The 56,805-nt window shown below is 54.7% G+C and carries 57 protein-coding genes and 1 pseudogene (1 of these 58 cut by a window edge); 38 read left to right on the top strand and 20 right to left on the bottom strand.

The window, feature by feature from the left end:
• Positions 1–22 precede the first annotated feature (22 nt).
• The 3 genes from KTH07_RS07775 to pntA all read right to left on the bottom strand — a co-directional run bounded on the left by KTH07_RS07775 (position 23) and on the right by pntA (position 4,168).
• Positions 23–1,132, bottom strand: a complete 1,110-nt coding sequence (locus tag KTH07_RS07775) for a mechanosensitive ion channel family protein (RefSeq protein ID WP_032619779.1) — start codon at positions 1,130–1,132, stop codon at positions 23–25.
• A gap of 107 nt (positions 1,133–1,239) precedes the next feature.
• Positions 1,240–2,628, bottom strand: a complete 1,389-nt coding sequence (gene pntB, locus KTH07_RS07770) for a Re/Si-specific NAD(P)(+) transhydrogenase subunit beta (RefSeq protein WP_017384574.1) — start codon at positions 2,626–2,628, stop codon at positions 1,240–1,242.
• A 10-nt stretch (positions 2,629–2,638) separates the two neighbouring features.
• Positions 2,639–4,168, bottom strand: a complete 1,530-nt coding sequence (pntA, locus tag KTH07_RS07765) for a Re/Si-specific NAD(P)(+) transhydrogenase subunit alpha (RefSeq protein WP_017384575.1) — start codon at positions 4,166–4,168, stop codon at positions 2,639–2,641.
• Between the two features lie 535 nt (positions 4,169–4,703).
• On the opposite strand from pntA, the gene ydgH reads away from it, so the two are divergent.
• The 3 genes from ydgH (at position 4,704) to folM (ending at position 7,978) form a co-directional block, all read left to right on the top strand.
• Entirely contained in the window at positions 4,704–5,648 is a 945-nt protein-coding gene (ydgH, locus tag KTH07_RS07760; protein ID WP_000769339.1) for a DUF1471 family protein YdgH, read from the top strand.
• Positions 5,649–5,833: 185 nt separating this feature from the next.
• Positions 5,834–7,216, top strand: coding sequence for an amino acid permease (locus KTH07_RS07755; RefSeq protein WP_003857548.1), 1,383 nt, complete (start codon positions 5,834–5,836; stop codon positions 7,214–7,216).
• A 39-nt stretch (positions 7,217–7,255) separates the two neighbouring features.
• Positions 7,256–7,978, top strand: coding sequence for a dihydromonapterin reductase (folM, locus tag KTH07_RS07750; RefSeq protein ID WP_003857550.1), 723 nt, complete (start codon positions 7,256–7,258; stop codon positions 7,976–7,978).
• Here folM and KTH07_RS07745 read toward each other — a convergent pair.
• Complete coding sequence (locus KTH07_RS07745) at positions 7,975–8,310, bottom strand: GlpM family protein (RefSeq protein WP_063161997.1); 336 nt, start codon at positions 8,308–8,310, stop codon at positions 7,975–7,977. The genes folM and KTH07_RS07745 overlap by 4 nt on opposite strands.
• 127 nt (positions 8,311–8,437) lie before the next feature.
• Between KTH07_RS07745 and rstA the strand changes: the two genes are divergently transcribed.
• The 3 genes from rstA (at position 8,438) to KTH07_RS07730 (ending at position 10,570) form a co-directional block, all read left to right on the top strand.
• Positions 8,438–9,154, top strand: a complete 717-nt coding sequence (gene rstA / locus KTH07_RS07740; protein WP_015570649.1) for a two-component system response regulator RstA — start codon at positions 8,438–8,440, stop codon at positions 9,152–9,154.
• Positions 9,155–9,544: 390 nt separating this feature from the next.
• A complete protein-coding gene (iraM, locus tag KTH07_RS07735) occupies positions 9,545–9,964 on the top strand; it encodes an anti-adapter protein IraM (protein WP_015570651.1) in 420 nt (139 codons plus the stop codon).
• A 387-nt stretch (positions 9,965–10,351) separates the two neighbouring features.
• On the top strand, positions 10,352–10,570 hold the full coding sequence (locus KTH07_RS07730) for a cold shock domain-containing protein (RefSeq protein ID WP_017384577.1): 219 nt from the start codon (positions 10,352–10,354) through the stop codon (positions 10,568–10,570).
• Positions 10,571–10,731: 161 nt separating this feature from the next.
• Here the strand turns inward: KTH07_RS07730 and KTH07_RS07725 are convergent, their stop codons facing one another.
• Positions 10,732–10,896, bottom strand: coding sequence for a YnfU family zinc-binding protein (locus tag KTH07_RS07725; protein ID WP_213083756.1), 165 nt, complete (start codon positions 10,894–10,896; stop codon positions 10,732–10,734).
• A 151-nt stretch (positions 10,897–11,047) separates the two neighbouring features.
• Here KTH07_RS07725 and KTH07_RS07720 point away from each other — a divergent pair.
• The 3 genes and pseudogenes from KTH07_RS07720 (at position 11,048) to tus (ending at position 13,858) form a co-directional block, all read left to right on the top strand.
• Positions 11,048–11,274 (top strand): annotated as a pseudogene (locus tag KTH07_RS07720) (hypothetical protein).
• 281 nt (positions 11,275–11,555) lie between these two features.
• Entirely contained in the window at positions 11,556–12,854 is a 1,299-nt protein-coding gene (rstB, locus tag KTH07_RS07715) for a two-component system sensor histidine kinase RstB (RefSeq protein WP_023303638.1), read from the top strand.
• A 74-nt stretch (positions 12,855–12,928) separates the two neighbouring features.
• The gene (gene tus / locus KTH07_RS07710; RefSeq protein ID WP_217310906.1) at positions 12,929–13,858 is read left to right on the top strand and encodes a DNA replication terminus site-binding protein; all 930 of its coding nucleotides are present in this window, start codon (positions 12,929–12,931) and stop codon (positions 13,856–13,858) included.
• On the opposite strand, the gene fumC is transcribed toward tus, so the two are convergent.
• Complete coding sequence (gene fumC / locus KTH07_RS07705; RefSeq protein ID WP_017693543.1) at positions 13,859–15,253, bottom strand: class II fumarate hydratase; 1,395 nt, start codon at positions 15,251–15,253, stop codon at positions 13,859–13,861.
• Between the two features lie 182 nt (positions 15,254–15,435).
• Positions 15,436–17,082, bottom strand: a complete 1,647-nt coding sequence (gene fumA, locus KTH07_RS07700; RefSeq protein ID WP_015570656.1) for a class I fumarate hydratase FumA — start codon at positions 17,080–17,082, stop codon at positions 15,436–15,438.
• A 199-nt stretch (positions 17,083–17,281) separates the two neighbouring features.
• On the opposite strand from fumA, the gene manA reads away from it, so the two are divergent.
• Both manA and KTH07_RS07690 read left to right on the top strand, forming a co-directional pair.
• Positions 17,282–18,457 carry a mannose-6-phosphate isomerase gene (gene manA, locus KTH07_RS07695; RefSeq protein WP_032619780.1) on the top strand — a complete coding sequence of 392 codons (1,176 nt, stop codon included), beginning with the start codon at positions 17,282–17,284 and terminating at the stop codon, positions 18,455–18,457.
• Between the two features lie 99 nt (positions 18,458–18,556).
• Entirely contained in the window at positions 18,557–20,083 is a 1,527-nt protein-coding gene (locus tag KTH07_RS07690; RefSeq protein ID WP_023303635.1) for a YdgA family protein, read from the top strand.
• 101 nt (positions 20,084–20,184) lie between these two features.
• On the opposite strand, the gene KTH07_RS07685 is transcribed toward KTH07_RS07690, so the two are convergent.
• A complete protein-coding gene (locus tag KTH07_RS07685) occupies positions 20,185–21,213 on the bottom strand; it encodes a Mal regulon transcriptional regulator MalI (protein WP_217310905.1) in 1,029 nt (342 codons plus the stop codon).
• Between the two features lie 179 nt (positions 21,214–21,392).
• Here KTH07_RS07685 and malX point away from each other — a divergent pair, with 179 nt between their 5' ends.
• From malX to add, 3 genes are all read left to right on the top strand, one after another.
• On the top strand, positions 21,393–22,985 hold the full coding sequence (gene malX, locus KTH07_RS07680; RefSeq protein WP_032619781.1) for a maltose/glucose-specific PTS transporter subunit IIBC: 1,593 nt from the start codon (positions 21,393–21,395) through the stop codon (positions 22,983–22,985).
• Positions 22,986–23,034: 49 nt separating this feature from the next.
• A complete protein-coding gene (locus KTH07_RS07675) occupies positions 23,035–24,207 on the top strand; it encodes a MalY/PatB family protein (protein ID WP_032619782.1) in 1,173 nt (390 codons plus the stop codon).
• Positions 24,208–24,303: 96 nt separating this feature from the next.
• Complete coding sequence (add, locus tag KTH07_RS07670) at positions 24,304–25,302, top strand: adenosine deaminase (RefSeq protein WP_015570661.1); 999 nt, start codon at positions 24,304–24,306, stop codon at positions 25,300–25,302.
• 56 nt (positions 25,303–25,358) lie between these two features.
• Here the strand turns inward: add and KTH07_RS07665 are convergent, their stop codons facing one another.
• Complete coding sequence (locus KTH07_RS07665) at positions 25,359–26,399, bottom strand: oxidoreductase (RefSeq protein ID WP_017693546.1); 1,041 nt, start codon at positions 26,397–26,399, stop codon at positions 25,359–25,361.
• Between the two features lie 239 nt (positions 26,400–26,638).
• Between KTH07_RS07665 and blr the strand changes: the two genes are divergently transcribed.
• The 12 genes from blr to gstA all read left to right on the top strand — a co-directional run bounded on the left by blr (position 26,639) and on the right by gstA (position 36,823).
• Positions 26,639–26,764 carry a division septum protein Blr gene (gene blr / locus KTH07_RS07660; protein ID WP_151884424.1) on the top strand — a complete coding sequence of 42 codons (126 nt, stop codon included), beginning with the start codon at positions 26,639–26,641 and terminating at the stop codon, positions 26,762–26,764.
• A gap of 229 nt (positions 26,765–26,993) precedes the next feature.
• On the top strand, positions 26,994–27,209 hold the full coding sequence (gene ydgT / locus KTH07_RS07655; protein ID WP_000217941.1) for a transcription modulator YdgT: 216 nt from the start codon (positions 26,994–26,996) through the stop codon (positions 27,207–27,209).
• An 85-nt stretch (positions 27,210–27,294) separates the two neighbouring features.
• Entirely contained in the window at positions 27,295–27,735 is a 441-nt protein-coding gene (locus KTH07_RS07650) for a DUF2569 domain-containing protein (protein WP_017693547.1), read from the top strand.
• Positions 27,736–27,811: 76 nt separating this feature from the next.
• On the top strand, positions 27,812–28,393 hold the full coding sequence (rsxA, locus tag KTH07_RS07645; RefSeq protein WP_000133206.1) for an electron transport complex subunit RsxA: 582 nt from the start codon (positions 27,812–27,814) through the stop codon (positions 28,391–28,393).
• Entirely contained in the window at positions 28,393–28,971 is a 579-nt protein-coding gene (gene rsxB / locus KTH07_RS07640) for an electron transport complex subunit RsxB (RefSeq protein WP_015570664.1), read from the top strand. Before rsxA ends, rsxB begins: the two co-directional genes overlap by 1 nt.
• Entirely contained in the window at positions 28,964–30,985 is a 2,022-nt protein-coding gene (gene rsxC / locus KTH07_RS07635) for an electron transport complex subunit RsxC (protein WP_023303569.1), read from the top strand. The genes rsxB and rsxC overlap by 8 nt, the downstream gene beginning before the upstream one ends.
• Positions 30,986–32,038 (top strand): electron transport complex subunit RsxD, encoded by a 1,053-nt coding sequence (gene rsxD / locus KTH07_RS07630; RefSeq protein WP_015570666.1) that lies wholly within the window; start codon positions 30,986–30,988, stop codon positions 32,036–32,038.
• 10 nt (positions 32,039–32,048) lie between these two features.
• On the top strand, positions 32,049–32,669 hold the full coding sequence (gene rsxG, locus KTH07_RS07625) for an electron transport complex subunit RsxG (protein ID WP_023296391.1): 621 nt from the start codon (positions 32,049–32,051) through the stop codon (positions 32,667–32,669).
• A 2-nt stretch (positions 32,670–32,671) separates the two neighbouring features.
• Positions 32,672–33,358, top strand: coding sequence for an electron transport complex subunit E (locus KTH07_RS07620; protein ID WP_003857592.1), 687 nt, complete (start codon positions 32,672–32,674; stop codon positions 33,356–33,358).
• Positions 33,355–33,990 (top strand): endonuclease III, encoded by a 636-nt coding sequence (gene nth / locus KTH07_RS07615; protein ID WP_015570668.1) that lies wholly within the window; start codon positions 33,355–33,357, stop codon positions 33,988–33,990. Before KTH07_RS07620 ends, nth begins: the two co-directional genes overlap by 4 nt.
• Positions 33,991–34,603: 613 nt before the next feature.
• Complete coding sequence (gene dtpA / locus KTH07_RS07610; protein ID WP_017693548.1) at positions 34,604–36,112, top strand: dipeptide/tripeptide permease DtpA; 1,509 nt, start codon at positions 34,604–34,606, stop codon at positions 36,110–36,112.
• 105 nt (positions 36,113–36,217) lie between these two features.
• Entirely contained in the window at positions 36,218–36,823 is a 606-nt protein-coding gene (gene gstA / locus KTH07_RS07605) for a glutathione transferase GstA (protein WP_003857598.1), read from the top strand.
• A gap of 90 nt (positions 36,824–36,913) precedes the next feature.
• Here gstA and pdxY read toward each other — a convergent pair whose 3' ends face one another.
• The 5 genes from pdxY to anmK form a co-directional block, all read right to left on the bottom strand.
• Positions 36,914–37,774, bottom strand: a complete 861-nt coding sequence (pdxY, locus tag KTH07_RS07600; RefSeq protein ID WP_015570669.1) for a pyridoxal kinase PdxY — start codon at positions 37,772–37,774, stop codon at positions 36,914–36,916.
• A 66-nt stretch (positions 37,775–37,840) separates the two neighbouring features.
• A complete protein-coding gene (gene tyrS / locus KTH07_RS07595; RefSeq protein WP_017384594.1) occupies positions 37,841–39,115 on the bottom strand; it encodes a tyrosine--tRNA ligase in 1,275 nt (424 codons plus the stop codon).
• Between the two features lie 125 nt (positions 39,116–39,240).
• Positions 39,241–39,897, bottom strand: a complete 657-nt coding sequence (gene pdxH, locus KTH07_RS07590; RefSeq protein WP_003857601.1) for a pyridoxamine 5'-phosphate oxidase — start codon at positions 39,895–39,897, stop codon at positions 39,241–39,243.
• A 57-nt stretch (positions 39,898–39,954) separates the two neighbouring features.
• Entirely contained in the window at positions 39,955–40,278 is a 324-nt protein-coding gene (gene mliC / locus KTH07_RS07585; RefSeq protein WP_015570672.1) for a C-type lysozyme inhibitor, read from the bottom strand.
• Between the two features lie 93 nt (positions 40,279–40,371).
• Positions 40,372–41,496, bottom strand: a complete 1,125-nt coding sequence (anmK, locus tag KTH07_RS07580) for an anhydro-N-acetylmuramic acid kinase (RefSeq protein WP_015570673.1) — start codon at positions 41,494–41,496, stop codon at positions 40,372–40,374.
• Positions 41,497–41,751: 255 nt separating this feature from the next.
• Between anmK and slyB the strand changes: the two genes are divergently transcribed.
• Positions 41,752–42,219: an outer membrane lipoprotein SlyB gene (slyB, locus tag KTH07_RS07575; RefSeq protein WP_003857604.1), complete on the top strand. Its 468-nt coding sequence runs from the start codon at positions 41,752–41,754 to the stop codon at positions 42,217–42,219.
• A 192-nt stretch (positions 42,220–42,411) separates the two neighbouring features.
• Positions 42,412–43,776, top strand: a complete 1,365-nt coding sequence (locus tag KTH07_RS07570) for a GGDEF domain-containing protein (protein WP_063161996.1) — start codon at positions 42,412–42,414, stop codon at positions 43,774–43,776.
• Between the two features lie 35 nt (positions 43,777–43,811).
• On the opposite strand, the gene slyA is transcribed toward KTH07_RS07570, so the two are convergent.
• On the bottom strand, positions 43,812–44,252 hold the full coding sequence (slyA, locus tag KTH07_RS07565; RefSeq protein ID WP_006808997.1) for a transcriptional regulator SlyA: 441 nt from the start codon (positions 44,250–44,252) through the stop codon (positions 43,812–43,814).
• A gap of 187 nt (positions 44,253–44,439) precedes the next feature.
• On the opposite strand from slyA, the gene KTH07_RS07560 reads away from it, so the two are divergent.
• Genes KTH07_RS07560 through KTH07_RS07550 form a run of 3 tightly spaced genes read left to right on the top strand, consistent with a single transcriptional unit; the run spans position 44,440 to position 47,572 of the window.
• Positions 44,440–44,676 (top strand): DUF1656 domain-containing protein, encoded by a 237-nt coding sequence (locus KTH07_RS07560; protein ID WP_003857607.1) that lies wholly within the window; start codon positions 44,440–44,442, stop codon positions 44,674–44,676.
• Between the two features lie 2 nt (positions 44,677–44,678).
• Positions 44,679–45,539 carry an HlyD family secretion protein gene (locus KTH07_RS07555; RefSeq protein ID WP_026094311.1) on the top strand — a complete coding sequence of 287 codons (861 nt, stop codon included), beginning with the start codon at positions 44,679–44,681 and terminating at the stop codon, positions 45,537–45,539.
• Complete coding sequence (locus KTH07_RS07550; protein ID WP_026080711.1) at positions 45,539–47,572, top strand: FUSC family protein; 2,034 nt, start codon at positions 45,539–45,541, stop codon at positions 47,570–47,572. The genes KTH07_RS07555 and KTH07_RS07550 overlap by 1 nt, the downstream gene beginning before the upstream one ends.
• Here KTH07_RS07550 and sodC read toward each other — a convergent pair.
• From sodC to KTH07_RS07535, 3 genes are all read right to left on the bottom strand, one after another.
• Positions 47,551–48,069, bottom strand: coding sequence for a superoxide dismutase [Cu-Zn] SodC (gene sodC, locus KTH07_RS07545; RefSeq protein WP_023303563.1), 519 nt, complete (start codon positions 48,067–48,069; stop codon positions 47,551–47,553). The genes KTH07_RS07550 and sodC overlap by 22 nt on opposite strands.
• 81 nt (positions 48,070–48,150) lie before the next feature.
• Entirely contained in the window at positions 48,151–49,047 is an 897-nt protein-coding gene (locus KTH07_RS07540) for an aldo/keto reductase family oxidoreductase (protein WP_032619784.1), read from the bottom strand.
• A 48-nt stretch (positions 49,048–49,095) separates the two neighbouring features.
• Entirely contained in the window at positions 49,096–49,335 is a 240-nt protein-coding gene (locus KTH07_RS07535; RefSeq protein ID WP_032619785.1) for a DUF1289 domain-containing protein, read from the bottom strand.
• A 147-nt stretch (positions 49,336–49,482) separates the two neighbouring features.
• Between KTH07_RS07535 and eptA the strand changes: the two genes are divergently transcribed.
• The 5 genes from eptA (at position 49,483) to rnt (ending at position 54,163) form a co-directional block, all read left to right on the top strand.
• Positions 49,483–51,108, top strand: a complete 1,626-nt coding sequence (gene eptA / locus KTH07_RS07530; RefSeq protein WP_032619787.1) for a phosphoethanolamine transferase EptA — start codon at positions 49,483–49,485, stop codon at positions 51,106–51,108.
• Between the two features lie 41 nt (positions 51,109–51,149).
• Positions 51,150–51,749 carry a TetR/AcrR family transcriptional regulator gene (locus tag KTH07_RS07525; RefSeq protein ID WP_023303561.1) on the top strand — a complete coding sequence of 200 codons (600 nt, stop codon included), beginning with the start codon at positions 51,150–51,152 and terminating at the stop codon, positions 51,747–51,749.
• A gap of 53 nt (positions 51,750–51,802) precedes the next feature.
• Positions 51,803–52,900: an alkene reductase gene (locus KTH07_RS07520; protein ID WP_023299948.1), complete on the top strand. Its 1,098-nt coding sequence runs from the start codon at positions 51,803–51,805 to the stop codon at positions 52,898–52,900.
• 99 nt (positions 52,901–52,999) lie between these two features.
• A complete protein-coding gene (gene gloA / locus KTH07_RS07515) occupies positions 53,000–53,407 on the top strand; it encodes a lactoylglutathione lyase (protein WP_003857623.1) in 408 nt (135 codons plus the stop codon).
• 96 nt (positions 53,408–53,503) lie between these two features.
• Entirely contained in the window at positions 53,504–54,163 is a 660-nt protein-coding gene (gene rnt / locus KTH07_RS07510) for a ribonuclease T (protein WP_003857625.1), read from the top strand.
• 77 nt (positions 54,164–54,240) lie between these two features.
• Here the strand turns inward: rnt and grxD are convergent, their stop codons facing one another.
• Complete coding sequence (gene grxD, locus KTH07_RS07505; protein ID WP_003832760.1) at positions 54,241–54,588, bottom strand: monothiol glutaredoxin 4; 348 nt, start codon at positions 54,586–54,588, stop codon at positions 54,241–54,243.
• Between the two features lie 338 nt (positions 54,589–54,926).
• Between grxD and KTH07_RS07500 the strand changes: the two genes are divergently transcribed.
• Together KTH07_RS07500 and sodB are read left to right on the top strand one after the other, a co-directional pair.
• Complete coding sequence (locus KTH07_RS07500; protein ID WP_017384605.1) at positions 54,927–55,685, top strand: C40 family peptidase; 759 nt, start codon at positions 54,927–54,929, stop codon at positions 55,683–55,685.
• A gap of 122 nt (positions 55,686–55,807) precedes the next feature.
• On the top strand, positions 55,808–56,389 hold the full coding sequence (sodB, locus tag KTH07_RS07495; RefSeq protein WP_063161995.1) for a superoxide dismutase [Fe]: 582 nt from the start codon (positions 55,808–55,810) through the stop codon (positions 56,387–56,389).
• A 37-nt stretch (positions 56,390–56,426) separates the two neighbouring features.
• Here the strand turns inward: sodB and KTH07_RS07490 are convergent, their stop codons facing one another.
• Positions 56,427–56,805, bottom strand: partial view of an MFS transporter gene (locus KTH07_RS07490; RefSeq protein ID WP_023303560.1) — the 3' end only. The gene runs 788 nt beyond the window's last position; only the last 379 of its 1,167 coding nucleotides appear in the window; the start codon falls outside the window, past its right edge; its stop codon occupies positions 56,427–56,429.

Below are 56,805 nucleotides of genomic sequence, written 5' to 3'. Positions count from 1 at the left end.
CCGGTAACGGCGGGCTTTTTTATTACGCTTCGCTCAACCGCTGCGTCGGTGCCTCGTCGCCGGCATTCATCCAGGGCGCGTGCAGAACCATGCTCGGCAGCGCCAGCTTGATCTCCTGCTGGTTCAGCCCCTCCAGAATACGGATATTGATCTCCTGCTGAATATCCATGTACTTGTTGTAGTCCGCCGTATTAACGATATGGACCACCTCGAAGGTCAGGCGATCGCGATCGAAGCCCAGGAAATGGGCGCGGTCAAACTTCGTTTCCCCGACGTCGGTAATGATCTGTTTGACCATATCACCCACTGAACGCAGTTTGTCCGGCGCCGTGTCGCTGGCAACCCCGAAGGTAAAGACGATCCGGCGCGTTTGCATCCGTTTGTAGTTATGCAGCGTCTGTTGCAGCAGAATGGCGTTCCCGCAGACAATCTGCTCCCCGCTCAGGCTGCGGATACGGGTGGTTTTCAGGCCAATGTGCTCTACCGTCCCGGCGACATCGTTAAACACCACAAAATCGCCAATTTCGAACGGCTTATCAAAACCGATGGAAAGCGATGCAAACACGTCGCTCAGGATCGTTTGCACCGCGAGGGCGATTGCAATACCCCCTACCCCAAGGCTGGCAACCAGAGCAGTGATGTTGACGCCCGCGTTAGCAAGAATAGACAGCAGCATCACTGACCAGACTATGGCACGGAGGATAAGCCCCGTGATCACCAGCGTCACCGGGTTTTTATGGCTTCCCGGCGCCAGCATGACGTGACGAAGCCACGACACCACCCCCTGATCCATCCACAGCGCGACCTGGATAGCGAAGACCAGGAACCAGGCGTGGCTCACGGTACCAAAGAGATGATCCGGTAAGTCGACGAAACGCAGGCTGAATAACAGCGCCACGACAAAAAGCAGGACGCGGCTGGTGCGGTTAAGCATATCCGTCAGGATAAAACGCATCCGGTTGGTGGTGGGGTGCTTGTCGCCCCAGGTAGTGATCCCTTTCTTAACGAAGGCGATCAGACGCGTCAGCAGCCAGTACACCAGCAGAGTCACAAAAACCACCGTGGCGACGCCGATCCAGAAAGATGGCGTCATCATCAGCTCGATGATGTCGAAGCGGGACAAAAATCGCATTACACCTCCTCGTATTACACAAAGGGTAAAGTATAGACAGAGGAGAAAAGCTGGCCGCAGAAATAAGAAAACCGCCCCAGGGGGCGGTTTGTCAGGATGAAGCGCAATTACAGCGCTTTCAGGATCGCATCCACGCTGGCCTTGGCGTCGCCAAACAGCATGTGGGTGTTATCTTTAAAGAACAGCGGGTTCTGCACGCCAGCATAGCCGGTGTTCATAGAGCGTTTGAAGACAATGACGTTCAGCGCCTTCCACACTTCGAGAACAGGCATACCCGCAATCGGACTACGCGGGTCGTCCTGTGCCGCCGGGTTAACGGTGTCGTTGGCGCCAATCACCAGCACGGTGTCGGTGTCGGCGAAATCATCGTTGATCTCGTCCATTTCCAGCACGATGTCGTAAGGCACCTTCGCTTCCGCCAGCAGCACGTTCATGTGGCCTGGCAGACGCCCCGCCACCGGGTGAATACCAAAGCGAACCTTGATGCCGCGCGCGCGGAGTTTCTCGGTGATTTCCGCCACCGGATACTGCGCCTGCGCCACCGCCATGCCATAGCCTGGGGTGATGATGACGGAATGCGAGTTTTTCAGCATCTCTGCGGTCTCTTCCGCGCTGATTTCACGGTGTTCACCCACTTCCTCATCAGAACCGGTTGATGAGCCGTCAGAACCGAAGCCACCCGCAATGACGCTGATAAACGAACGGTTCATCGCCTTACACATGATGTAAGACAGGATCGCACCGGAAGAACCGACCAGCGCACCGGTGACAATCAGCAGGTCGTTGCTCAGCATAAAGCCTGCCGCCGCCGCCGCCCAACCGGAGTAGGAGTTCAGCATGGAAACCACCACCGGCATATCTGCTCCGCCGATAGACGCCACCAGATGCCAGCCGAAGGCCAGCGCGATGATGGTCATCACCAGTAACGCCAGCACCTGCAAGCCTACGCTTTCGGTACGCACGAAGACCACCAGCAGCACAAAGGAAACGACCAGCGCCGCCAGGTTCAGCTTGTGGCGGTTAGGCAGCATCAGCGGTTTGGAAGAGATCTTCCCGCGCAGCTTGCCGAACGCCACAATCGACCCGGTGAAGGTCACCGCACCGATGAAGATGCCGAGGAACACTTCGGTCAGGTGGATGTTCACCAGAATCGGCTCCAGGCCCGGTTCGTGGTACAGGTAGCTGTTGAAGCCCACCAGCACCGCCGCCAGACCCACGAAGCTGTGCAGAATGGCAACCAGCTCCGGCATCTCGGTCATTTCAACGCGTTTCGCCAGACGAATACCAATCGCGCCGCCGATGATCATCGCCACCAGGATCCACGCCACGTTGCCGGTGTCCGGCCCAAAGATGGTGGCAATCAGCGCAATCGCCATCCCGGCGATACCAAAGTTATTTCCCTGCTGAGACGTTTCGTGTTTGGAAAGCCCCGCCAGACTGAAAATAAACAGGATTGCAGCAACAATGTATGCGGCTGTAACTAATCCTCCAGACATATGCTACCCCTTAGCCTTTACGAAACATTTTCAGCATGCGCTGAGTCACGGTGAAACCACCGAAAATATTGATACTGGCGATCAGCACCGCAATGAAGCTCAGGAAGCTGATCCAGCCGCCATGACCAATTTGCAGCAATGCCCCGACCACGATAATCCCGGAGATGGCATTGGTGACCGACATCAGCGGGGTATGCAGCGCATGAGAAACGTTCCACACGACGTAGTAACCCACCACGCAGGAGAGCGCGAAGACGGTGAAGTGGCCAAGGAACTCTTTTGGCGCGACATCCGCCAGCCAGCCAAACAGGATAATAACCAGCGCCATGATGGCGTATTTGCGCCACGGCGACGCAGGTTTTGCTGGCTCCGCGGGCTCTGGCGCCGCTTTCGGCGCAGCCTGAGGTTGAGCGGAAACCTGAATCGGCGGTGCAGGCCAGGTGATTTCCCCTTCACGCACCACGGTAACGCCACGCACCACCACATCATCAAAATCAACGGTAATGTTGCCGTCTTTCTCTTTGCAGAGCAGCTTCAGCAGGTTAACGAGGTTCGTGCCGTACAGCTGAGAGGACTGGGTTGGCAGACGCCCTGGCAGGTCGGTATAACCGATCACCTTCACGCCGTTCGCGGTCGTCGTGACCTGGTTTGGCACGGTATACTCACAGTTACCGCCGTTTTGCGCCGCCAGATCGACAATAACGCTGCCCGGCTGCATGGAATCCACCATCTCACGGGTGATCAGCTTCGGCGCCGGTTTACCCGGAATAAGCGCGGTGGTGACAATGATGTCCACCTCTTTTGCCTGCGCCGCAAAGAGCGCCATTTCCGCCTTAATAAAGGCTTCAGACATGACCTTCGCGTAACCATCACCGCTGCCCGCTTCTTCCTTGAAGTCCAGCTCAAGGAATTCGGCGCCCATACTCTGCACCTGCTCCTTCACTTCCGGCCGGGTATCAAACGCGCGAACAATAGCGCCCAGGCTGTTTGCGGCCCCGATAGCGGCAAGACCTGCCACACCGGCACCAATCACCATCACCTTCGCGGGTGGTACTTTACCTGCCGCCGTAATCTGACCTGTAAAGAAGCGACCAAACTCATGCGCAGCTTCGACAATGGCGCGATAGCCGGCAATGTTCGCCATGGAGCTCAGCGCATCCAGAGACTGCGCGCGCGAAATACGCGGCACGGAGTCCATCGCCATCACGGTGACACCGCGTGCTGCCAGCTTCTCCATCAGCTCCGGGTTTTGGGCTGGCCAGACAAAGCTCACAAGCGTAGTGCCCGCGTTCAGCAGTTCAATTTCACTCTCTTCCGGTGCGTTGACCTTCAGAATGATGGGTGATTGCCAGACCTCAGCACCGTCCACTACGTCCGCGCCAGCCTGAGTAAAGGCCTCGTCATCGAAACTCGCCAGTTTGCCCGCGCCGCTTTCAATCGCGACGGTAAAACCCAGTTTAAGCAGTTGCTCCACCGTTTTTGGTGTTGCCGCTACGCGGGTTTCATTGGCTAACCGTTCTTTTGGTACCCCAATACGCATAGTTTTCCCTTCCATCGGTTTTTGATGATGGTTTGTCGATAATTGCCCACGGTTTGTATCAATTTTCACCATCGAGATATCGACGGAGAATGATTAACCCCGGAAAATAAAACAGTAACAAACTTTCTATAACCTACTGAAAATAGCGCCCGTGATCTACCGCCAGAAAACACTATTTCTTACTTTATCTGTGAAAAATAAGCGATCGGGGTCACTGACAGAGATATTTACCTTAAATTCGCCTTCAGGACCGATAAATCGCGCAAGCGAAGCGGTAAAAACATGATATAGCGCCATAAAAGAACAACTCATTAACATTAAATTAACTTGTAAAAGTCATATGCTTAATCAGTTTTGCTTGTGAAACGCCTGTTTTTTCCACATATCACAAAATGTTATCGAATCAGGTCCTTTGGTGAGCACAGGCTGTGAAAAATGCCGCAGACAGCGACGGGTGTTAAATGCCATAATCGGGACCGTCTCAAATTAACAACAACACCAGTACATGGTTTGCGCAAGGCGAAGGATTATTTTTATGAAGCTTAAGAACACACTCCTGGCGTCCGCACTTCTTTCCGCGACCGCCCTGTCTGCGAATGCCGCGACAGAGTTGACGCCGGAGCAAGCGGCAGCGTTAAAACCTTTTGACCATACGGTCATTGTGGGTCGCTATAACTCTATTGGCGATGCCGTCGCCGCCGCATCAAAAGCCGCCGATAAAAACGGCGCTGCCTCGTTTTACGTTGTTGACCAGTCCGATCAGGGCAACAGCGGCAACCAGCGCGTGACGATTGCGCTGTACAAAGAGAATGCCCCAAAAGCAGATGAACAGAAAAACCGCGTGATTAACGGCATTGTTGAACTGCCGAAAGATCAGGCTGTTCAGCTGGAACCGTATGACACCGTGACCGTTCAGGGCTTCTACCGCAGCCAGCCTGAAGTTAACGATGCCATCACCAAAGCCGCGAGAGAAAAAGGCGCTTACGCGTTCTATATCGTGCGTCAGGTTGATGCCAACCAGGGCGGAAACCAGCGCATCACCGCCTTCATCTATAAGCAAGATGCGAAAAAACGCGTAGTACAAAGCCCGGATGCCATTCCAGCGGATTCAGATGCGGGACGTGCCGCGTTAGCGAAAGGCGGTGAAGAAGCGAAGAAAGTGGAAATTCCGGGCGTTGCAACCTCGGCGGCACCAAGCGCTGAAGTGGGTCGTTTCTTTGAAACCCAATCCACCAAAGGCGGTCGTTATACCGTTACGTTACCAGACGGCACGAAAATTGAAGAGCTGAACAAAGCCACTGCCGCGCAGATGGTTCCGTTCGACAGCATCAAGTTTACGGGCAACTATGGCAACATGACGGAAATCTCCTATCAGGTGGCGAAGCGTGCTGCGAAGAAAGGCGCGAAGTATTACCACATCACCCGCCAGTGGCAGGAACGTGGTAACAACCTGACCATCAGCGCCGATCTGTACAAGTAACAAAACGGTGTCATAAAGGCGGCGCAGTGCCGCCTTTTTTGTTACTTTTTTTCTGATTTCTGCCACACGTCATTGCATGCATCCTTCACACTCCGTAAAATCCCGCGCCTTAGCGTGATCCACCATTTTTATGCGCCTTAGCGAAATAATTATTCTGGATTTGGACTTTTCATAACAGGAAGCCAATGGAAAAGAAACTTGGCCTGAGTGCTTTAACTGCACTTGTATTGAGCTCAATGCTGGGCGCGGGCGTATTCAGTTTGCCGCAGAACATGGCGGCCGTCGCCAGCCCGGCCGCATTACTGATTGGCTGGGGCATTACCGGTGTCGGGATTTTGCTGCTGGCGTTCGCCATGCTGCTGCTGACCCGTATCCGACCGGATCTGGACGGCGGAATATTCACTTACGCCCGGGAAGGTTTCGGCGAGCTGATCGGCTTCTGCTCCGCCTGGGGTTACTGGCTGTGCGCGGTGATCGCCAACGTCTCCTATCTGGTTATCGTCTTCTCGGCGCTCAGCTTCTTTACCGATACGCCCGAACTGCGCCTGTTTGGCGACGGCAATACCTGGCAGTCCATCGTCGGCGCCTCGGTCCTGCTGTGGATAGTTCACTGGCTGATTTTGCGTGGCGTCCAGACCGCAGCCAGCATTAACCTGGTGGCGACGCTGGCCAAGCTGGTGCCGCTTGGCCTGTTCGTCGTGCTGGCCTTCCTCGCCTTCCGTCTCGATGTCTTTACGCTCGATTTCAGCGGCATTGCGCTGGGCGTCCCCGTCTGGGAACAGGTGAAAAATACCATGCTGATCACCCTGTGGGTGTTCATCGGCGTTGAAGGTGCCGTCGTGGTCTCTGCCCGCGCGCGTAACAAGCGCGATGTGGGACGCGCCACGCTGTTGGCCGTACTGGCGGCGCTGGGCGTTTATCTGCTGGTGACGCTGTTGTCGCTCGGCGTGGTGGCCCGCCCTGAACTGGCGGAAATGCGTAACCCGTCCATGGCCGGGCTGATGGTGAAAATGTTGGGCCCTTGGGGGGACGTGATTATCGCGGCGGGTCTGATTGTTTCCGTTTGCGGCGCCTATCTGAGCTGGACCATTATGGCAGCGGAAGTCCCGTTCCTGGCCGCCACGCACAAAGCTTTCCCGCGCCTGTTTGCCCGTCAGAACAAAAACAGTGCACCATCGGCCTCTCTGTGGCTCACCAACATCAGCGTGCAGGTCTGTCTGGTGCTGATCTGGCTCACAGGATCGGACTATAACACGCTGCTGACCATTGCCTCCGAGATGATTCTGGTACCCTATTTCTTAGTGGGCGCATATCTGTTAAAAATTGCGACCCGCCCGGCACACTATGCGGTAGGCGTCGGCGCCTGTATTTACGGTCTATGGTTGTTGTATGCTTCCGGACCGATGCATCTGCTGCTGTCCGTGGTGCTCTACGCGCCGGGCCTGCTGGTGTTTATCTACGCTCGCCGTACACATCAGCTTGATAATGCCCTTAAGCGCCGCGAAATGGCATTGATAGGTTTGCTGTTAGTCGCTGCCGTACCGGCAACGTGGATGTTAATGGGATAGCGCCGCCTGTCCCATTGTTGAACTGAAAAGGAGATTACGATGGGACACACGCAGCAACGCCCAATATTGATCACTGGCGCAGGCCGTCGCATTGGCCTCGCCCTCGCCCATCACTTTCTCAATCTTCGCCATCCGGTTATCGTCAGTTACCGCACGGAATATCCCTCCATTGAAGGGCTACGAAATGCCGGAGCAGTCTGCATTCAGGCGGATTTCTCCACAGATGAAGGTATTCTCGCCTTCGCGGACAAAGTGAAGTCGACCACCCACGGACTGCGGGCGGTTATTCACAACGCCAGTACCTGGCTTCCCGAAAAAGCAGGACATTCACTCAGCGAAACGCTCGCCTGCATGATGCAGATCCACGTTAATGCGCCTTATCTGCTCAACCATGCCCTACAGGATTTGCTGCGCGGACACGGCCATGCCGCAGGAGACATTATCCATTTCACCGATTACGTGGTGGAGCGAGGAAGCGACAAACACATCGCCTATGCGGCCAGCAAAGCCGCGCTGGATAATATGACCCGCTCTTTCGCACGCAAGCTGGCGCCCGAGGTAAAGGTCAACGCGATTGCTCCGGCGATGATTTTATTTAACGAAGGCGATGATGCCGAGTATCGTCAGCAGGCGCTCAACAAGTCGTTAATGAAAATTGCGCCCGGCGAGAAAGAGGTGATCGACCTGATCGATTATCTGCTGACCAGCTGTTACGTCACGGGCCGAACGTTTGCCGTGGACGGTGGCCGCCCCCTGCGCTAGTGAAAGCGGCTCCAGAAGAAGATGAGCACCCAGGCGCTGAGGCTCCAGCAGACCACCGCCCCGCCCAGCGCCAGGGGCAGACGCATAAAACCGGTGAAGTACCACAGCGACAGCAGGTAGATAAAATATGGGATGATCGACCACATCCCGAACACAATGGTGGCGCGCAGTGCCTCAATACCCCGCTCAGAGGCCACAATATAGTGCGCGATTAACGCAAAGGTGGGAAACAGCGGGATCAGCCCGGCAATATAGTAGTTCTTCGTTTTAGCCAGCACCGCAATCAGCAGCACGACCAGCGCACCTAGCGCGGCTTTTATCACCAGCCCCATTCTTTTCCCTTAACAATCAAATAACATTCCCGTGCAGGATAACGGAACTCCGGCTAATTTTGAAAGATTAATGGAAGGTTAAGGTTGCGCGGTGTATGTTGACGTTTTTCGCGATGACAGACGTTGTATGAATAAGATTGTTTATGTTGAAGATGAACCCGAGGTGGGGCAATTAATCGCCGCTTATCTGGGTAAACATGATATGGAAGTGGTTGTCGAGCCTCGTGGCGATCGCGCTGAAGACGTCGTCAACCGCGAAAATCCGGATCTGGTGTTGCTGGACATCATGCTGCCCGGGAAAGATGGTATGACGCTCTGCCGGGATCTGCGCGCGAAATGGGACGGCCCGATCGTGCTGCTGACCTCTCTCGACAGCGATATGAATCATATTCTGTCGCTTGAGATGGGCGCAAACGACTACATCCTGAAAACCACGCCGCCGGCGGTTCTGCTAGCCCGTTTACGCCTCCATCTGCGTCAGCGTGCCAGCGCTGAGCGTGAAGCGCCTGCGCCCTCCTTAACGCCGCATAAAGCGATGCGTTTCGGCACACTTTCTATCGACCCGGTCAACCGACAGGTTATGCTTTCCGGGGAGCTGATTGCGCTCTCAACCGCAGATTTTGACCTGCTGTGGGAGCTGGCAACCCATGCCGGACAAATTATGGACCGGGATGCATTACTGAAAAATCTGCGCGGCGTAAGTTACGACGGAATGGATCGTAGCGTTGATGTGGCGATTTCACGACTGCGTAAAAAACTGTTGGATAACGCCACGGAACCTTACCGCATCAAAACCGTACGCAACAAGGGCTATCTGTTTGCACCGCACGCCTGGGAAACCTGAAAAAGGAGCAAACAGGAATATTCGAAAAATAACTGACGATGCATCGGAATTGTTATCGATATTCGTCGAAAGTTATCGATTATATGCATCGTCAGTTATGACATATCCTCTGGTCTGATTCCTCTCTCCAGTTCTATTTCGATGTGCATTTTTCGCGTAAACAAAAGTAGCGCTAATGTATTTGATTGCTATAGTACAATATATATTCAGCAGAGCAGGCACCATCATCGATCAAAAATCCGTCACTTAAATGCACATTAGGCTAAAAATGATCTTTACAATTGACTTAATCATTATCTTATCCTTATGAAAACAAAGGGGATAATGGCGAACATATAAATAATATCGATCTTTTTCAATAGCTTACGTGTTTGCAGAAATCTAATTCTCATGCTAAACCTTATACTCTCTCAATTATTTAATGAAAGAGGTATAGCAATGTCATGGAGAGTCATTAGCTCGGTAATTTGTCCTAACACGGGAATCGTTTATTCAAGCATCTTGGGACTCAAGTTCTTGAAACTCATCATTTGGTATGAAAGCGATGTCTATTTGTACCCCGGTGACAGGATATATCCGACAAAAAATGGCGTCTTCATAAATGGTGTTTTCAAGCCTATATCGATATACAACATATCACCTTACAACGAAATGTTGTGGAGTGAAATTAAAAACAAGATGGCCTGCCCATACAATCGAAACCAGCACGAGGAGATATGCACTTACGCGGTGCATTGCAACGCGCGGAAATGCCCGCATGGGTTTGCCACCAACCCACTGATTGTCAGCACAGGTAAATCCAGACATTAGCGAAAATCGGAAATATTGAGATCAAGATAATTAATATTTCTGCTGCACCGCCTTTGTCCGGATAAATCTCCGTGACTACAGCCCAAATGCTCCTGTGGGGACATTTGGGCTGTAGTCACGCCTGGCAACTCTGGCTTCTTGTACCAAATTAATTTTTATTGTGCAATTTTAAGCAAGCCATCCGGAAGGCTAAAATAAAAATTGCTAATTAACCCTGCCCGTGCATTAATGGTCTCGTTAGTCCGATCCAATAATAGTTGGACAAGTTGCATGACAATTCTCATAACCAGGCGCTATCGCTGATATCCCCTCCTTTTGAGTCCACACCTTAGCATTATATGTTTATTAGCTTTTATATCACTTCGGAAATGTTCAAATGGAGTCTTTATGTCATCAAAAATTTTAGGTCTGGTTAAGTGGTTTAAGGAAGATAAAGGCTTTGGTTTTATCTCCCCTGTAGATGGCAGCAAAGATGTTTTCGTGCATTTCTCTGCCCTTCAGGGAGAGAACTTCAAAACACTTTTTGAAGGTCAGAAAGTCGAATTTATCATCGTAAGCGGCGATAAAGGCCCTGCTGCTGCGAATGTAACGCTTTGCGATAAATAATATCAGCACACAGCCGCGTTGACGATGATGTTGCTTCTGGCTCGTGGACTGCACAAGCAGTCTACAATCCGATGCTAACTGCTTATAAATCAGTAAAGTGTTATTGAGGTCAGGCGGCCGCGAAAAACATCGTCTCTTCCACTTCTTGTATGAGTATTTCTTCAGAGACGCTGAGAGGATTTAAACAAAGCGCTACAGTAGGGACAGACAAGTTGGGCCCCCTTTTGTATGCGAGTGAAACTGTGCTCTGACTCTTTAGCGCAGTTTGGACATGAACATTTGACTAAATAATTGCGACGAAGTTGCGAGTTTTTACGTCCCGACATAGGCTGCTCCTGAATGAAAAGGATTGCCACCATACACGTTAAGGCAGGATATTGCTTGCTTTTATTTTCCAAAGAGAGCAAAAAATAGAAAGGAGCCACGCTTCTGGAACATTCTTACCTTGCACAATCACAAAGAGATATAGAGTGATATATGAAAAAGGTGATCATTTTTTTAATGCCAACCCCAGCAAAGTCATTATCGTGCTTAAGGGCATAACGTCTGTACGCCAGACATATCCGGATGGTGAAGAAATTAATCTTCAGATCATGACTGCAAGCTTTCCGTCGTTGACGGGAGATCATAATTCTATCTATGTTGCTTCAGACAGGGAACTTACCTCTCAGGAAATATCTGATGCTGCCAAACAATATTTATAATATTTTCTGTCACTAGTCCGGTTAACAACACAGCATTTATTTCACTCAGAATGAGAAAAATTACAATCCATCATTATTAATGCCTGCAAAATGCAGGCTTTTTTACGACATTGCCCTTTAAATTTAACTATTCCGCATAATCGTGCTGTTCACTTTGCTCCCTCTGTTTCCGAAGAAAGTGTATCATCAACCTTCTTCGCTCCTGTGGTGATATGCATGTCCACGCAGGGCTGACGAAGTAAAGCCAGGTTCTTAATTGATTGATTTAGCGGTGCTATCCAATGAAAAAGCTGTTTGTGCAGTTTTATCTCCTGCTGTTTGTCTGCTTTCTGGTGATGACCATGCTGGTCGGGCTGGTCTACAAATTCACCGCAGAGCGCGCGGGCAGGCAATCCCTGGACGATCTGATGAAAAGCTCGCTCTATCTGATGCGTAGCGAGCTGCGAGAAATTCCTCCTCATGACTGGGCGCGCACGTTAAAAGAGCTGGATCTGAATCTGTCGTTTGATTTGCGTATCGAACCCATGAAGGATTTTGACTTAGCGCCGCCTGCGATGCAGCGTCTGCGCGACGGAGACATCGTCGCACTGGACGAGAAATATACCTTCATTCAGCGTATTCCGCGCAGCCATTATGTTCTGGCCGTCGGGCCAGTGCCCTATCTCTATTACCTGCACCAGATGCGCCTGCTGGATCTCGCTCTGCTGGGCTTTATTGCCATTTCGCTCGCTTTACCTGTGTTCATCTGGATGCGACCGCACTGGCAGGACATGCTGAAACTGGAATCCGCCGCACAGCGTTTTGGGGAGGGTCATTTAACTGAACGCATACATTTCGACAGCGGTTCCAGTTTTGACCGGCTCGGTATTGCCTTCAACCAGATGGCCGATAACATCAACGCCCTGATTGCCAGCAAGAAGCAGCTGATCGATGGTATTGCGCATGAACTGCGCACTCCGCTGGTACGCCTGCGTTATCGCCTGGAAATGAGCGAGAACCTCACCGGGGCGGAATCGCAGGCGCTCAATCGGGATATTGGCCAGCTTGAAGCGCTGATTGAAGAGCTGCTGACCTATGCCCGCCTCGATCGGCCTCAGACGGAGTTGCACCTCAGTACACCGGATCTCCCCGTCTGGCTACAGACGCATATTAACGATGTGCAGAGCGTTAACCCTCAGCGAAAACTGCTGACAGCCATTACCCCCGGCGCGTACGGCGCACTGGACATGCGCCTGATGGAACGCGTGCTGGATAATCTGATGAACAACGCCATGCGCTACAGCGAAACGACGCTGCGCATAGGTTTAGATTTGCAGGGAAGCCAGGCGATTCTGTGTGTGGAAGACGATGGCCCCGGCATTGAGCCGGCGGAGCGTGAAAAAGTTTTTGAGCCGTTTGTGCGCCTCGATCCCAGCCGCGACCGGGCTACCGGCGGCTGTGGTCTGGGGCTGGCTATTGTCCGTTCTATTGCCCAGGCGATGGGCGGTTCGGTTCGCTGCGAAGCGAGCGAGCTGGGTGGAGCCCGGTTCGTCTTTAGCTGGCCGATCTATCACAATCTTCCCCTTCCCGTACCTGCCTGACCTAAACCGCACGCTGGCCTGACCCGGCGTGTTATGCTATATCAGTAGTATGTTGTAACTAATTAAGGGCTGCCATGGCAACTTACGATCTCATCGAAAGGCTTAACACCACATTTCGGGAAATAGAGCAGGCGTTACTGACCCTCACGGGGCAACTTCATGACTGCCGCCTGCTGGCCGCCCGCGTCTTTTCCCTGCCCGAGGTGGCGAAAGGCGCGGAGCACGACCCGCTGAACACCATTGAGGTGACGCAGCATATTGGCAAGGCGGCGCTGGAAATGACGTTGCAGCACTTTCGTCGCCTTTTCATCCAGCAGCAGTCCGAAAATCGCAGCAGTAAGGCCGCCGTTCGTCTGCCCGGCGTCATCTGCCTGCAAACGGATGCCGCAACGCGTGAAGGAATTGAGGCGCAGATTACGCATATCAATACGCTGAAAGCCGCCTTTGAGATGATTGTAACCGTTGAGTCCGGGCTGGCGCCGGCTGCCCGTTTTGAATGGGTGCATCGCCAGCTTCCGGGGCTGATCACCCTGAATGCTTACCGCACGCTGACGGTACTGCGCCACCCCGCCACGCTGCGCTTCGGCTGGGCCAACAAGCACATCATTAAAAATTTCACGCGCGATGAGATCCTGGCTCATCTGGAGAAAAGCCTGAAATCGCCGCGAACGGTCGCCCCGTGGTCGCGGGAACAGTGGATTGAACGGCTGGAGCAGGAGTACCACAGCATTGCCTCCCTGCCAGCTGATACCCGTCTTAAAATAAAGCGTCCGGTGAAGGTACAGCCTATCGCCCGCGTCTGGTACGCCGGACAACAAAAGCAGGTGCAATACGCCTGCCCGACGCCGCTGATTGCGCTCTACGATGCCGATCAGGGTGCGGTGGTGCCGGATATCGGGGAACTGCTGGATTACGATGCTGAAAACGTTCAGCATCGCTATAAACCCCAGGCGCAGCCGCTACAGCTGATTATTCCGCGGCTGCACCTGTATGTGGCGCAGTGATTATCTGAGGCTGCCCACCATCGCTTCCGGGCGGACCCAGGCATCAAACTCGGCGTCCGTCAGGTAGCCCAGCGCCAGCGCAGAGGCTTTCAGGGTAAGCCCCTCTTTGTGCGCTTTTTTAGCGATTTCGGCCGCTTTGTCATAACCAATATGGGTGTTCAGCGCCGTTACCAGCATCAGAGACTCATTCAGCAGCTGGCTGATTCGCTCGCGATTAGGCTCAATGCCCACCGCGCAGTGCTCGTTAAAGCTCTCCATGCCATCGGCCAGCAGACGAATCGATTGCAGTACGTTGTGGATCACCATCGGACGATAGACGTTAAGCTCGAAGTTACCCGACGCGCCGCCCATGTTAACCGCCACGTCATTACCCATCACCTGACAGCACAGCATGGTCATGGCTTCGCACTGGGTCGGGTTCACTTTACCCGGCATAATGGAGCTGCCCGGCTCGTTTTCCGGAATGCTGATTTCGCCGATGCCGCAGCGCGGGCCGGAGGCCAGCCAGCGCACGTCGTTGGCAATTTTCATCAGCGAGGCCGCCAGCCCTTTCAGCGCGCCATGGGTATGCACCAGCGCATCACAGGTCGCCAGCGCTTCGAATTTATTCGGAGCGGTAACAAACGGCTGCCCGGTGATCTTCGCCAGCTCTTCGGCCACGCGCACCGCGTACTCGGGATGGGTGTTTAAGCCAGTGCCCACCGCCGTCCCGCCGAGCGCCAGCTCCGCCAGATGCGGCAGGCTGTTGTCGATATGCTTAAGATTGTGCTCCAGCATTGCCACCCAGCCGGAGATCTCCTGGCCGAGCGTCAGCGGCGTGGCGTCCTGAAGGTGCGTACGACCAATTTTAACGATGTCACGGAAGGCCTGCGCTTTCTCGTTAAGCGTAGATTTAAGCACGTTGAGCTGCGGGATAAGCTGCTCGCGGATTGCGATGACGGCCGCCACGTGCATGGCCGTCGGGAACACGTCGTTGGAACTCTGGCTTTTGTTCACGTCATCGTTCGGGTGGACCTTGCGCTCCATGCCGCGCACGCCGCCAAGAAGCTCGCTTGCGCGGTTCGCCAGCACCTCGTTCATGTTCATGTTGCTCTGGGTGCCTGAGCCGGTCTGCCAGATGGCAAGGGGGAATTCGTCGGGATGTTTGCCCGCCAGCACTTCGTCGGCGGCATTGATGATGGCGGTGGCTTTATCGGCATCCAGCAGGCCCAGATCCTGATTGACTTTGGCGGCAGCGCGTTTGGTCAACGCCAGCGCCTGGATTAGCGAGACGGGCATTTTCTCTGTCGAAATGCGGAAATGCTCCAGCGAACGCTGGGTTTGTGCGCCCCATAGCTTGTCGGCCGGGACGTCGATGGCGCCCATGGAGTCTTTCTCGCGGCGATGCATTGTCATTACTTACTCCTTGATAACAAAGATGGGATTGCTCACATGCTTAAGAGATAAGTATTGATGACTTCTGAGAAACGTTATGGCGCTTTGTGCGCTCTTTTTGATGTCGGGTGGCGGCTGCGCCTTACCCGACCTACGAGAATGCAGGCCGGGTAAGCGTCAGCGCCACCCGGCAATTTACAGAATTACTTCACACACGCCGAACACTGGGAAGACTGGATCTGTTTGAAGAAGTCGTTACCTTTGTCATCCACGAGGATGAACGCCGGAAAGTCTTCCACTTCAATTTTCCAGATCGCTTCCATACCCAGTTCCGGGTACTCCACGCACTCCAGGCTCTTGATACTTCCCTGCGCCAGCACCGCCGCCGGGCCACCTATACTGCCGAGGTAAAAGCCGCCGTGCTTATGGCACGCGTCCGTCACCTGCTGGCTGCGGTTGCCTTTCGCCAGCATGATCATGCTGCCGCCGTTGGCCTGCAACTGGTCGACGTAGGAGTCCATACGGCCCGCCGTGGTTGGGCCTAACGAGCCGGAAGCATATCCATCAGGCGTTTTTGCCGGGCCTGCGTAGTAGATCGGGTGATCTTTAATGTACTGCGGCAGCCCTTCGCCGTTGTCCAGGCGCTCTTTCAGCTTCGCATGGGCGATGTCGCGGCCCACGATAATCGTCCCGTTCAGGGAAAGGCGCGTTGAAACCGGATACTGCGAAAGCTGCGCGAGGATCTCTTTCATCGGACGATTCAGGTCCACGCGAACCGCTTCCCCCTCGCCCGCTTTACGCAGTTCTTCAGGAATATATTTGCCCGGGTTGTTCTCCAGCTTCTCGATCCAGATGCCGTCGCGGTTGATCTTCGCCTTGATGTTGCGATCCGCCGAGCATGAGACGCCCATGCCCACCGGACAGGAAGCACCGTGGCGCGGCAGGCGGATCACGCGAATGTCATGCGCGAAGTATTTGCCGCCAAACTGCGCGCCCAGGCCCAGATTCTGCGCTTCGGCCAGCAGTTCCTGCTCAAGCTGCACGTCCCGGAACGCCTGACCATGTTCGTTACCTTCCGTTGGCAGGCCATCGTAGTATTTGGTTGAGGCCAGCTTAACGGTTTTCAGGGTGCTTTCGGCAGACGTACCGCCAATCACAAACGCGATATGGTACGGCGGGCAGGCCGCGGTGCCGAGGGTGCGCATCTTCTCGACCAGATAATTCTTCAGCTTGCCCGGGGTAAGCAGCGCTTTGGTTTCCTGGTAAAGATAGGTTTTGTTGGCTGAACCGCCGCCTTTGGCGATGCAGAGGAATTTGTACTCGTCACCGTCGACGCTGTAGAGGTCAATCTGCGCAGGCAGGTTGGTGCCGGTGTTCACCTCTTTGTACATATCCAGCGCCGCGTTTTGCGAATAGCGCAGGTTGTCTTCGGTGTAGGTATTGTAAACGCCGCGCGCCAGCGCCGCTTCGTCACCGCCGCCGGTCCAGACGCGCTGGCCTTTTTTACCGGTGATAATCGCCGTGCCGGTGTCCTGGCAGGTCGGCAGAATGCCTTTCGCCGCGATATCAGAGTTACGCAGGAATTGCAGGGCAACGTACTTATCGTTCTCACTGGCTTCCGGGTCGCTCAGGATATCAGCAACCTGCTGCTGATGCGCCGGACGGAGCATAAAGGAAGCATCATGGAAGGCTTGCTGCGCCAGCAACGTCAGCGCCTGCGGGTCAACTTTGAGGATCTCCTGCCCTTCAAACTCAGAGACAGAAACGTAATCGCGGGTTAACAGGTAATACTCGGTCTGATCCTGACTGAGGGGGAAAGGATCCTGATAATGGAAGGGTTTATTCGACATTGTTCTCTCACTTACTGCTTCGGTCTGTTTATTCAGGGCAGATGTTCCGCTGCCCGGCTTAAAAGCGAGTCAGCTTATCCTACACAATTTTTTAACAAAAACTGAGACTAGTACGACTTTTTACATCCGCAGGTTACTTCCATTCGGTTTATTGCTTTAATACGCGGAGTTAATTCCACATATGAATCAGGGCTTGATAATGCAAAAACTCATCAACTCAGTGCAAAACTACGCCTGGGGAAGTAAAACTGCGTTAACGGATCTCTACGGTATCGCCAACCCGGACAACCTGCCGATGGCAGAGCTGTGGATGGGCGCGCATCCGAAGAGCAGCTCAAAAATTGAAGATGCCAGCGGCCAGGTTCGCAGCCTGCGTGACGTCATCGACGCCGACAAAGCCGCACTGCTCGGCGATAAAGTGGCGAATCGTTTTGGTGAGCTGCCGTTTCTGTTCAAGGTATTGTGCGCCGACCAGCCGCTCTCCATTCAGGTTCACCCGAACAAAAAAGCCTCTGAGCTGGGCTTTGCCAAAGAAAATGCCGCCGGTATTCCGTTAGACGCCGCAGAGCGTAACTACAAAGATCCTAACCACAAGCCGGAACTGGTTTTCGCCCTTACCCCTTTCCTGGCGATGAATGCCTTCCGCGAGTTTTCCGAGATCATCTCCCTGCTGCAACCGGTCGCCGGGGCTCACAACGCGATCGCCCATTTCCTGGAAAACCCGAACGCAGAAGCCTTGAGCGAGCTGTTTGCCAGCCTGCTGAATATGCAGGGCGAGGAAAAATCCCACGCGCTGGCGGTGCTGAAAGCCGCGCTGAACAGCCAGCAAGGTGAGCCATGGGACACCATTCGCGTAATTTCCACGTTTTATCCGGACGACAGCGGTCTCTTCTCTCCGCTGCTGCTGAACGTGGTGAAGCTCAACCCGGGCGAAGCGATGTTCCTGTTCGCTGAAACCCCGCACGCCTACCTGAACGGCGTGGCGCTGGAGGTGATGGCTAACTCCGATAACGTACTGCGCGCGGGCCTGACGCCAAAATACATCGACATCCCTGAGCTGGTTGCCAACGTGAAGTTCGTGGCGAAACCTGCTGCGGAGCTGCTTACGCAGCCGGTGAAAAACGGCGCAGAGCTGGACTTCCCGATTCCGGTTGACGATTTTGCCTTCTCGCTGCACGACCTCAGCGCAGACGAAACCGCCATTGCACAGGAGAGCGCAGCGATCCTGTTCTGTGTAGAAGGCGAAGCGACGTTGCATAAAGATAGCGAGCGTCTGGTGCTTAAACCGGGTGAATCCGCCTTTGTCGCGGCCAACGAGTCGCCTGTCCAGGTGAGCGGCACCGGTCGCCTGGCGCGTGTTTTTAATAAGCTTTAGGGACTTACTGAATTTTTTAACAACTCTTGCTAAGCTAGTAACAGGCGTTGTAACACCAGGCGGTTTTAACCGCCTGGTTTCATTTTAGGGATAATCGCAATGAAAAAATCGGTCGTAGCGGTAGGAGTGATTGTTGCTTTAGGCGTGATCTGGACGGGTGCTTCCTGGTATACCGGGAAACAGCTGGAAAGCCGTCTGGCAGAGATGATGACGCAGGCAAACAGCGAGATTAAGCGCAGCGCGCCTGAAGCAGGTCTGGAGCTGAGGTACCAGAACTACCAGCGTGGCGTGTTTACCAGCCATATGCAGGTGGTGGTGAAGCCGGTTGCGGGTAATCAGAACGCCTGGCTGAAACCGGGCCAGAGCGTGGTGCTGGATGAAGTGGTCAGCCACGGTCCGTTCCCGCTGGCGCAGTTGAAAAAGTTTAACCTGATCCCCTCCATGGCATCCGCCAGAACCGTACTGGTGAATAACGAGGTGACGAAGCCGATTTTCGATATGGCGAAAAATGAGTCGCCGTTTGAGATCAATACCCGCATCAGCTATGCCGGTGATACGCATTCCGACATCGACCTGAAAGCCCTGAATTACGAACAAGGCACTGACAAAGTCGCCTTCAGCGGCGGTAATTTCCAGCTTGATGCCGATCGCGACGGCAAGAATGTCTCCCTGACCGGCGATGCCGCCAGCGGCCTGGTGAATTCAGTCAATGAATATAACCAGAAGGTTCAGCTTACTTTCAACAACCTTAAAGCCAGCGGCAATAGCCGTATGACCGATTTTGATGAGCGTATCGGCGACCAGAAACTGAGCCTCGATAAGATCGCCATTGCGATCGAAGGCAAAGAGATGGCGGTGCTGGAAGGCATGGATCTGGACGGTAAGTCTGACGTCTCCAAAGACGGTAAAAGCATCAACACCCAGCTGGATTACAGCCTGAAAAGCCTGAAAGTACAGAATCAGGATCTGGGTACCGGTAAGCTGTCTCTGAAAATCGGCAACATTGACGGCCAGGCGTGGCATGAATTCAGTCAGAAATACAGTAAAGAGAGCCAGGCTCTGCTGACCGATGCCGCCCTGCAACAGAACCCGCAGGCGTACCAGCAGCAGGCGATGACGGTGCTGTTTAATAACCTGCCGATCCTGCTGAAGGGCGAGCCGGTGATTACCGTTGCGCCACTGAGCTGGAAAAACGGCAAAGGCGAAACCAACTTCAACCTGTCGCTGTTCCTGAAGGATCCGGCCGCTGCGACCGGCGAACCGCAGACCCTGGCGCAGGAAGTTGACCGCAGCGTGAAATCGCTCGACAGCAAGCTGACCATCCCGATGGATATGGCGACCGAGTTCATGACGCAGATTGCGAAACTTGAAGGGTATGGTGAAGAAGATGCAGGGAAACTGGCAAACCAACAGGTGAAAGGCCTGGCGGCGATGGGCCAGATGTTCCGCATCACGAAGGTGGAAGACAACACCATTTCCACCAGCCTGCAATATGCTAATGGCCAGGTGACGCTCAACGGCGACAAAATGCCGCTGGAAGAGTTTGTCGGTATGTTTGGTATGCCGACGCTGGGCATTCCGGCACCGGCTGAACCGGCAGCGCCGCCGGCAGTACCGCAGCAGTAAACGAAAAACCCCTCGCATGAGGGGTTTTTTATTGCCGGGTGGCGCTGACGCTTACCCGGCCTCCGATCCTGAGCCGTTGCAGGCCCGTGCAAGCAAAGCGTTTACTTCACCGTCACTAACCGCGCAGCCACAATCTGATGCCCGGCCTGCACGTCCGTATTTTCAATGCGCTGCATGATCCTGTCTGCCAGGGTGTACCCCATCTCACGAGCCGGCGTCGTCGCCCAGACGATGGGGAGATCGTCTAATGCATTTTCACCGACATCCGCAAACGCCCCCAGCGCCACCTGATGGCCGAAGAACGTTTCTACCCCGCCCTCACCGCTCTGGCGTCCGGCGCGGATCAAACCGAACCACGCCCCCATCGCAATGACGTCGTTATAGCAAATCACCGCGCTGATCGTCGGGCTGTTGCGAAGCAGCGTGCCGATGGCTTCCGCGGCTTTTTTCTGGCTGGATTCACACTCCACCACCCATTCGCTGTGAAACGGCAGGCCGTATTTGATGAGCGTGGAGCAGTAACCGCCCACCCGCTCGGCACGCGTCAGGGACGAGCTTTTACCGCCGAGCCAGGCGATGCGCTGATGGCCGCGATGAATAAGATGCTCGGTCAGCATTTGCGCGGCCTGCATGTTATCTGGCCGAAGGGTATCGGCTTCGTCGAGATAGCTGGCGCGCGAGGCAAACACCAGCGGTACGCCTTTCTGCGCCGCGCGCTCACACACTTCACTGCCCACGCCGGACGCGCCGGCCACGATCACCCCATCCACCCCTTGCGTCAGCAGCATATCCAGCCTGGAGAGCAGCTGCTCCGGTTCGCGCCCACCGTGGAGCAGGAAAACCATTCGCCCCTGCGCTTCAAGCGACTCGGTAAGCCCGGCGGTCAGTTCTGCATAAAACGGCGACGTGAGGTCGCGAACGATCAGCCCTATCACCCCGCTTTGCCCACCGCGCAGCGCCGACGCCTGGCGATTACGCACAAAGCCTAACTGCTCAACGGCCTCGTTGACGCGCTGACCCGTTGCAGGAGAGATGCGCCCCTTCCCGCTCAATACCAGCGAAACGGTGCTGACGGAAACCCCCGCCGCCAGCGCGACATCGTTGATGGTGATCTTTTTCGCTACAGCCATGTGGTGGCGTGACTCCTTGATAATGAGATCGCTAAAACGTTTTATCAATACGTTATCTTTATACTACCAGTAAAAGCCTGAGAATGTGATTTAGCGCGCACTAAAGTTTGATAAAACGTTTTATCTTCTCGCCCCATCGAGGTCGTTAAATCTCTTTCTACCATTTAAGGAGTCGTTTTATGACGACGAAAGCAGCACAAAAAATATCGCTGTGGGAGTTTTTCCAGCAACTGGGTAAAACCTTTATGCTGCCCGTGGCGCTTCTCTCTTTTTGCGGGATCATGCTGGGGATCGGCAGCTCGTTAAGCAGCCACGACGTCATTACCCTGATCCCTTTCCTCGGAAATCCGGTACTTCAGGCGATCTTCATCTGGATGAGCAAGGTCGGCTCTTTTGCCTTTAGCTTCCTGCCGGTAATGTTCTGTATCGCCATTCCTCTGGGTCTGGCGCGCGAAAATAAAGGCGTGGCGGCGTTTGCGGGCTTCGTTGGCTATGCGGTCATGAACCTTGCGGTTAACTTCTGTCTGACTGCCAAAGGGATCCTGCCCACGACCGACGCGGCGGTACTGAAAGCCAATAACATTCAGAGCGTGATTGGTATTCAGTCCATCGATACCGGGATCCTTGGAGCCGTGATCGCGGGGGTGATTATCTGGATGCTGCACGAGCGCTTCCACAACATCCGCCTGCCCGATGCGCTGGCCTTCTTCGGCGGGACCCGCTTTGTGCCAATCATTACGCTGGTTGTGATGGGTCTGTTTGGTCTGATCATCCCTCTGATTTGGCCGATTTTTGCCATGGGGATCACCGGTATCGGCCGCATTATCAACGGCGCGGGTGATTTCGGCCCGATGATTTTCGGTACGGGTGAACGTCTGCTGCTGCCATTTGGTTTACAGCATATCCTGGTTGCCCTAATCCGCTTTACCGAAGCTGGCGGTACCATGGACGTTTGCGGTCATTCCGTTAGCGGTGCGCTGACCATCTTCCAGGCCCAGCTGAGCTGCCCGACCACTCACGGCTTCTCTGAAAGTGCGACGCGTTTCCTCTCTCAGGGTAAAATGCCTGCCTTCCTCGGCGGCCTGCCGGGCGCAGCGCTGGCGATGTACCACTGTGCCCGTCCGGAAAATCGTCATAAAATTAAAGGTCTGCTGATCTCCGGCGTTATTGCCTGCGTGGTGGGCGGTACGACAGAACCTATCGAGTTCCTGTTCCTGTTCGTAGCGCCGGTACTGTACCTCATCCACGCCGTACTGACGGGCCTGGGCTTTACCGTGATGGCTGTGCTCGGTGTGACCATCGGTAACACCGACGGTAACGTGATTGACTTCGTGGTCTTCGGTATCCTGCACGGTCTGTCCACCAAGTGGTATCTGGTGCCGGTTGTGGCCGCCATCTGGTTCGCGGTTTACTACGGGATCTTCCGCTTCGCCATCACCCGCTTTAACCTGAAAACGCCTGGCCGCGATACCGATACGGCCACCAGCGTTGAACAGGCGGTAGCTGGTACCGTTGGGAAATCCGGATATAACACGCCGGCTATTCTGGCGGCGCTGGGCGGTGCGGATAACATTACCTCTCTGGATAACTGCATCACCCGCCTGCGTTTGTCGGTGGCGGACATGTCCAAAGTGGATACCAACGCACTTAAAGCTAACCGGGCTATCGGCGTGGTACAGTTAAATCAACACAATTTGCAGGTCGTCATTGGCCCGCAGGTACAGTCAGTGAAGGATGAGCTGGCAACCCTGATGCGAACCGTCGAAGCCTGATGCCTCGCCCCCCTCGTCATGAGGGGGTTTTACTTTACGGAGCACCGTCATGTTTGATTTTTCAACCGTCGTGGATCGACACGGCACCTGGTGTACCCAGTGGGATTATGTCGCTGACCGTTTTGGCGCTGCCGACCTGCTGCCCTTCACCATCTCTGATATGGATTTCGCCACCGCCCCCTGCATTACCGATGCGCTGCACCAGCGAATAAACCACGGGGTGTTTGGCTACAGTCGCTGGAAAAATGACGAATTTCTGGCCGCCGTGGCGCACTGGTTCCGGCAACGCTTTAACAGTCAGATTGATACCGAAACCGTGGTGTATGGGCCGTCGGTCATTTATATGGTCTCGGAGCTGATCCGCCTCTGGTCCTCGCCTGGCGACGGCGTGGTGGTCCATACCCCGGCTTACGATGCCTTTTATAAAGCCATCGAAGGCAACCGGCGTACCGTTGTTTCCGTGCCGATGCAGAAAACAGCGCATGGCTGGGAGGGCAATATGGCCGGGCTGGAAGCGGCGCTGTCAAAACCGGAAAACAAGGTGCTGCTGCTGTGTAGCCCGCAAAACCCGACCGGCAAAGTCTGGACGCGGGAAGAGCTGACCACAATAGCGGCCCTGTGTGAACGTTATGACGTAGCGGTGATCAGCGACGAAATTCATATGGACATGGTATGGGGCACGCATCGTCATACCCCGTGGAATGAGGTTGCGCGCGGTAAATGGGCGCTGCTGACCTCGGGTTCCAAAAGCTTCAACATTCCGGCGCTGACGGGTGCCTGGGGGCTTATCGCCGATGACGCCAGCCGTAGCGCCTATCTGAATGCATTAAAAGGTCGGGACGGACTCTCTTCCCCTTCCGTGCTGGCGCTGACCGCGCACATTGCTGCCTACCGACAGGGAGAACCCTGGCTGGACGCGCTGCGGACCTATCTCGAAGAAAACCTGCGCTACATTGCTGACGAACTGAATACTGCATTTCCGACACTCAACTGGCAACCGCCCGAGGCCACCTATCTGGCATGGATCGATCTCAGCCCGCTTGGCATTGATGACAATACGCTGCAAAACGTGCTGATTGATCAGCAAAAAGTGGCCATCATGCCGGGATATACCTATGGGGATGAAGGTAAAGGCTATGTGCGTCTGAACGCTGGCTGTCCGCGTAGTAAGCTTGAACAGGGCGTTCAACGCCTTATCGCCGGCATCAACACTCTGCTGTAAATCATTTGCGCAACGGAATATTCCCTTGCGCAAATAGCTTTTTACCCCGTTTTGTTTTTATAATATGGCGCACTTTAACCAGCAAAGAGTGCGACCATGATTGATACACGCCTGCCTTTAACTGATATTCACCGCCACCTCGACGGAAACATTCGTGCCCAAACCATTCTCGATCTTGGTCGCCAGTTCAATTTAACCCTCCCTGCCGAAACGCTTGAAACCCTGATCCCGCATGTTCAGGTCACGTCGAACGAACCGGATCTGGTGAGTTTTCTGAGCAAGCTCGACTGGGGCGTGAAGATGCTGGCCTCGGTCGATGCCTGTCGCCGTGTCGCCTTTGAAAACATCGAAGATGCCGCGCGTAACGGCCTGCACTATGTTGAACTGCGTTTCTCCCCAGGCTATATGGCGATGACCCACAACCTCCCCGTAGCGGGCGTGGTTGAAGCGGTCATTGAAGGCGTGCGTGAAGGCTGCAAAACCTTTGACGTTCAGGCGCGTTTGATCGGCATTATGAGCCGTACCTTCGGTGAAGCGGCCTGTCTTCAGGAACTGGAAGCATTACTGGCGCATCGCGACCAGATCACCGCCATCGACCTGGCCGGTGACGAGCTGGGCTTCCCGGGCAGTCTGTTCCTGTCTCATTTCAACCGCGCACGTGATGCAGGATGGCATATTACCGTTCATGCGGGGGAAGCCGCGGGGCCGGAAAGCATCTGGCAGGCCATTCGTGAGCTGGGTGCGGAACGTATAGGTCATGGCGTGAAAGCCATTGAAGATCGCGCGCTGATGGATTTCCTCGCCGAACAACGTATTGGAATCGAATCCTGCCTGACCTCCAATATTCAGACCAGTACAGTGGCGTCGCTGGCGCAACACCCGCTGAAAACCTTCCTCGAACACGGGGTGCTGGCTTCGCTGAACACGGACGATCCGGCGGTTCAGGGCGTGGATATTATTCACGAATACAACATCGCCGCACCACAGGCCGGGCTGAGCCGCGAGCAGATCCGTCAGGCGCAAATCAACGGGCTGGAGATCGCCTTCCTGACGCCTGAAGAGAAACAGGCGCTGCGCGATAAAGTTGCTCAGTAGTCCTCTTTACTGCCGGGTGGCGCTGCGCTTACCCGGCCTACGAAAGCGTTTGGCACTTATGCCAGACAGAGCGTTGCGCGATGTTTGGCAGATTCGATCCCGAGCTCGATGAGCTCCATAATCTGGATTGCCTGGCTTGCGGGAACCGGATTTTCACCTGAACCGTTCAGCGCGTCACGAATGGCGGCGTAATACGCTGGATAGTTCCCCGGCAGGGTCAATACCGTCTCTTCAACCAGTACCTCACCCTCCGCACGCGTCACCACCCCGTCGCGCATGTCGTAGCCCCAGTCCTCCTGCGGTAAGCGTTCGCCATTTTTGAGGCGCTCTTCCTGCGGATCCAGGCCGAACTTCACATAGCTGCCGCGCGCCCCGTGAATGATATAGCGGGCCGATTCCGCCGCCGCAAGCATTGTCCCGTGCAGCACAATGCGCCGCTGCGGATAACTCAAAATGGCATGGAAATAGTCGGTGGTCTGCGCCCCCGGCCTGAGCTGCGCTAAATCGACCGTCATGCTCACGGGCAAACCAAACAGATGAACGGCCTGATCGAGAAGATGCGGCGCTAAGTCATACCAGATGCCGCTACCCGGTCCCGCCTGCTCGCGCCAGCGATCTCGCACCTGCGGACGATAACGATCGAAATGCGACTCAAAAAAGGCAATTTCGCCGAGCGTACCTTCGTTTATCAGCGCCTTAACCGTCAGGAAATCGCTGTCCCAGCGCCGATTGTGAAAGACCGATAATAACCGACCCAGACTTCGCGCCAGCGCATCCAGCTCGCGCGCCTGTGACAACGTCACGGTGAAGGGCTTATCGACAACAACATGTTTCCCTGCCTCCAGCGCCGCTTTCGCCAGGGGGAAATGAGTGTCGTTAGGAGTAGGAATGACAATAAGGTCAATATTAGGATCGTTAAACAGATGCTTAGGCTCCGTTACCACCGGCACGGCTGGCCAGTCGGCGCGGACCTTAGTCTCATCGCTGCTTGTGATAGCCGCCAGTTCCATTCCCGGCGTGCCGGCAACCAGCGGTGCATGAAAGGTTTTGCTTGCGTACCCGTAGCCAATAAGACCGACGCGGATGTTTTCACTCATCGTTTGCCCCCTCGCTGTGCGCTTATTTATCACTGGCCTTGTGCTTAACGCACAGATTAATAATGTGCCCTGTGAGTTAAAATAGCATCTTGCGACAGCGTTTTTTGTTACCTCGCATTAAAGTGTGTATATGGGTTCGGGGAATCGTTCCCAAAGCGCTTGCTCTGGCGAAAAGGGCGCTGTAACATTTGTAATCTGTATTTATGGATAAATTACAAACACAAATTATGTCGTCAATAATTAATCGAATCATTGAATTAGCGGGATGGATTGTCCTTGGGGTTTCAGTCGTATTGCTCGGCATCGCCAGCCATATCGATAACTACCAGCCGCCGGAGCCTGTTACTGTCGCACAACAAAAGTAAGCCGTGTCGTCATAAAGCGTGACACGTTACGTCATGGAACGTATTGCCAGCCGTAATGAACGGGGTTACCCTTCTCTTCCAGGCATCTGCTGATGCCTGAATCTTCGCAAAGAAAACTCCTAATTTCGTCGCGTTACCCGAGTGGACAGTTTACGTCTTTATTAATCCGTTTATTATTCGAACGCATTACCTTTATGGGTATTACCCTTTTATATGGAAACTTATTAACATGACAGTTCAGGACTATTTATTAAAATTTCGCAAGATCAATTCCCTTGAAAGCCTGGAAAAACTGTTTGACCATCTGAACTACACGCTGTCGGATAATCAGGACATCATCAATATGTACCGCGCTGCTGACCATCGTCGCGCCGAACTGGTCTCTGGCGGTCGTCTGTTCAATGTGGGGGAAGTGCCTAAATCCGTATGGCGTTACGTTGTATAAGAAAGTAGCCTTCGGCGTGAAATGTTATATACTCTCCGCCCTGCAAATTTCTGTATAACATTTCGCGCAGACTATGGGAGAGCGTATGACCGCATTGCCTGGAGAGAGAATTGGGGGCTGGTTAATCGCCCCGCTGGCATGGCTGCTGGTGGCATTATTAAGCGCTTCGCTGGCGCTGTTGCTATACACCACCGCACTGGTTACGCCTCATGCTATCCAGACACTGATGTCCCAGAGTGCGCTCAATATTGCAACGTGGTTTGTGTCGTTCGTTTTCGCGATCGCGATGTGGTACTACACGCTGTGGCTGACTATCGCCTTCTTCAAACGCCGCAAAAACGTGCCAAAACATTACATTATCTGGCTGCTGGTCTCCGTGCTGCTGGCTGTCAAAGCATTCGCTTTCTCGCCAGTGTCTGACGCGCTGGCGGTTCGCCAGTTACTGTTTCCGCTACTGGCGACGGCGCTTCTGGTCCCTTATTTCAAGCGTTCGACGCGCGTTAAGAAGACCTTTGTCAACCCGTAATAACCTTACAGTTAACCTGTTGTGGCCTGTTGTCGTTTATCCGATAATAGGCGGCTATTTTATTTCAGGCTAAATAATGACCGATTACTTACTGCTCTTTGTCGGAACTGTGCTGGTTAATAACTTCGTACTGGTGAAGTTCCTTGGCCTGTGCCCGTTTATGGGCGTCTCCAAAAAGCTGGAGACGGCAATGGGCATGGGGCTGGCGACCACCTTCGTGATGACGATGGCCTCCATTTGCGCATGGCTGATTGATACCTGGATCCTGATCCCGCTCGACATGCTCTACCTGCGCACCTTGTCCTTTATTCTGGTCATTGCGGTTGTGGTGCAATTTACCGAGATGGTGGTGCGGAAAACCAGCCCTGCCCTGTATCGCCTGCTGGGCATTTTCCTGCCTCTCATCACCACCAACTGCGCGGTGCTGGGCGTGGCGCTGCTCAATATCAACCTTGGGCATAATTTCCTGCAATCGGCGCTGTACGGTTTTTCCGCGGCGGTCGGTTTCTCTTTTGTTATGGTCCTGTTCGCCTCGATTCGCGAGCGTCTGGCCGCGGCGGATATTCCCGCGCCGTTTCGCGGTAACGCCATCGCTCTTGTGACCGCAGGTTTAATGTCTCTGGCCTTTATGGGCTTTAGTGGTCTGGTGAAGTTGTAATGAGTGCTATCTGGATTGCCATCGCGTCCATCAGCGTACTGGGACTCGTCTTTGGCATCATTCTGGGTTATGCCTCCCGCCGGTTTGCGGTGGAGGACGATCCGGTGGTTGAAAAAATTGATGAACTTTTACCGCAGAGCCAGTGCGGGCAGTGCGGCTACCCTGGCTGCCGCCCTTACGCTGAGGCGGTGGGCGTGCAGGGCGAAAAGATCAACCGCTGCGCACCGGGTGGCGAAGCGGTCATGCTTAAAATAGCTGCCCTGCTGAACGTCGATCCCCAGCCTGTCGACGGCGATGAACAGGCCCAGGAGCCCGTTCGTGCCCTTGCTGTCATCGACGAAGCCAACTGCATTGGCTGCACCAAATGTATTCAGGCGTGTCCTGTTGACGCCATTGTGGGCGCAACGCGCGCGATGCACACCGTTGTGGCGGATCTGTGCACCGGCTGTAATCTCTGCGTGGCGCCCTGCCCGACGCAGTGTATAGAACTACGCCCGGTTGAAACGACTACTGAAAGCTGGAAGTGGGACCTTCAGACCATTCCGGTTCGCAATATTCCTGTGGAACAACATGCTTAAGTTATTTTCTGCCTTCAGAAAAGAGAAGATCTGGGATTTCGACGGCGGCATTCATCCGCCTGAGATGAAATCGCAGTCTAACGGCACGCCGCTGCGCCAGATCCCGCTGGCGACCCGTTACGTTATGCCCCTAAAACAGCATATCGGCGCGGAAGGTGAACTGTGCGTGAAAGAAGGCGATAGCGTTCTTCGCGGCCAGCCGCTGACCTTTGGTCGCGGACGGATGTTGCCGATACATGCCCCGACTTCCGGTAAGGTGGTGGCTGTTGCCCCCCATACCGTTGCCCATCCGTCGGCGTTGTCTGAGCTGAGCGTGATCATTGAAGCCGATGGTGAAGACCGCTGGATCGATCGTGACGGCTGGAGCGACTACCGTTCCCACAGTCGTGAAGCGCTGATTGAACGCATTCATCAGTTCGGCGTGGCGGGTCTGGGGGGCGCAGGCTTCCCGACCGGCGCTAAGCTTCACGGCGGCGGCGATAAAATCGAAACGCTGATCATCAACGCCGCCGAGTGCGAACCGTACATCACCGCCGATGACCGTCTGATGCAGGACTGTGCCGCGCAGGTGGTGGAAGGGATTCGCATTCTTGCGCATATTCTGCAACCCCGCGAAGTGCTGATCGGTATTGAGGACAATAAACCGCAGGCCATTTCGATGCTGCGAGCGGTACTGGCGGACAGCCACGATATCGCCCTGCGAGTGATCCCGACCAAATACCCGTCCGGCGGGGCAAAACAGCTGACGCAGATCCTGACCGGCAAACAGGTCCCCCACGGGGGCCGTTCGTCCGACATCGGCGTGCTGATGCAAAACGTGGGAACCGCCTACGCGGTGAAACGTGCGGTGATTGACGGCGAGCCATTGACCGAGCGCGTCGTCACGCTGACCGGCGAGTCCGTCTCCCGTCCCGGCAACGTCTGGGCGCGTCTGGGTACGCCGGTGCGTCATCTGCTGGAACAGGCTGGCTTCTGCCCGGGTAGCGATCAACTGGTCATTATGGGTGGCCCGCTGATGGGCTTTACCCTGCCGTGGCTGGATGTGCCGGTGGTGAAGATTACCAACTGCCTGCTCGCCCCTTCCCCAACGGAGATGGGCGAAACGCAGGAAGAGAAAGGCTGCATACGCTGTAGCGCCTGTGCGGACGCATGCCCGGCAGATTTACTGCCGCAGCAGTTGTACTGGTACAGCAAAGGCCAGTTGCACGATAAAGCCCAGGCGCATAACCTGGCTGACTGTATTGAATGCGGTGCCTGCGCCTGGGTCTGCCCAAGCAATATTCCGCTGGTGCAATACTTCCGTCAGGAGAAAGCCGAAATCTACGCCATCTCCATGGAAGAAAAACGTGCCGCTGAAGCGAAGGCCCGCTTTGAAGCGCGTCAGGCACGACTGGAGCGCGAGAAACAAGCCCGTCAGGAACGCCATAAGCAGGCTGCCGTCCAGCCTGCGGCGAAAGATCAGGATGCCATTAACGCAGCCCTGGCCCGCGTGCGCGAGAAGAAAGCCACCGCCGCCCAGACGGTTGTGATCGCTCCGGGAGAAAAACCGGACAACAGCGAAGCGATTGCGGCCCGCGAAGCGCGTAAAGCCGAAGCTCGCGCGCGTCAGGCGGAGAAAGCGCAACACGCCAAACCGGAAGCCGATATCGACCCGCGTAAAGCGGCAGTGGAAGCGGCTATCGCCAGGGCAAAAGCCCGTAAGGCCGGTCAGCAGACAGTGGTGGTTGAACAGGAAGCGACGGATCCGCGCAAGGCGGCCGTTGAAGCCGCTATCGCCCGTGCCAAAGCACGAAAAGCGGCACAGGTTCAGCCAGCCGAAGAGAGTGAAGCGCCTGTCGACCCGCGTAAAGCCGCCGTTGAAGCGGCCATCGCCCGTGCCAAAGCACGAAAAGCGGCACAGCAGGACGAACGGCCTGCGGCCGCCAACGACGATCCACGCAAAGCCGCAGTCGCCGCCGCGATTGCGCGCGTTCAGGCAAAGAAAGCCGCGCAGCAAGCCGTTAACGAGGATTAAATGGTTTTCAGAATTGCAAGTTCCCCTTATACCCATAACCAGCGCCAGACATCGCGTATTATGATGCTGGTGTGCCTGGCCGCGCTGCCAGGTATTGCCGTACAGTGTTGGTTTTTCGGCTGGGGTACGCTTTTCCAGTTAGTTCTGGGTTGCGCCAGTGCCGTCGCAGCGGAAGCAGCGATCCTGAAGCTGCGCAAAATGGAAGTGACTCGCATCCTGAGCGATAACTCCGCCCTGTTGACCGGCCTGTTGCTGGCCATCAGCATTCCCCCGTTCGCCCCGTGGTGGATGGTGGTATTGGGAACGGTGTTTGCGGTGATCATCGCCAAGCAGCTGTACGGCGGGCTGGGCCATAACCCGTTTAACCCGGCGATGATTGGCTACGTGGTACTGCTGATCTCCTTCCCGGTACAGATGACCAGCTGGCTGCCGCCGCATGAGATCGCCGCCACCGTCCCCGGCTTTATGGATGCCCTGCACGTTATCTTTACCGGCCACACCGCGCTGGGCGCAGATATGAACGCGCTTCGCATGGGCGTGGACGGCATCAGCCAGGCCACCCCGCTCGATACCTTCAAAACCTCCCTGCGTGCCGGACACAGCGTGGAGCAGGTGATGAAATCGTCTATTTACAGCGGCGTACTGGCGGGTGCTGGCTGGCAGTGGGTCAATCTGGCCTATCTGTTGGGCGGCGCGTTCCTGCTGCAACAGAAGGCAATCCGCTGGCATATTCCGGTGAGCTTCCTGGTGACGCTGGCCGTCTGCTCGACGCTCGGCTGGGTCATCTCACCTGAGTCACTGGCCAGCCCGCAGCTCCATCTGCTCTCCGGCGCGACCATGCTCGGGGCATTTTTTATTCTGACCGATCCGGTCACCGCGTCTACCACCAACCGAGGACGTCTGATTTTCGGCGCGCTGGCGGGCTTGCTGGTCTGGCTTATTCGCAGCTTTGGCGGTTATCCGGACGGTGTGGCATTTGCCGTGCTGCTGGCTAACATCACCGTTCCGCTCATCGACTACTACACGCGGCCACGCGTGTACGGTCATCGCTAAGGGTCACGCCATGCTAAAAACAATGCAAAAACACGGCGTTACGCTGGCGATCTTCGCTGCCGCCCTCACCGGGCTGACCGCGCTGGTAAATGAACTGACGAAAACAACCATTGCAGAGCAGGCAATGAAGCAGCAAAAGGCGCTGTTCGATCAGGTGATCCCATCCGACTTCTACGATAATGACCTGCAAAAAAGCTGCTTTGTCGTGCAGGCTCCGCAGCTCGGTAAAGGACCCCATCGCATTTATATTGCCCGCAAGGGCGATAATCCCGTGGGTGCCGTCATGGAAGCCACCGCGCCGGACGGTTACTCCGGTGCGATTCAGCTGCTGGTTGGCAGCGATTTTTCCGGCACCGTGCTGGGCACGCGCGTGACGGAACATCACGAAACGCCGGGCCTTGGCGACAAAATTGAAACACGCTTAAGTGACTGGATCTTACACTTCTCCGGAAAGATGATTCATGGCGAAGACGATCCTGCTTTCGCGGTGAAAAAAGATGGCGGCGAGTTTGACCAGTTCACGGGTGCCACGATTACCCCGCGCGCGGTGGTCAACGCCGTCAAGCGCGCCGGGCTGTATGCCGAAACGCTGCCCGCGCAGATCAATCATCTTTCCACCTGTGAGGAGTGACCATGAGCCAGGTTAAAGAGGTTATCGTCCAGGGTCTCTGGAAGAACAACTCCGCGCTGGTACAGCTGCTGGGGCTGTGTCCGCTGCTGGCGGTGACGTCTACCGCCACCAACGCGCTCGGGCTGGGGCTGGCGACCACGCTGGTGCTGACCCTGACTAACTTTTCCATTTCAGTTTTGCGCCGCTGGACGCCGTCGGAAATCCGTATTCCGATCTATGTCATGATCATTGCGTCGGTGGTCAGCGTGGTGCAAATGCTGATTAACGCCTACGCATTTGGCCTGTACCAGTCGCTCGGGATTTTCATTCCGCTTATCGTGACTAACTGTATTGTCGTAGGCCGCGCTGAAGCCTTTGCGGTGAAAAACAATCCGGCCATATCCGCGCTGGATGGTTTTTCCATCGGCATGGGCGCGACTGCCGCCATGTTCGTCCTCGGCTCTCTGCGTGAAATTTTGGGCAACGGTACGCTCTTCGACGGTGCGGACGCGCTGCTTGGCGGCTGGGCGAAGTCGCTGCGTATTGAGGTGTTCCATACGGACACTCCGTTCCTGCTGGCCATGCTGCCGCCTGGCGCCTTCATTGGCCTTGGGATGATGCTGGCGTTAAAATACCTGATTGATGAAAAACGTAAACGCCGCGCCGCTGAGCGCAGCGTACAGGAAGGGATCCCCGAGAAAGCAGTATGAATAAAGAGAAACGCATTGCGATCCTGACGCGCCTGCGCGATGAGAATCCTCATCCAACGACAGAGCTGAATTTTAACTCGCCGTTTGAACTGTTGATCGCGGTGCTGCTCTCTGCACAGGCGACGGACGTGAGCGTCAACAAAGCCACGGCCCTGCTCTACCCTGTCGCCAATACGCCGCAGGCCATGCTGGAGCTGGGCGTTGAAGGTGTGAAATCCTATATCAAGACCATTGGCCTGTTTAACAGCAAGGCCGAAAACGTCATTAAGACCTGCCGGATCCTGCTGGAGCAGCACGGCGGCGAAGTCCCGGAAGACCGCGCTGCGCTGGAAGCGTTGCCGGGCGTCGGGCGTAAAACGGCAAATGTGGTGCTGAACACGGCGTTTGGCTGGCCGACCATCGCCGTGGATACCCATATCTTTCGCGTCTCTAACCGCACCCGGTTCGCGCCGGGTAAAAACGTGGAAGAGGTGGAAGAGAAGCTGTTAAAAGTGGTCCCTGCGGAATTTAAGGTGGACTGCCACCACTGGCTGATCCTGCACGGACGGTATACCTGTATTGCCCGTAAGCCACGCTGCGGTTCCTGCATTATCGAAGATCTCTGCGAATACAAAGAAAAAGTCTATCCCTGAGCGTAAACCACCTTACTTCTTACCTGTTCAAGCCCTTAAAATTAACAAGGGCTCTGATATCTTCCCGATTGACCATAAATTGCCCTCTCTTTCTCCTTTACGCATTGTCGATTCTTCGGTCATTTAACACTCAAACAGGTTAATAGTTTTTTCATCACCAAAAATTTCTATACATCTGTGATCGCGATCACTCTGATAACCTGATGTTGGATTTTTGTTGTTAAAACCCGCCCACCCCCTTTGTCAGACAAGATTTCATCGATTCCACACCGCACATAAGACCAGTCATTTTTCAGAATATGGGCTATATCACTGCCAATCACCCAAAATAGCAGAACATATCGCCACACAGCCGTTGAACAGGGTCGTTTACAGTGAAAAAAACCATCAATTTTGAACGGATGAGATTTAACGCTGTATAACATTTGCATGAACCGATGATTATACCGCCAGAGTTATATGTAACAGATTATTACAAACGTATTGCCAGATGGGGCTGGATAGTGAACATTACCCGCCGTTTCCCCTCCCAATATAACTATAAAGCGGATGGACTACGGTCATCACGCTATGAACACCCCCGTTAATATGGGATGTAAAAAAAGAGGTATATGTGTCTACTGCAAACAATAAACCAACAGATGAGAGCGTAAGTCTTAACGCTTTCAAACAGCCTAAAGCGTTCTATCTCATTTTCTCGATCGAATTATGGGAACGTTTTGGCTACTACGGCCTGCAAGGGATCATGGCGGTTTACCTGGTTAAACAGCTGGGTATGTCTGAAGCTGATTCCATCACGCTGTTCTCTTCCTTCAGCGCCCTGGTGTATGGCCTGGTCGCTATCGGCGGCTGGTTAGGCGATAAAGTTCTCGGTACTAAACGAGTCATTATGCTGGGCGCCGTTGTTCTGGCGATTGGCTATGGGCTGGTTGCCTGGTCCGGGCACGATGCAGGTGTGGTTTACATGGGCATGGCTACCATCGCGGTAGGTAACGGCCTCTTCAAGGCGAACCCGTCTTCCCTGCTCTCTACCTGCTACAGCAAAGATGACCCACGTCTGGACGGTGCATTTACCATGTACTACATGTCCATCAACATCGGTTCCTTCTTCTCTATGCTGGCAACCCCATGGCTGGCCGCAAAATTCGGCTGGAGCGTAGCGTTTGCGCTGAGCTTCGTGGGTATGCTGATCACCGTTGTGAACTTCCTGTTCTGCCGTAGCTGGGTTAAAGACTATGGTTCAAAACCAGACTTCGAACCCGTGCACATGGGCAAACTGCTGGCAACCATCGTCGGCATCGTGATCCTTGCCGCTGTCGCCACCTGGCTGCTGCACAACCAGGGCGTTGCACGTGCCGTACTGGGCGTGGTTGCGCTGGGTATCGTGTTTATCTTCGCGAAAGAAGCCTTTGCGATGCAGGGTGCGGCACGTCGTAAGATGATTGTGGCGTTCATCCTGATGCTGGAAGCGATCATCTTCTTCGTTCTGTACAGCCAGATGCCAACGTCTCTGAACTTCTTCGCTATCCGCAACGTTGAGCACTCCATCCTTGGTATCGCGTTCGAGCCGGAGCAATATCAGGCCCTGAACCCGTTCTGGATCATGATTGGTAGCCCGATTCTGGCCGCTATCTATAACAAGATGGGCGACCGTCTGCCTATGCCGCACAAGTTCGCTATCGGTATGGTGCTGTGCTCTGGCGCGTTCCTGGTGCTGCCGCTGGGGACGAAATTCGCGACCGACGCGGGTATCGTGTCTGTTAACTGGCTGATCCTGAGCTATGCGCTGCAATCCATCGGTGAACTGATGATCTCCGGTCTGGGCCTGGCGATGGTTGCGCAGCTGGTCCCTCAGCGTCTGATGGGCTTCATCATGGGTAGCTGGTTCCTGACCACCGCTGGCGCGGCTATCATCGCAGGTAAGATTGCGAACCTGATGGCGGTACCAGACAACGTTACCGACCCGCTGGTTTCCCTGAATGTCTACGGCACCGTGTTCATGCAAATTGGTATCGCGACCGCCGTGATTGCCGTGCTGATGCTGCTGACCGCACCTAAACTGAATCGTATGACGCAGGACGACGACAAATCCGCTAAAGCGATCAAAACCGCGAACGCGTAATGTCATCGGGAAACGACTGAACAGAAGCCGCTAATTGATTAGCGGCTTTTTTTTTATCCGAACGCGCACTAACATAGCTGGAACCTCAGCAAAAAGGAGTTACCGATGAAACTGTTCTATAAACCGGGCGCCTGCTCTCTTGCTTCCCATATTACGCTTCGCGAGAGCGGTAAAGATTTCACGCTGGACGGCGTTGACCTGATGAAAAAGCGTCTGGAAAACGGGGATGACTTTTTTGCGATTAACCCAAAAGGCCAGGTTCCGGCCCTGCTGCTGGATGATGGCACCCTGCTGACCGAAGGGGTGGCGATTATGCAATTCCTGGCGGACAACGTACCGGATCGTCAGCTCCTTGCCCCCACCGGCAGCATTGCGCGTTATAAAACGCTGGAGTGGCTGAACTATATTGCCACCGAACTGCACAAAGGCTTTACGCCCCTGTTCCGCCCGGACACGCCGGAAGAGTACAAACCTACCGTGCGCGCGCTGCTGGAGAAAAAGTTGCAGTACGTTAACGACGCGCTGAAAGACGACCAGTGGATCTGTGGCTCGCGTTTCACCATCGCCGATGCCTATCTGTTTACCGTTCTGCGCTGGGCGCGCGCGGTTAAGCTGAACATGGAAGGATTAGACCATGTCGCATCGTATATGACGCGCGTGGCGGAGCGTCCTGCGGTGGCAGCGGCGCTGAAAGCGGAAGGGTTGAATTAACCGAGCGGCCTGGATTGCCGGGTGGCGCTGACGCTTACCCGGCCTATAAATTCCGTAGGCCCGTGCAAGCGCAGCGGCGCCGGGCGTTTTCTAAAGCTGCGTTGCGCTAAAATAGTGCTCCGGCTTCGCGATGCGATCCTGCGCCGCGACGACCTGGAGCTCATATTCCTGCATCGTCTTCGTCGCAATCATGATTTCATAAACGGCTGCGGTGACGTGCTCCAGCGCATCGCGCAGGCTCGCGCCCTGCAATAGCTTCACCAGCAGCAAACCGCTGGTCACATCCCCGACCCCGACAGGCTGACGTGCACCGAAATCCACCAGCGGTCGACTGATATGCCAGGCTTCATCCTTCGTCACCAGCAGCATTTCAAAACGGTCCTGGCTCAACCCTGCGCGTGCCAGGTGCTTAACCAGCACAATCTCTGGCCCCTGGGCGATCAGCTCACGAGAGGCGCTTACAGCCTCTTCTACGCTGTTGACCGGATGCTCGCACAGGATCTCAAGTTCAATCAGGTTGGGGGCAATAATATCGCTGGCGGGCAATGCATGACGGACATGAAACTCCGCAACGCCCGGCGCTACGATGCAGCCTTTTTCCGGATGTCCCATCACCGGATCGCAGAAATATTTCGCCGCGGGGTTTGCCGCTTTCACCTGGCGCACAATGCCGAGGATATGTTCCCCCTGCTCCGCCGAACCCAGATAGCCGCTCAGTACGGCATCGCAGCGTTTAAGCTGGTCGATATCCGCAATCCCCTGAACGATTTCCGTCAGATGCGACGGCGGCATTACGCAGCCGGTCCATTTACCGTACTGGGTGTGATTCGAGAACTGGACGGTATTGAGGGGCCAGACGTTAACGCCGAGGCGGCGCATCGGGAATTCCGCAGCGCTGTTGCCAGCATGTCCAAACACAACGTGGGACTGAATGGCGAGGATGTTCTTCATGTTGTACTTACCAAACCCTGTCAAAACAAAAGGGGCGTGGTTTCCCACGCCCCTGCATACTTTTAATTACTTCCAGCAGACCAGGCAGTAATTTTTCTTACCGCGACGCAGCAGCGTGTAGCGACCATAGAGACGGTCGTTCTCGGTAAAGGTGTATTCCGGATCGGCCTGTTTTTCGCCATTAATGGTGATCGCGTTAGAGGCGATGGTTTTACGCGCCTGACCGCGAGACGGCTGGAGCTCGGAGTCCACCAGCGCCTGCATCAGATCGGCGCCTTTTTCCATCTCAACCATCGGCACGCCATCCTGCGCCAGCTGTTCGAAATCCGCTTCGCTTAAATCGCTCAGGGTTCCGTTGAACAGGCTAGCCGTAATGCGCTTCGCCGCCGCCAGACCTTCTTCGCCGTGAACCAGTTTAGTCACTTCGTCCGCCAGCACGTACTGGGCGCGTGGTGCTTTACCGCTGTTCTTGTCTTCTTCTTCCAGCGCATTGATTTCTTCGATATCCATAAAGGTGAAGAACTTCAGGAAGCGATAAACGTCGGCATCCGCCGTGTTGATCCAGAACTGGTAGAACTTGTACGGGCTGGTTTTCTTCGGATCCAGCCATACCGCGCCGCCTTCGGTCTTACCGAACTTGGTACCGTCGGCTTTGGTGATCAACGGCACGGTCAGACCAAACACCTGATTCTGGTGGAGGCGACGGGTCAGATCGATACCGGAGGTGATGTTACCCCACTGGTCGGAACCGCCAATTTGCAGAGAGACGCCGTGCAGTTTGTTCAGGCAGGCGAAGTCATACCCCTGCAACAGGTTATAGGAGAACTCCGTGAAAGAGATACCCTGATCGTCACGGTTAAGACGCTGCTTTACTGCTTCTTTGTTAATCATCTGGTTAACAGAGAAGTGTTTGCCGATGTCACGCAGGAACGTCAGCACGTTCATGCCACCAAACCAGTCGTAGTTGTTCGCCGCAATCGCAGAGTTGTCACCGCAGTCGAAATCCAGGAACGGTGCAACCTGTTTACGGATCTTATCCACCCACTCCTGCACGGTGTCTTCGGTGTTCAGCTTACGCTCAGCGGCTTTGAAACTTGGGTCGCCAATCAGACCGGTCGCGCCGCCAACCAGTGCGACAGGCTTATGGCCGGCCATCTGGAAGCGTTTCAGGCATAACAATGGAACAAGATGCCCCAAATGCAAGCTGTCAGCGGTGGGATCGAAGCCGCAATAGAGCGCGATCGGGCCTTGCGCCAGTCGCTCTGCTAACGCTTCCTCGTCCGTCACCTGGGCCACGAGGCCCCGCTCTTGCAATTGTTTAATCAAGTTACTGCTTGCCATCAAATTCTCCATGTATAAACGACTGCACCTTTGCCGGTACACGACTTTTCGCCTGATGCGAAAGGACCATAGAATAAAGCGCCAGCGCGGTGTGCGCTAGCGCTTAAATCAACAAATTTTGGGGATTACGGGGCCAGTCTGTCGATTTTCCAGCCACCGTTGTCGCGCTGGTATAAAAAGCGGTCGTGCAGGCGGTGTTCACCGCCCTGCCAGAATTCCATCTGCTCAATGGGGATGCGGAACCCGCCCCAGAAACTCGGCAGCGGTACTTCACCCTGCTGAAACTTCTGTTTGAGTTCGAGGAATTTACTTTCCAGCACACCGCGGGCTGAGATTCGGCTGGACTGTTTAGAGACCCAGGCGCCGATCTGACTGTCGCGCGGGCGACTGTGGAAATATTTTACCACTTCGAGCGTAGAGAGGCGCTCCGCCTTGCCGGTGACCATCACCTGGCGCTCCAGCATATGCCACGGGAAGAGCAGGCTAATACGCGGATTATTTTCAAGGTGATGCGCTTTACGACTGCCAAGATTGGTGTAGAACACCAGCCCTTTCTCGTCATAATGCTTGAGAAGAACGATGCGTTGATACGGCTGACCATTTTCATCAACCGTGGCAACGACCATTGCCGTCGGGTCAGCCAGTTTCGCTTCGCAGGCCTGCTTCAGCCAGCGTTCAAAAAGCACCAGCGGTTCGGCGGGAAGATCCTGGCGGCGCAGACCGCCTTTGGTGTATTCACGGCGCAGATGCGCAATTTGCTGTAGTTCGTCGTTATCTGACATGGCGTTAGCTGAAAGTGAGATTGGGTGGCGCTATTGTGCGCGCCCCCTTCAAAAATCTCAACGCTTCGGATTTTCAAGCTGACAATTGTTCAGCACAATGCGGTCACGCTTGTAGACGGTGGCGCTGTCGCCTTTCGACCAGAAGACGTAGATCCCGTCTGAGTAGCGCGCACCGGAGGCCGACATTCCCTGCTTCAGCGTTAACAACTTATTGTCATAAACAAAGCTGGCTTCCTGATGCGGGTTGTTCAGCTTCACCGTCAGCGGTTTTTCATCACAACGATATTCCAGCGTATCGGTTTGCATACGCTCAACGAACTGGTTATAGACGCTGCATCCGGTCATAAGAAAAGGTACAGCAATGAGAAGAAGTTTTTTCATGGGCAGATTCCGAAGACTATCCTGGTCCTGGAGGGCCTAACCGCCCTCCTGTTTTTCCCTATTTTACGGGTTACGCCTCCCGCTGAATTTCAGTTAACTCTGATTATGGCGCGGGTTTGCGGGGAAAATGGCCCCAAGGACGCTCGCCTCCCGCGCACCGGTTACGGAGGGTAAATTCCCCGGCAGACCGGCAACCGTACGCCAGGCAAGCCAGGCGAAGGCCAGCGCTTCCATATCGTCTCCGCTGATCCCGGCTTCATCAGTGGTCGTGACTTCGGTGCCTGGCAGCAAGGCGGCGAGGCGTGCCATCACCAGCGGGTTGCGGCTTCCGCCTCCGCATACCAGCAAGCGCTCACATCCGCCGCTCAGCAACACCTGTTCAGAAATCGATACCGCGGTGAGCTCCGTCAGCGTAGCCTGCACATCCTGAGGCGCAAGGCCGGGGAAGCGCGCCAGCTGACGTTCAAGCCAGCCGTAGTTGAAATATTCCCGCCCCGTGCTTTTCGGCGCGGGCAGAGCAAAGAAAGGATCGCTTAACAGGGTTTGCAGCAAGGGAAGGATCACTTTCCCCTGGCTGGCCCACTGCGCGTCTTTGTCGTAGGCTTTGCCGCTCTGACGCCAGATCCAGGCATCCATCAGCATATTACCGGGTCCGGTATCGTACCCCCGCACGGGCTGCCCGGGAATAAGCATCGACAGGTTGGCGATCCCGCCGATGTTCAGGACCATCCTGCGCTCTACCGGGTGCGCCAGCAGCGCCTGATGAAATGCCGGAACCAGCGGCGCCCCCTGCCCGCCGAGGGCCATATCGCGACGACGGAAATCACCCACCACCGTCACGCCGGTTTTTGCCACAATCTGGTTGTTATCGCCAATTTGCATCGTGTGCGGCGCCTCGCCGACAGGTTCATGCCAGACGGTCTGCCCATGGCAACCTATTGCCACGATATCCTGCGGGTGGAGTCTTTCCTGCTGCATCAGGGCCAGTACCGCCTCAGCAAACAGCGCCCCCAGACGCACATCCAGTTGGCCCAGTTGGGAAAGCGTCAGCTGTTGTCCCTGGCAGATGTTCAGGATCTCTTCTTTTAACGAGACAGGAATAGGCCAGGTCAGGCTTGCCTGCTGCGCCACCATGTTTTCATCAATGGCGGCCAGAACGACATCCACACCGTCAAGACTGGTACCAGACATCACACCGATATAGCGACCCGATTTCATGCGCTTTCCTTACGTTACATGGGCTAAGTGCAAACACTCCATCATAAATAACGCGGCTTTGCTATGCGGTGATAATATTTTTTAACAATCTCAGACCTGTAGCACAGACGGTTTTTGTTTATGTCCCGTTAAGCCCTGCTGAAGTAAAATTTATCTATTCGGCATGCAAAGATATGAACTGTGGTCAGGAATGCCATATAATTTAGCCATAACGGATGCCCCAACCGGGCGTTTTTTGGTGAACAGGAGAGTCAAATGATTTTACGTGTACTGGGCGTTTCGCTGATTGGTTTAACACTGGCGGGTTGTGTGAATGACAGTTCACTCTCCGGCGACGTATATAGTGCTTCTGAAGCTAAACAGGTACAGAACGTGACATACGGTACTATCGTTAATGCCCGTCCTGTTCAGATTCAGGGTGGCGATGACACGAACGTGGTGGGCGCAATCGGTGGTGCTGTGCTGGGTGGTTTCCTGGGTAATACCATTGGCGGCGGCACCGGACGTTCTCTGGCTACCGCAGCGGGCGCAGTTGCAGGCGGCGTAGCGGGTCAGGGCGTTCAGGGCGCGATGAACAAAACTCAGGGCGTTGAGCTGGAAATCCGTAAAGACGATGGCAGCACCATTATGGTTGTGCAGAAACAGGGTAACACCCGCTTCTCTGCTGGCCAGCGTGTTGTACTGGCAAGCAACGGCAGCCAGGTTACCGTCTCCCCGCGCTAATATCCTGATGGATGTGGTCTGTTCAGACCGCATCCATTTAACAAAATCATCGTTTCCAACAATATATTTGCACAATACATTCACACGGTGAATTATTCATTTCATCTGTTCTTGTCCGTGCGCAAAGTATTTTTTATTTCCCTCACTTAGACTCTTCGCAATCTCTTTTCTTTTTTAATTTTTAAATTCTCTATGCTTGCGATCTGTCGATTTGTAAAGAACCGCTTTGTGGCCTTCGCGCTTGGATGCATTGTTATCATTGCCGTATTACAAGCTTTTTTTATAAAACTTGTTGAATGGGTTCCTTCGTTTTCACCTTTGTTTTTCCCTACGCTGACGATATTTCTTCTGGTGTTTCATCTGTTTATTGCCTGTTTTATGGCAATGAAATACTGGTGCGACAGAAGGCGATTATATCTTGTTCCCATTGCCCTGGCCTTTGCCGGCTCAGCGTTATTGATGGTGGGGACTCTGTCCAGCTTCCCGGCCTGGCTTGATCTCTATCAGTTCAACGTGGCGAACTATAATGACGCCATGATTTTCTATATGTTCCGCCACTTTTTAATGGCGGTGCTGATAATCATCTCGGCATTGCTGTATACCCTGCGTACGTCCGCTCTCTCACGAAGCACCCACATCGGTATCGTTGTCGGCGCCTCGCTCTTTACGGGCAGTATGCTTGGGCTGGCATTGTTCTATTCCAGCCATTCAACCCTGCTCACACTGGACCTGGTAGACAATGAAACCCGACAGTTTATGGTTCTCTGGAGCCAGGCGATTAATATCATTTTGATCGTCCTGTGGGTAGTAACGTTAATCACCCTGATGGCCATTACCCGCGTGAGGAATTTGTTTTGGGTCGGCGGCAATTTTTTATGCGTCTGTTATATCGTCACCCTGCTCATGCTATTGTTAGGCGGACACGCTGAAGATATTTCATGGTACCGGGCACGGTTATTCGAAACTGTCGCTACATTAATCATTATCTTCATCTTACTTTCCGATGTATTTAATTTGTATCGTGACTCGCATGTAAAATATCAGGAGTCTTATCAAAACTCGATCCGCGATCCCCTCACCCGTCTGTATAATTGTAGCTATTTCTATGATTCATTAAACCACGCGCTGAGTACAGCAACCCTGGCGCACCCGGTATCGGTGATCGTGAGCGATCTTGACCGTTTCAAACGCATTAACGACTGCTACGGCCATTTGCAGGGGGATAAGGTTTTACAGTTTGTCTCAAACCTGTTGACCGATTCAGTGCGACCGCAGGATATCGCAGCGCGGATCGGCGGCGAAGAATTTGTGCTCATGCTGACAAATACCCCTTCCGATCTTGCGCAACAGGTTGCCGAACGCATACGTCTCAAATTGAGCGGTTTCGACAACGTTAGCAGCGGCGGTTATCTCCCGGAACCGATAACTATCAGTATGGGGGTATTCACCGCCACCTCGCCGGAGACCAGCGCTGAAACCTGTGTGGAAAGCGCGGATAAAGCCATGTACGAGGCAAAAGAGACGGGCCGCAACCGGGTGGTGGTGTTCAGAACATGACAGAGGCCTTGCACGAGCAAGGCCTGTAAACAACGTCAGTCGCGCGACTGTAAATCGTGGATGTTTTGCTCAAGACGGGCGATGAGTCCGATCAGCATTTCCAGCTCAGCGGGGGAAATACCGGCCAGGATCTCCCCTCGCGTTTTACTGATGACGGTTTCCATCTCAGTGATAATCGGGGCCGCTTTTTCCGTCAATTTGATCCGCTTGGCGCGACGGTCGCTGGCGCAGGTTTGTCGGGAGATGAGTCCCTTCTCTTCCAGCTGGTCAAGGGTACGCACCAGAGACGGCTGCTCAATTCCAATCGCTTTTGCCAGTTGGATCTGTGACTGATCGGGCGGGAGCTGATGAATGTTATGCAGCGTAACCCAGTGCGTCTGCGTAAGTTCCAGAGGTTTCAGGCGATGGTCAATCAGAGCACGCCAGATGCGTACCAACCTTGCCAGATCAGAACCTAATGGCGATTCCAATTTCATCTCCTTATAATTAGCTTGCTAAGTGATTATAGTGATTTTAGAATAGTTTGCAGTATTTGTATTGCCAAAACAAATGCAATCACGGTATTCATCATTCCTTAAAGGATGATTTACACTGAATGGTAATGCGCCATCGCATTGAAATCTGCCAATGTGGCCCTCATTCCACCGCAAAGGATCGCTGCTTGTGACGTTGTTTTCCTTCTCCGCAGGGTTGCCCCTCCAGGATTTGATTGTTGGCGCATCGGTCTACTTTCCGCCACTGTTTAAAGCCGTGATGGTCGGTTTTGTAATCTGGCTCATTGCGCATCGTCTGCTGCGCGACTGGATGTATTCTGGTGAAATCTGGCACCCGATGTTAATGGATCTCTCCCTATTTACCCTCTCCGTCTGTCTTGGCCTTGCCGTGTTAACCGTGTGGTGAGAATAGCATTGAAAACGTTAAAATATTTTTCCACTCTTTTCGTTTTAGCGCTGGCGGTGATGGCCGGCTGGTGGCTCTGGAATTATTACATGCAGTCGCCCTGGACGCGTGACGGCAAGATCCGCGCGGAACAGGTCAGCATCACGCCACAGGTGTCCGGCAGTATCAGCGCGCTTCTGGTGAAGGACAACCAGTACGTTCATGCGGGCGATGTGCTATTCCGTATCGATGAGACCCCTTTCCACATTGCGGTGCTTAATGCCCAGGCGCAGCTCGCAAAAGCTCAATCAGATCTGGCAAAAGCCAATAACGAAGCCGAACGCCGCCGCCATCTATCGAGAAATTACATCTCTGCGGAGGATCTCGATACCGCCAATATCAATGTAAAAGCCATGCAGGCCAGCCTGAAGGTTGCAGAGGCAACGCTGAAACAGGCCGAGTGGCAACTGACCCAGACCATGGTCAAAGCCCCGGTGGATGGATGGATCACGAGCCTGTCTACCCGTGTGGGTGATTACGCCACCACAGGCCAGCCGGTCTTCGCCCTGGTCGATAGCCACTCTTTCTATGTTGTAGGTTATTTTGAAGAGACCAAGCTGCGCCATATCCGCGAGGGCGCGCCTGCCCGGATCACGCTTTACAGCGGTGCAGAAACGTTACAGGGTCACGTTAGCAGCATAGGTCGGGCAATATACGATCAGAGCGTGGAAACCGATTCTGGCCTGGTGCCTGACATCAAACCCAACGTCCCGTGGGTGCGCCTGGCTCAGCGGGTGCCTGTTCGCGTCGAGTTTGATCAACTGCCGAAAGACATTACCCTGGTCTCTGGCACAACCTGCACCGTCGCCATCGGATCGCGATGATGAACCTGGGGGCTTTCTCCTGGCGCAATACGCCGTGGATAAAAGCGACACGGCCGCAGTGGCGTTACGCGCTGCGCAACGGCATCGCCATGTGCCTTGCGCTTACGGTTGCCTATTATCTGAATCTGGATGAGCCTTACTGGGCGATGACCTCTGCGGCGGTCGTCAGCTTCCCTACCGTCGGGGGCGTTATCAGTAAAAGCCTCGGGCGCGTGGCGGGTAGCCTGCTGGGGGCAACCGCCGCACTGCTTCTTGCCGGCCATACCCTGAACGATCCCTGGCTCTTTCTGTTAAGCATGTCGGCATGGCTGGGGCTGTGTACCTGGGCCTGCGCCCATTTTACCAATAACGTTGCCTATGCGTTTCAGCTGGCGGGTTACACCGCGGCCATTATCGCCTTTCCGGTCGTCAACGTGCTGGATACCACCGAGCTGTGGGATATCGCCCAGGCACGCGTGTGTGAAGTGATGGTCGGCATTCTGTGCGGGGGCGTCATGATGATGATCCTGCCCAGTACCTCAGATGGCACTACGCTTATCACCGCCCTTAAAACGATGCACGCACGTTTGCTGGAACATGCCAGCCTGCTCTGGCAGCCTGACAGCAGCGATGACATCCGCCTCGCGCACGAAAAGGTCATCGGCCAGATCCTGACCATGAACCTGTTGCGCATCCAGGCTTTCTGGAGCCACTACCGTTTTCGTCGCCAGAACACGCTTCTGAACTATTTACTGCACCAGCAATTGCGGATGACGAGCGCGATCTCGAGCCTTCGCCGGATGTTGCTGAACTGGCCTGCACCGCCAGCCCATACCCGGGAGATTATCGAGGCGCTGCTCGCCGCTCTTGCGCGTCCGGATGCCGATATCTATACCGTGGCCCGCATTATCGCGCCGCTCGCCCCAACGGATGAATATGACTACAGGCACCGTGCCTTCTGGCAGCGTCTGAACTATTTCTGCCGCCTGTATCTGCGTAGCAGCCGCTGGTTAAAAGCCGTCGAAAATGCCACGCCCGTCACCGAATTTTCCGTTCCCGGTAGTCCTGCTCTGGCGCGCCATACCGACGCAATGGAGGCGCTGTGGAGCGGTTTTCGTACGTTTTGTGCGTTGACGGCCGTGGGCGCATGGGCCATCACCACGCAATGGGATGCGGGCAGTGCGGCCCTGACGCTTGCGGCAATCAGCTGCGTGCTCTATTCCGTCGCCGCTTCCCCCTTTAATTCCCTTACGCTTCTGCTGCGTACGCTGGTACTGCTGTCGCTATTCAGCTTCGTGGTGAAATTTGGTTTGATGGTGCAGATAACCGACCTCTGGCAATTTCTGCTGTTTCTTTTCCCGCTATTAACCACCATGCAGTTGCTCAAACTGCAAATGCCTAAACTGGCCGGTCTGTGGGGTCAGTTGATTGTTTTTATGGGCTCATTTATCTCTGTAACGAATCCACCGGTTTACGATTACGCTGATTTTCTCAACGACAACCTGGCGAAGATCCTCGGCGTGGGGCTGGCGTGGCTGGCTTTCGCTGTGCTACGCCCGGGCTCGGACGCGCGTAAAAGCCGCAGGCATATTCGGGAGTTGCGCAGGGGTTTTGTCGATCAGCTGAGCCGCAGGCCACATCTGCGCGAAAGCGAGTATGAATCGCTGGTTTACCATCATGTCAGCCAGCTGAACAACAGCCAGGATTCACTCTCCCGTCGCTGGCTGCTGCGCTGGGGCGTGGTGCTGTTAAACTGTTCGCACGTGGTGTGGCAACTGCGCGCCTGGGAGACGCGTTCCGATCCGCTGTCGCAGGTCCGTGATAACTGTATTTCCATGCTCCGAGATGTGATGAGCGAGCGCGGGGTGCAGCAGCGCCCCCTGAGCGTCACGCTCGCCGAGCTTCAGCGTATTTGCGACGCGCTGGCGCACCATCATCAGCCTGCGGCCCGCGATCTGGCGTCCATTATCTGGCGGCTGCACTGCTCCCTGTCACAGCTGGAACAGGCGCCGCCACCCGGAACGATTGGCGATCAGATCACCCCGCAGGCATAGCGCGCCCCGCCGCCGCCAAGCGGTTTAGGCTGATCGGACATGTTATCGCCGCCCACGTGGACCATCAGCGCCTTGCCTTTGACCTCGTCAAGCTTTTTGAGTCGTGGCGCCACAACCGGATCGGTGGCTTTACCATCGTTATTTACCACCAGCACCGGCAGATCGCCGAGGTGCCCCATCCCTTCCGGGCCTTCATGCTTACCGGAGTTGTGCGGGTCGAGATGCCCCCCTGCGGCTTCCGCAGCTGTTGGTTTCCCCTCTTTCATTGCGGGTTGACAGCTGCCTTTGGCATGAACGTGAAAACCATGTTCGCCGGGTGGAAGAGCCTTGAGATCGGGAGCAAATTCCAGCCCTTTATCGGTTTCGGTGATTTTCACCGTCCCGATGGACTGGCCTACCCCCTGAGAAGTGACGAGATTCATTTCAACGTCCTCGCTGGCTGCCTGCGCACCTGCACAAACAACCAGCGTGACCATTGCCAGAGCAAAACGCTTCATACGACCTCCACGGGTTATTTTTTGCACCTTAAGTCTATACCAGCGGCGCAGATTTCACCGGAAAGTCAGGTTCAGGCGTGCTCAGGGTACGTCGTAGCCCAGCGCCGCCTTGCGGATGCGGAACCACTGCTGACGCGTCATATCCAGCTCCTCAGCCACAAGCGCAGCGCGGACGCGCTCAATTTTGCCGGAGCCAATAATTGGCAGCGGTTTAGACGGCAGGCACAGGATCCAGGCGTAAACCACCTGCTCGATACTCTCCGCATTCAGTTCGCGCGCCACCGTTTCAAGCTCGTTACGCAGCGGCTGGAATGCCTCATCGTTAAACAGGCGGCCGCCTCCCAGACAGGACCATGCCATTGGACGGATGCGCAGCTGTTGCAGTTGGTCGAGCGTGCCATCCAGCAGCAGCGGCTGATGAACAGGCGAGATCTCCACCTGATTCGTCGCCAGCGTAAACGGCAGGCGAGACTGCAATAGCGCAAACTGTGCCGGGGTGAAGTTAGACACGCCAAAATGGCGCACTTTGCCGCTCTGGTGCAGCGTCAGGAAGGCTTCCGCGACCTCATCCGCATCCATCAACGGATCGGGTCGGTGGATCAGCAGCAGGTCGATACGATCGGTGGCCAGGTTAATCAGTGACTGCTCGGCGCTTTTAACGATATGCGCGCTGTCAGTGATGTAATGCCCAAGCGCATGCTCCGGTTTTGCTGTGGTGGCAATACCGCATTTGGTCACAATCTCCATACGTTCACGCAGCGCCGGCGCACGCTTCAGCGCTTCGCCAAAGGCAGCCTCGCACTGATAGCCGCCATAAATATCAGCGTGATCGACGGTGGTGATCCCGAGATCGAGATGCTCTTTTATAAAGTCCGCCAGCTGGACCGGAGACATATTCCAGTCCATAAGGCGCCAGTAGCCCATAACAAATCGGGAGAATTCCGGGCCCTGCGGGGCAAGGGTAATACGCTGAACCATAACATTTTCCTCAAGGAAGTCATGTCACCAGTATACGCAATTACCCTGCTAAAACAGTGAAGGTTGCTGAGGTTCTACGCTTTCAACCGCTTTGTTTGCACGAATTTTACGCAGCAGACGCTGTCGACAGAGCCGTAAGACCTCCTGCTTTTGCGCGTCGCTGAAATTTTGCCAGTTAAAACGTTCATCGCGCGTGCGCATGCAGCCACGACAGTATCCTCGTTCATCTACCTGGCAAATACCCCGGCACGGGCTCTGGACAGGGAAAAACTCCAGTTGCTCTGCCACACCTACCTCCAGAACGTCATTATTCCCTACAGTGAAGACCCTAAATGGCTTGCATGCAAGGATGTCCGCCACAAACAGAGCATTAAGGTTTCGCTAATCTTCCCTTCTTATACTCGCCGCATTGATATAACGAATGGTCTGGTCATCATGTGGTTCACTAAAAAGTTACACTGTAACGATATAAAATTTACTCTGGGCTGTGCACTTTTCTTCACCGTACTGAATGCACTGTTTATCCAGCGCAGCTGGTCAATCATTGCGCCTGCGCATCTGCACGATCTCCTGTTTGCTGCCAGCGTGCCGCTGGTGCTGTTCTGCGGCTGGGTGATTGTCTTCAGCCTGCTGAATATTCCCTTTATTCGCAAGCCGCTCATGATTGTCCTGACCCTGGGATGCGCCGCCGCAACCTGGTTTATGTATACCTATGGCACGGTTATCGATCAGAACATGATTGTGAACGTGTTCGAAACTAATTCCCAGGAAGCGACTGCTCTGGTGACGCCGCAGATGATCCTGTGGCTGGTCGTTGCAGGTCTGGTTCCATCGATTATTTTAGCCCTGACGCGCATTCGCACCGGAAAATGGTGGTATGCCCTCCTGACGCGTGTCGCCGCTATGCTGGGTGCGCTGCTGGTAATCATCCTGGTCGCGGCGGTGTTTTATAAAGACTATGCTTCTCTGTTCCGCAATAACAAAAGCATCGTCAAAATGGTTACCCCGGCGAATTACGTGAGCGCCGTGGTGAAATACAGCAAAATGCGCTGGTTTGCCGGCGACCAGACGCTGGTCCGCATTGGCGAGGATGCTCATAAAGGCGCGCTGATTTCCAGCCAACGCAAGAAAACCGTGCTGATTGTGGTGGTGGGCGAAGCCTCCCGCGCCGCAAACTACTCGTTAAATGGTTACCCGCGTGAAACCAACCCCGAGCTGAAAAAGCAGGATGTCATCAACTTCCCCCAGGCCTCCTCCTGTGGCACGGAAACCGCCGTTTCCGTCCCCTGCATGTTCTCCGGCATGACGCGGAAAAAATATGACGCGGACCTCGCCCATCACCAGGAAGGTCTGCTCGATGTACTTAACCATGCCGGTTTCAACCTGCTGTGGCGCGACAACGACGGCGGGTGTAAAGGCGCCTGCGACCGCGTGCCGCACACGGACATGACCCAGTGGAAACTGGATCAGTTCTGTAAGGACAAATCCTGTATCGACGACGTCAACCTCTACCGTCTGGACAACGTACTGGATGGAATAAAGCAGGATACGGTTCTGGTTATTCATCTGATGGGCAGCCACGGTCCGGCCTACTACAACCGTTATCCGGACAGCTTTCGCAAGTTCACCCCAACCTGCGATACCAATGAAATTCAGGATTGCGATCATCAGTCGCTGATCAATACCTATGACAACTCGATTTTGTATACCGACAGCGTGGTCAGCCGAACCATCGACGCGCTAAAAGCCCGGCAGGCCAACATGAACACGGCGCTCATTTACCTCTCCGATCACGGTGAATCGCTGGGCGAAAGCGGAATTTACCTGCACGGTACGCCGTATATGCTGGCCCCGGAGCAGCAAACGCATATTCCGTTTATGTTCTGGCTCTCCCCGGATTATGCGAAAAACTTCGGCGTAAACACGGATTGCCTGCGTGACCATGCCGCAAAAGAGGCGGTTTCACAGGACAATTTATTCGCCACCGTTCTGGGCATGATGGACGTGAAATCAGCGGTTTATCAACCGCAGCTGGATATTCTGTCGCAATGTCGTCGCTAAGCGGGCTTGCATTAGACCGAACGGTCTATTAGAGTAAGGGCATGAGCAGACACACTGAACACGATACACGAGAACATTTGCTGGCTACCGGCGAGCGCCTTTGCATGCATCGCGGGTTTACCGGTATGGGGCTGAGCGAATTGTTAAAAACCGCTGAAGTACCTAAGGGATCGTTTTATCACTATTTTCGATCCAAAGAGGCGTTTGGCGTTGCCATGCTGGAGCGGCACTACGCCAGCTACCATCAGCGCCTGGCAACCCACTTCGCCAGCAGTGAAGGTGACTACCGGGATCGTGTTCTGAACTACTATCAGGAAACGCTGACGCAGTTCTGTCAGCAGGGCATCATCAGCGGCTGCCTGACGGTAAAACTGTCTGCCGAAGTGTGCGATCTCTCCGAAGATATGCGCACCGCCATGGATAAAGGAGCCAGCGGCGTGATTGCCCTGCTGGCTCAGGCGCTGGAGAGCGGGCGCAATGAAAAAACGCTCTCCTTCTCCGGCGATCCGCTCACGCAGGCACAGGTGCTCTATTCCCTCTGGTTAGGCGCCAACCTGCAAGCAAAAATGTCTCGCAGCGCCGTGCCGCTCGAAAGCGCGCTGGCGCATGTGAAAAACTGTATTACCGCGCCTGGCGTGTAGCCGGCGTTTTTATTTACCCTTTTACTAGTCGACTGGTCTACTCAGGAGCCGTTATGTCCGCTGAAAAGCTGTTTACCCCACTGAAAGTGGGTGCCGTTACTGCCCCAAACCGCGTGTTTATGGCCCCACTTACCCGTCTGCGCAGCATCGAGCCGGGCGATATCCCAACGCCATTGATGGGTGAGTATTACCGTCAGCGCGCCAGCTCGGGCCTGATTATCTCCGAAGCCACGCAGATTTCTGCTCAGGCAAAAGGCTACGCCGGTGCACCGGGTCTGCACAGCCCGGAACAGATCGCCGCGTGGAAAAAAATCACCGCAGGCGTGCATGCTGAGGATGGCCGTATTGCGGTTCAGCTGTGGCACACCGGTCGTATCTCACACAGCAGCATCCAGCCTGGCGGTCAGGCGCCGGTTTCTGCCTCTGCCCTGAACGCCAATACCCGCACTTCCCTGCGCGATGAAAACGGTAATGCGATCCGCGTCGACACCACCACGCCACGCGCGCTGGAGCTGGACGAGATCCCGGGTATCGTGAATGATTTCCGTCAGGCCGTCGCCAACGCCCGTGAAGCGGGCTTCGACCTGGTTGAGCTGCACTCTGCGCACGGTTACCTGCTGCATCAGTTCCTGTCCCCGTCTTCCAACCAGCGTACCGACCAGTACGGCGGCAGCGTTGAAAACCGCGCGCGTCTGGTGCTTGAAGTGGTGGATGCTGTCTGTAATGAGTGGAGCGCAGACCGCATTGGTATTCGTGTCTCCCCGATCGGTACTTTCCAGAACGTCGACAACGGTCCGAACGAAGAAGCAGACGCGCTGTATCTGATTGAAGAGCTGGCGAAACGCGGTATCGCCTATCTGCACATGTCCGAGCCGGACTGGGCAGGTGGCAAGCCTTACAGTGAAGCCTTCCGTCAGAAAGTGCGCGAGCGCTTCCACGGCGTGATTATCGGGGCGGGTGCGTATACGGCAGAGAAAGCCGAGGATTTGATAGGTAAAGGCCTGATCGACGCCGTGGCCTTTGGCCGTGACTACATTGCTAACCCGGATCTGGTTGCCCGTTTGCAGAAAAAAGCCGAACTGAACCCGCAGCGTCCTGAAAGCTTCTATGGCGGCGGCGCGGAAGGTTATACCGACTACCCTTCACTGTAATCCCGCTTTGTACATTGATAGCGGCGACCTTTCGCCGCTATACTAAAACATCGTTTCTGTTCAAAAAGATAATCCATTCCACTGGTTAATGAGGAAATTATGCGCCTACTTCACACCATGCTGCGCGTTGGCGACCTGCAACGTTCCATCGATTTCTACACTAACGTTCTGGGCATGAAGCTGCTGCGCACCAGCGAAAATCCGGAATATAAATACTCCCTGGCGTTTGTCGGTTACGGCCCGGAATCTGATGAAGCGGTCATCGAGCTGACCTACAACTGGGGCGTGGACAGCTACGAGCTGGGTACAGCTTACGGCCACATCGCGCTGGAAGTGGATAACGCCGCCGAAGCCTGCGAACGTATCCGCAGCAATGGCGGTAACGTCACCCGTGAAGCCGGTCCGGTTAAAGGCGGTACCACCGTAATTGCGTTTGTGGAAGATCCGGACGGTTATAAAATCGAACTGATCGAAGCCAAAGACGCTGGTCGCGGACTGGGCAATTGATCCCGCAGGGCGCACTATGCGCCCGTTGTTTTGCTGCATCCCCTCTCAAAATTTGCCATAATGCGCACTGCTTTTTCCCCCTTGTAAGAGACCCTGATGTCCGATAACGCTCAATTTACCGGTCTGTGCGACCGTTTTCGTGGTTTTTATCCCGTTGTCATTGATGTTGAAACAGCCGGATTTAACGCTAAAACCGATGCGCTGCTTGAGATTGCCGCCATCACGCTGAAGATGGATGAACAGGGCTGGCTTGTACCGGACACCACGCTGCATTTCCACGTTGAACCCTTTGAAGGGGCAAACTTACAGCCAGAGGCGCTGGCCTTTAACGGTATCGATCCGACAAACCCGCTGCGCGGGGCGGTAAGCGAATACGAGGCGCTGCACGCCATTTTCAAAATGGTGCGCAAAGGCATGAAAGAGAATGACTGTAGCCGCGCCATCATGGTGGCCCACAATGCCACCTTTGATCACAGCTTCACTATGGCTGCCGCCGAGCGTGCCTCGCTCAAGCGTAATCCATTCCATCCGTTTGTGACCTTCGACACCGCCGCGCTGAGCGGCCTGGCGCTGGGGCAAACCGTGCTCTCTAAAGCCTGCATCACGGCGGGTATTGCGTTTGACGGCACCCAGGCGCATTCCGCGTTATACGACACCGAGCGTACGGCGGAGCTGTTCTGTGAGATCGTCAACCGCTGGAAACGTCTCGGCGGCTGGCCGCTGCCGATGGGCGACGAGGCCGATCTTCAATCGTAGGTTGGGTAATCAATAGCCTCACAGGCAAAAAAAAGCGACCAACATAATGTGGTCGCTTTTTTATATCCGCAGAAAACTTACTCTGCGTCCGGCTCTTCGGTTTTATACTTCGCCGCAGTCTCTTTGATCAGCTGTTGCAGTTCGCCGCGCTGATACATTTCAATCAGGATGTCGCATCCGCCGACCAGTTCACCATCAACCCACAGCTGTGGGAAGGTCGGCCAGTTGGCGTATTTTGGCAGTTCAGCACGAATGTCCGGGTTTTGCAGGATATCAACGTAAGCAAAACGCTCACCACAGGCGGACAGCGCCTGAACCGCTTGCGCGGAGAAGCCGCAGCTTGGCAGCTTCGGAGAACCTTTCATGTACAGGAGAATCGGGTTTTCAGCGATCTGGCGCTGAATTTTTTCAATAGTGGTGCTCATGTCTTGCTTCCTTTAACTTCTGTTACGGCATCAGTCTGACATTGTAGCGGGTCAGGCCGACATCGGAAAATAACATTTTTGTCACGTCTAATTATTTTATCGCTTATCGCATAAAGTTGCATTGCTAATGTCGTTTATCCCCAGACGGGGTGCGGTTTTGCTTAAGGAGCGAACAGGAGTGCGTCAGAATGGTGGATTTTTTTGCACTTGCTAACGAAACATAATTTTTGAATGAAAAATGCTATTAACTTCTTCTGATTTTATGGATTAGAATCGACAGGTTTTGTAAATCTCACGCGGGTATGCATTGTGGCCTGCATTTATCAGGGGACTGCCCAGTGGCGCGGATAACTAAAATCTCGATGACGCTCTGTGCTTTACTGTTTACCACACTCTCATTTACGCCAGCGGCGAACGCCTCTGAACAGGCGCGGCATTCTGCTGTACAAAAATCGCATCTGGCAAAAACCACAGAACGTAAGAAAAAAACCACCAGTAAAACAGTAAAGAAGAAAACCACCGCTCAGACCAAAAAGACCGCCTCCAGTAAACCCAAAACTCTCCGTTCCGGCACGCACAAAACCACCCGCACGACCGCCAGCCTGGTGAATGAAAAATGCACCGTGCGCAAAGGCCATAAAACGAAATGCGCAAAAGTGACGAAGCTGGCTGACGTGCATAAAGCGCGTATGCAGAAAGCGCAAAAAACGGCGATGAACAAACTGATGGGGCAAATAGGTAAACCGTATCGCTGGGGTGGCACCTCTCCGCGCACCGGTTTTGACTGTAGTGGGCTGGTTTATTATGCCTATAAAGATCTGGTGAAGTTTCGCATTCCACGCACCGCCAATGAGATGTACCATCTGCGCGACGCCGCGCCTGTAAACCGTGGCGAACTGCAAAATGGCGACCTGGTGTTCTTCCGCACCCAGGGACGCGGTACGGCCGATCACGTTGGGGTGTATGTGGGTAACGGTAAATTTATCCAGTCACCGCGCAGCGGTCAGGACATTCAGATCACCTCTCTCAGCGAAGATTATTGGGTGCGCCACTATGTGGGTGCGCGCCGCGTGATGACGCCAAAAACCATTCGCTAAACCCTGCCCTGCCGCCTCCATGGCAGGGTAAGTTCCTCTTTTGCATACCCTTTCAATTTGCTATTCTGTCCTTGTTGTCTGTAGGGTTATTGGCAACGTATAAAACTATAAGGAGAGAAGCAATGTCGTTCGAATTACCTGCACTACCGTATGCAAAAGACGCCCTGGCCCCGCACATTTCCGCGGAAACCCTGGAGTACCATTACGGCAAGCATCACCAGACCTATGTCACCAACCTGAACAATCTGATCAAGGGCACCGATTTTGAAGGCAAAACGCTGGAAGAGATCGTGCGCAGTTCAGACGCCGGCGTATTCAACAACGCCGCACAGGTGTGGAACCACACCTTCTACTGGCACTGCCTGGCCCCCAATGCAGGCGGAGAACCTACCGGTGAGCTGGCGGCAGCGATTAACGCCGCGTTCGGCAGTTTCGCGGATTTTAAAGCGAAGTTTACTGACGCAGCCGTTAAAAACTTTGGCTCCGGCTGGACCTGGCTGGTAAAAGAGGCTGATGGCAAACTGGCTATCGTTTCCACTTCTAATGCGGGTACCCCTCTGACCACCAGCGCCACGCCGCTGATGACCGTGGACGTATGGGAACACGCCTATTACATTGATTACCGTAATGCGCGCCCGAACTACCTGGAACACTTCTGGGCACTGGTTAACTGGGAATTTGTTGCGAAGAACTTCGCCGCGTAAGAGACACGCAGAAGGGGCAGCCCTTCTGCGTTTTTGTTTATTCCGCCGTACACACCGCTTCAGGCTGTTTACGACCAGACATCATCACCAGCAGCAGGCCGAGTGCGGCAATGATCGCCCCCATCACCGGCACAAAGCTGTAACCCAAACCACCGGAGATCACCGCCCCGCCCGCTGCGGCCCCCAGCGCATTGCCCAGGTTAAACGCACCGATATTCACCGACGAAGAGAGCCCCGGCGCTTCGTGCGCAACGCGCATTACGCGCATCTGCAACGGTGGCACCACGGCAAAGGTTGCGGCGCCCCACACCACCATGGCAATCGCGGCACCCACTTCGTTACGCGCCAGCCACGGGATCGCCACCATGATGACAATCAGCAGCGTTAAAAAACCTTTCAGCGTCCCGCTGACGGAG

The organism is Enterobacter cloacae complex sp. ECL72, from assembly GCF_019056635.1.
Classification (GTDB): domain Bacteria; phylum Pseudomonadota; class Gammaproteobacteria; order Enterobacterales; family Enterobacteriaceae; genus Enterobacter; species Enterobacter hormaechei_C.
The sequence above is the reverse complement of the archived record's forward strand: the minus strand, read 5'-3'. Positions and strand labels throughout refer to the sequence as shown.

What these genes read in the sequence shown, in the direction of transcription:
- KTH07_RS07775 (WP_032619779.1), bottom strand. Translation starts at nt 1,132, where the DNA reads ATGCGATTTTTGTCCCGCTTCGACATCATCGAGCTGATGATGACGCCA.
- pntB (WP_017384574.1), bottom strand. Translation starts at nt 2,628, where the DNA reads ATGTCTGGAGGATTAGTTACAGCCGCATACATTGTTGCTGCAATCCTG.
- pntA (WP_017384575.1), bottom strand. Translation starts at nt 4,168, where the DNA reads ATGCGTATTGGGGTACCAAAAGAACGGTTAGCCAATGAAACCCGCGTA.
- ydgH (WP_000769339.1), top strand. Translation starts at nt 4,704, where the DNA reads ATGAAGCTTAAGAACACACTCCTGGCGTCCGCACTTCTTTCCGCGACC.
- KTH07_RS07755 (WP_003857548.1), top strand. Translation starts at nt 5,834, where the DNA reads ATGGAAAAGAAACTTGGCCTGAGTGCTTTAACTGCACTTGTATTGAGC.
- folM (WP_003857550.1), top strand. Translation starts at nt 7,256, where the DNA reads ATGGGACACACGCAGCAACGCCCAATATTGATCACTGGCGCAGGCCGT.
- KTH07_RS07745 (WP_063161997.1), bottom strand. Translation starts at nt 8,310, where the DNA reads ATGGGGCTGGTGATAAAAGCCGCGCTAGGTGCGCTGGTCGTGCTGCTG.
- rstA (WP_015570649.1), top strand. Translation starts at nt 8,438, where the DNA reads ATGAATAAGATTGTTTATGTTGAAGATGAACCCGAGGTGGGGCAATTA.
- iraM (WP_015570651.1), top strand. Translation starts at nt 9,545, where the DNA reads ATGCTAAACCTTATACTCTCTCAATTATTTAATGAAAGAGGTATAGCA.
- KTH07_RS07730 (WP_017384577.1), top strand. Translation starts at nt 10,352, where the DNA reads ATGTCATCAAAAATTTTAGGTCTGGTTAAGTGGTTTAAGGAAGATAAA.
- KTH07_RS07725 (WP_213083756.1), bottom strand. Translation starts at nt 10,896, where the DNA reads ATGTCGGGACGTAAAAACTCGCAACTTCGTCGCAATTATTTAGTCAAA.
- rstB (WP_023303638.1), top strand. Translation starts at nt 11,556, where the DNA reads ATGAAAAAGCTGTTTGTGCAGTTTTATCTCCTGCTGTTTGTCTGCTTT.
- tus (WP_217310906.1), top strand. Translation starts at nt 12,929, where the DNA reads ATGGCAACTTACGATCTCATCGAAAGGCTTAACACCACATTTCGGGAA.
- fumC (WP_017693543.1), bottom strand. Translation starts at nt 15,253, where the DNA reads ATGACAATGCATCGCCGCGAGAAAGACTCCATGGGCGCCATCGACGTC.
- fumA (WP_015570656.1), bottom strand. Translation starts at nt 17,082, where the DNA reads ATGTCGAATAAACCCTTCCATTATCAGGATCCTTTCCCCCTCAGTCAG.
- manA (WP_032619780.1), top strand. Translation starts at nt 17,282, where the DNA reads ATGCAAAAACTCATCAACTCAGTGCAAAACTACGCCTGGGGAAGTAAA.
- KTH07_RS07690 (WP_023303635.1), top strand. Translation starts at nt 18,557, where the DNA reads ATGAAAAAATCGGTCGTAGCGGTAGGAGTGATTGTTGCTTTAGGCGTG.
- KTH07_RS07685 (WP_217310905.1), bottom strand. Translation starts at nt 21,213, where the DNA reads ATGGCTGTAGCGAAAAAGATCACCATCAACGATGTCGCGCTGGCGGCG.
- malX (WP_032619781.1), top strand. Translation starts at nt 21,393, where the DNA reads ATGACGACGAAAGCAGCACAAAAAATATCGCTGTGGGAGTTTTTCCAG.
- KTH07_RS07675 (WP_032619782.1), top strand. Translation starts at nt 23,035, where the DNA reads ATGTTTGATTTTTCAACCGTCGTGGATCGACACGGCACCTGGTGTACC.
- add (WP_015570661.1), top strand. Translation starts at nt 24,304, where the DNA reads ATGATTGATACACGCCTGCCTTTAACTGATATTCACCGCCACCTCGAC.
- KTH07_RS07665 (WP_017693546.1), bottom strand. Translation starts at nt 26,399, where the DNA reads ATGAGTGAAAACATCCGCGTCGGTCTTATTGGCTACGGGTACGCAAGC.
- ydgT (WP_000217941.1), top strand. Translation starts at nt 26,994, where the DNA reads ATGACAGTTCAGGACTATTTATTAAAATTTCGCAAGATCAATTCCCTT.
- KTH07_RS07650 (WP_017693547.1), top strand. Translation starts at nt 27,295, where the DNA reads ATGACCGCATTGCCTGGAGAGAGAATTGGGGGCTGGTTAATCGCCCCG.
- rsxA (WP_000133206.1), top strand. Translation starts at nt 27,812, where the DNA reads ATGACCGATTACTTACTGCTCTTTGTCGGAACTGTGCTGGTTAATAAC.
- rsxB (WP_015570664.1), top strand. Translation starts at nt 28,393, where the DNA reads ATGAGTGCTATCTGGATTGCCATCGCGTCCATCAGCGTACTGGGACTC.
- rsxC (WP_023303569.1), top strand. Translation starts at nt 28,964, where the DNA reads ATGCTTAAGTTATTTTCTGCCTTCAGAAAAGAGAAGATCTGGGATTTC.
- rsxD (WP_015570666.1), top strand. Translation starts at nt 30,986, where the DNA reads ATGGTTTTCAGAATTGCAAGTTCCCCTTATACCCATAACCAGCGCCAG.
- rsxG (WP_023296391.1), top strand. Translation starts at nt 32,049, where the DNA reads ATGCTAAAAACAATGCAAAAACACGGCGTTACGCTGGCGATCTTCGCT.
- KTH07_RS07620 (WP_003857592.1), top strand. Translation starts at nt 32,672, where the DNA reads ATGAGCCAGGTTAAAGAGGTTATCGTCCAGGGTCTCTGGAAGAACAAC.
- nth (WP_015570668.1), top strand. Translation starts at nt 33,355, where the DNA reads ATGAATAAAGAGAAACGCATTGCGATCCTGACGCGCCTGCGCGATGAG.
- gstA (WP_003857598.1), top strand. Translation starts at nt 36,218, where the DNA reads ATGAAACTGTTCTATAAACCGGGCGCCTGCTCTCTTGCTTCCCATATT.
- pdxY (WP_015570669.1), bottom strand. Translation starts at nt 37,774, where the DNA reads ATGAAGAACATCCTCGCCATTCAGTCCCACGTTGTGTTTGGACATGCT.
- tyrS (WP_017384594.1), bottom strand. Translation starts at nt 39,115, where the DNA reads ATGGCAAGCAGTAACTTGATTAAACAATTGCAAGAGCGGGGCCTCGTG.
- pdxH (WP_003857601.1), bottom strand. Translation starts at nt 39,897, where the DNA reads ATGTCAGATAACGACGAACTACAGCAAATTGCGCATCTGCGCCGTGAA.
- mliC (WP_015570672.1), bottom strand. Translation starts at nt 40,278, where the DNA reads ATGAAAAAACTTCTTCTCATTGCTGTACCTTTTCTTATGACCGGATGC.
- anmK (WP_015570673.1), bottom strand. Translation starts at nt 41,496, where the DNA reads ATGAAATCGGGTCGCTATATCGGTGTGATGTCTGGTACCAGTCTTGAC.
- slyB (WP_003857604.1), top strand. Translation starts at nt 41,752, where the DNA reads ATGATTTTACGTGTACTGGGCGTTTCGCTGATTGGTTTAACACTGGCG.
- KTH07_RS07570 (WP_063161996.1), top strand. Translation starts at nt 42,412, where the DNA reads ATGCTTGCGATCTGTCGATTTGTAAAGAACCGCTTTGTGGCCTTCGCG.
- slyA (WP_006808997.1), bottom strand. Translation starts at nt 44,252, where the DNA reads ATGAAATTGGAATCGCCATTAGGTTCTGATCTGGCAAGGTTGGTACGC.
- KTH07_RS07550 (WP_026080711.1), top strand. Translation starts at nt 45,539, where the DNA reads ATGAACCTGGGGGCTTTCTCCTGGCGCAATACGCCGTGGATAAAAGCG.
- sodC (WP_023303563.1), bottom strand. Translation starts at nt 48,069, where the DNA reads ATGAAGCGTTTTGCTCTGGCAATGGTCACGCTGGTTGTTTGTGCAGGT.
- KTH07_RS07540 (WP_032619784.1), bottom strand. Translation starts at nt 49,047, where the DNA reads ATGGTTCAGCGTATTACCCTTGCCCCGCAGGGCCCGGAATTCTCCCGA.
- eptA (WP_032619787.1), top strand. Translation starts at nt 49,483, where the DNA reads ATGTGGTTCACTAAAAAGTTACACTGTAACGATATAAAATTTACTCTG.
- KTH07_RS07525 (WP_023303561.1), top strand. Translation starts at nt 51,150, where the DNA reads ATGAGCAGACACACTGAACACGATACACGAGAACATTTGCTGGCTACC.
- KTH07_RS07520 (WP_023299948.1), top strand. Translation starts at nt 51,803, where the DNA reads ATGTCCGCTGAAAAGCTGTTTACCCCACTGAAAGTGGGTGCCGTTACT.
- gloA (WP_003857623.1), top strand. Translation starts at nt 53,000, where the DNA reads ATGCGCCTACTTCACACCATGCTGCGCGTTGGCGACCTGCAACGTTCC.
- rnt (WP_003857625.1), top strand. Translation starts at nt 53,504, where the DNA reads ATGTCCGATAACGCTCAATTTACCGGTCTGTGCGACCGTTTTCGTGGT.
- grxD (WP_003832760.1), bottom strand. Translation starts at nt 54,588, where the DNA reads ATGAGCACCACTATTGAAAAAATTCAGCGCCAGATCGCTGAAAACCCG.
- sodB (WP_063161995.1), top strand. Translation starts at nt 55,808, where the DNA reads ATGTCGTTCGAATTACCTGCACTACCGTATGCAAAAGACGCCCTGGCC.